A 55,689-nucleotide genomic window follows, 5' to 3' on the forward strand; every position below is an offset into this window, starting at 1 on the left:
CATGTCAGCGTGCAGGAGGTCAGTGCGGAGGGCGTTGTGATCCTCAGCTTCGGCGGTGGCTGCCACGGCTGCGGCATGGCCGACGTCACCCTCAAGCAGGGGATCGAAAAGACCCTGCTCGAACAGGTGCCCGGGGTGACCGCGGTGCGCGACGCCACCGACCATGACACGGGTGCGGCGCCGTACATCCCGCGCGCTTCGGCCTGATCGCCCGACACGCTTCGACGCCGACGGATGTTCACTTCCGCCGAACTGATCGAAGCCCTGCGCCGACGCATGCGGCGTTCATTGCGGCCACAGCCGCCACCCGGCGAGTTTCCGCCAGGCTGGCGCGACTGGTTCACGGCCATGGCGGCGCGTCCCGGGCACATCAGCGGAGCCACGGCGGACGAACTGCTTGCGATCCTTGCCGCGCGTGAGCCAGCGCTGCCGGCCGCCGGCAGCGAGCCCCCCGGGCGCTGGCGGGCCTTCACTACGCTGTGGCGCCAGGAATGGCAGCCAGCCAGTCGCGACGAGCGCTGGACGCGCATCGCCGCGACGTCGGGAAGCCTGCTGCTGCACCTGCTGTTCGCGGTGGCGCTGGTGTGGCTGATGCTCGCCCGCTTCCATTTCGCCGCGCCCCTGGAGGATGCACGCGACGGCGAGGAGCACGTGCTGCAGGTGGAGTACATCGGCGAGGGCACTCCGGACGACACCGGTGGCGGAGCGGTTGAGGCGCCGGTCGAATCGCCCGCGGACCCTGCCTCGGCAGCGCCGGCAGCGGCGAGCGCCTTGCCGCGGGAAGTCGCGCCAGCCGTGGAAACGCCTACGGACGTGCAGCTGGAGCATGCACCGGCCGCGCCGCCGCTGCTCCCCGAGCGCGAGATGGTCCTCGACGTGCCCGAGCTTGCACCGCCGCAGGTCGAGGCGCCCGACGTGCTCCAGGTCACCGAGGTCGACATCCCGGACAGCGACTTCGTCGTGCCGCCCGCGCGCGAGATCGCGCTGCAGGCACCCTCCACCCCGGTGGCCGAGGTCGCCGTGCGCAACCGCGAGATCGAGGTGCAGGCGCCCGCCGAGGTGCAGGTGCCGCTGGCGCCCGCGACCCGCGTGGTGGACGTGGCCGTGCCGCGGCCCTCGCCGCGCGGCGTGGCGGTGGTCGAACGCGAGATCGAACTCGCCGAGGCGCGCGATGTCGCAGTCCGTCCGTCGATCGAAATCGCACCGATCCGCACCCGCGACGCAACGACCGCTGCGCCGTCGGCCCGCGAGCGTGCGGTGCCGATGCCCGCGGCGCGACCGGCTTCCGCCGCTGCTGGCGCGACTGCGGGCACCGCGGAACGCGGGCCTGCGTCGACGCTGTCGGAACGGGCCGTGGGCGAAGGGGCGGCGGATCGGCAAAGCGCCGCTGCCGGCGGCCGTCCGGAGGCCGGCCCTGGCGCGCGCAGTACCGGGAGCCCGGCGTCAGGCGCCGGACAGCGGCCTGGACAGCCGCCAGGTGCGCTTCCATCCGCTGGCGCCAGCGACAACTGGGGCGACTCCGTGCGCGATGTGCCGGGCCGGCAGGCCGGCACGCCGGGCGCCCCGGGCCTGTTCAACGCCGACGGCAGCCCGCGCCTGCCCGGCGATGGCCGCGTTGGCGGCGGCCTGCCGCCGGGCACGATCACCGAGGACTTCGAAAACATCGACCGCCACGGCACCTGGCTGAAGCGCCCGCCTTACGACTACGAGCCGACGTCGTTCGACCGCTTCTGGATGCCCAGCGAGAGCCTGCTCGAGGAATGGGTGCGGCGCAGCGTCACCGAAGTGCTGATACCGATCCCCGGGACCACCAAGACGATTCGCTGCGTCACCGTCATGCTGGCCCTCGGCGGCGGCTGCGGCATCGTCGATCCCAACCTGCAGGAGCAGCCGGCAGCGGCACGCCCGCCGCCGGACGTCCCGTTCAAGCGGGAGCTGCAGGAAGACCAGGACAGCCTCGGCCCGCCGCCGCAGCCCTGAGCGAAGACCCTGCCAGGAGCGGCGGTCCCCGATGCCCGGACGGCACGAAGCCCGCGCATGGCGGGCTTCGTGGACAGCTTGCCGGGCGTGGACCTCAGTTGATGCTGTGGACGCCGTGGAGGTCGCGGACCTGCGCCGGACGCGATGCGAACCAGGCAGCGAGGTCGGCGATCTGCTGGTCGTCGAGGTCGCGCGCCTGGTTGGACATCAGCGGATGGTCGCGCTGGCCGCTGCGGTAGGCCTGCAGCGCATGCGCCAGGTAGTCCTGGTACTGGCCGCCGATCTTGGGATAGGTCGCGTCCAGTGGCGCGTTGCCATCGGCACCGTGGCAGTCGATGCAGGTCTGGCCCGTGGCCTCGCCCTTGACGTTGGCGCGCGCCTCGCCTTCGGCGATGCGGCCCACGGGCAGGGAGTTGACCGAGGTGGCCTGCACCAGGCCCGGTTCCGCCGGCGCACCACCGCAGGCGACGAGGAGCAGGCTGGTGCCAAGTGCGACGGCAAGGCCGAGTGCGGAAGTCTTCATGGCGCGGCTCACTGCGTCAGGCCCGAAAGGAAAGCGGCGATGTCGGCGATGTCCTGGTCGGAGAAACTCTGCGCCTGGACCTCCATGGTCGGATGCTTGCGCGTGCCGTTGCGGTACTCGGTGAGCGCGTTGACCAGGTATTCGCTGGACTGGCCGCCAATCTTGGGCACGTGGTAGTGCGGATAGGCATTCTTGTAGCCTTCGATGCCGTGGCAGCCCACGCAGGTATAGGTGAGCATGCGGCCTGCGTCGGGCGTGCCCTCCGCGACGACCTGCTGCGCGAGCGCGGCGGGTGCGTGTACGGCGAAGGCAAGGGCAAGGCAGGCGGCGATCGGCAACGGTCGCATCATGTCGTGTTCCGCGTCCTGTAAAAGTTGAAGGATGGGGGCCGGCGACAATTCCCCGTCGTCGACCATCGCCGCAGTATAGCGACGGAGCGGAGCGCTGTTAAAGCCGTCCGTTCCGCAGGGGCCACGTCGGCCCCGTCACATGCCATTGGCATGCATGACCTTCGGCGGATTCAGCCGCCTGTCCCAGTGATGTACATTCCTACCACACCATTCTGGCCTGTCTCCCCATGTCCGCAATCCGCCCTCCTGTCCGACGTTCCTTCGCCGGCACCGCCGTCGCCCTGCTGGCCGCAACGCTCCTTCTCGCCGGCTGTGGGAGCCGTGCGGAGAACGAGGCGGCGAAGGAGGGCGATGGCCCGCCGCCGGTCACCGTGGAAGCGGCGGCGGCCGCACCGCGCGCGATGGCCGCGAGCTACAGCGGCAGCGCATCGCTCGAGGCGCGCGCCGAGGCGCAGGTGGTCGCCAAGACCTCCGGCGTCGCGCTCGAGGTGCTGGTGGAAGAAGGCGACGCGGTGCGCGCGGGCCAGGTGCTCGTGCGCATCGATGCCGACCGCGCGCGGCTCAACCTGGCCCAGGTCGATGCCCAGGTGAAGAAGCTCGAGGCCAATTTCCGCCGTGCCAGCGAGCTGGTGAAGCAGCAGATGGTCAGCGTGGGCGATCATGACCAGCTGCGCTACGACCTCGAGAACGCGCGTGCCACCTGGCGCCTGGCGCAGCTGGAGCTGTCGTACACGAATGTCACCGCGCCGATCTCCGGCGTGGTCGCATCGCGCTCGATCAAGCCCGGCAACTTCGTGCAGATCAACACGCCGATCATCCGCATCGTCGACAACTCGCGGTTGGAGGCCACGCTCAACGTGCCCGAGCGCGACCTGACGACGTTGCGCGAGGGCCTGCCGGTACGCATGCAGGTCGACGCCTTGTCGGGCCGCCAATTCGTCGGTGTGGTCGACCGCATCGCGCCGGTGGTGGATGCCGGTAGCGGCACCTTTCGCGTGGTCTGCGCCTTCGATCCGCACGATGGCGCACTGCAACCGGGCATGTTCGCGCGCATCGGCATCGACTACGACAACCGCGCCGCGGCGCTGGCGATACCGCGCGGCGCGCTGCTGGAGGACGATGGCGAACCGGCGGTGTTCGTCGTCCGCGATGGCAAGGCGGTGCGCACCGCGATCATCACCGGCTATGTCGACGGCGACTACATCGAGGTCCGCGACGGACTGGTGGAAGGCGATCGCGTCGTCACCGCGGGCAAGATCGCGCTGCGCGACGGCAGCGCGGTGCAGGTGATCGGCGATGCGCCGGTCGAAGTGGCCGAGGCCGATGCCGAAGCCGGCGACGACGCGACCGACGGGACGCAGTAATGAGCGCCCAGGGGACGGGACACGACGGCGTGGACGGCACGCTGCGCGCCGACGGCCTGGTCGGCTTCTCGGTGCGCCGCCGGGTGACGGTGGCGATGGTGACGGTCAGCCTGCTGCTGTTCGGCCTGATCGCGCTGGGCAACCTCAAGGTCAACCTGCTGCCGGACATCAGCTATCCGACGCTGACCGTGCGGACCGAATACACCGGCGCCGCGCCGCAGGAAATCGAGACCCTGGTCAGCGAGCCGGTCGAAGAGGCGCTGGGCGTGGTCAAGGGCGTGCGCAAGCTGCGCTCGGTTTCGCGTACGGGCCAGAGCGACGTGGTGCTGGAGTTCGCCTGGGGCACGGACATGGACCAGGCCAGCCTGGAGGTGCGCGACAAGCTCGACACCCTTGCGCTGCCGCTGGAAGTCGAGCCGCCGCTGCTGCTGCGCTTCAATCCATCCACCGAGCCGATCCTGCGCCTGGCGCTCAGCGCCGACGACGGTGAGGGCGATGCCATCCGCCAGCTCACCCTGCTGCGCCGCTACGCCGACGACGATCTGAAGAAGAAGGTCGAACCGGTCCCGGGCGTGGCCGCGGTCAAGGTTGGCGGCGGCCTTGAGGACGAGATCCAGGTCGAGCTCGACCTGCAGGCGCTGGCGCGCATCGGCCTGTCGGTCGACGCGGTGGTGCAGCGCCTGCGCGAAGAGAACATCAACCTGTCGGGCGGGCGCCTGGAACAGGGCACGCAGCGCTACCTGGTGCGCACGGTCAACCAGTTCGCGAGCGTCGATGAGATCCGCGGGATGCTGGTGGCCACGCAGTCGGCCGGGGCCGGCGGCGGCGGCGCCGACGAGGTCGCACGGATCGCGGCGGCGTCCGGCGATGCTTCGGTGCTGGCCGCGGCGATGTCCGCGCAAAGCGCTGCGGCTGCGTCCAACCGCGCCGTGGCCGATGGCCGCGCCGTGCGCCTGGGCGACATCGCCGAGGTCCGCCAGGGCTACAAGGAACGTGAGGCGATCATCCGCCTCGACGGCCGCGAGGCGGTTGAACTTGCGATCTACAAGGAGGGCGACGCCAACACCGTCGCCACCGCCGCGGCGGTCGAGGCGCGCTTGCAGGCCATCCGGAAGGACCTGCCGGAGAACGTGCGCCTTGACGTGGTCGACGACCAGGCGCGCTTCATCCGCGCGGCGATCTCGGGCGTGCGCCACGACGCCATCCTCGGCGGCACGCTCGCGATCCTGATCATCTTCCTGTTCCTGCGCAACGGCTGGAGCACCTTCGTGATCGGCATCTCGTTGCCGGTCTCGATCATCACCACCTTCTTCTTCATGGACCAGATGGGGCTCAGCCTCAACGTCATGTCGCTGGGCGGCCTGGCGCTGGCCACGGGCCTGGTGGTGGACGATTCGATCGTGGTGCTGGAGAGCATCGCCAAGGCGCGCGAGCGCGGGCTGGGCATCCTCGACGCGGCAATCGCGGGCACCCGTGAAGTGAGCATGGCGGTGGTGGCGTCCACGCTGACGATCATCGCGGTGTTCCTGCCGCTGGTGTTCGTGGAAGGCATCGCCGGCCAGCTGTTCCGCGACCAGGCGATGACCATCGCGCTGGCCGTGGGCATCTCGCTGGTGGTGGCGATGACCCTGATCCCGATGCTGAGCGCGCTGAAGTCGGAGGCGCCGATGGCCTTTGCCGAGGAGACGCCGCATCCCGAATGGCGCCCGACCTCGCCTTGGCAGAGGCCGTTCGCGTTCATCGCGCGCTGGACGGGCAAGGTCTTCCGTGCCGTGGTCTTCGCCGTCGCGTGGGTGGCGATCCGCGCGGGGCGCCTGCTTTCGGCGGTCGTTGGACGTCCCATGGGCGCGGCAAGCCGCCTGGCCATGGCGCCCTATGACCGTGCCGAGCGCGGCTATATACGCCTGCTGCCCGGGGCGCTGGCGCGACCGGGCCTGGTTTTGGGCGTCGCCGGGGTGGCATTCGTGGCGAGCATGGCGATCGTGCCGACGCTGGGCACCGACCTGATCCCGCAGCTCGCGCAGGACCGCTTCGAGATGACCATGCGGCTGCCGCCTGGCACGCCGCTGCGCGAGACCGACGCGCTGATGCGCCGCGTGCAGCAGGCGCATGCGGACGACGAAGGCACCTCGGTGCTGTTCGGCGTCAGCGGCACCGGCACCCGCCTGGATGCCAATCCCACCGACAGTGGCGAGAACATCGGCCGCCTGTCGATCGTGATGGAGGGTGGCGGCAGTGCCGAAGTCGAAGCGCGGCTGACCGACGGACTTCGCGCAACGATGCAGGGCGAGCCTGGCGTGCAGGTCGACTTCAGCCGTCCGGCGCTCTTCAGCTTCTCCAGTCCCCTGGAAATCGAGCTGCAGGGCCATGATCTCGATGCGCTCGCAGCGGCCGGCACTCGCCTGGCCGCGCTGCTGCGCGGCAGTCCGCACTACGCCGACGTGAAATCCACGGTGGAGCAGGGTGCACCCGAGATCCGCATCGTCTTCGACCAGGAGCGTGCCGGAGCGATGGGCCTGACCACGCGCGAAGTGGCCGATGCGGTGGTCAACTCGGTGCGCGGCGAAGTGGCCACGCGCTACGACTTCCGCGACCGCAAGATCGACGTGCTGGTGCGCGCCCGCGAGTCGGAACGCGATTCGGTGCGTGCGATCCGCGACCTGATCGTGAATCCGGGTTCGACGCGACCGGTGCGCCTGTCCGCGGTCGCGGACGTGGTGGCGACCACCGGTCCAAGCGAGATCCATCGCGCCGACCTGGGCCGCGTGGCGGTGGTGTCGGCCAACCTGCGCGACATCGACCTGGGTGCCGCGGTCGAGGAAGTGCGTGCGTTGGTGGCCGCCAACCCGCTGGGCGCCGGCATCGGCATGCACATCGGTGGCCAGGGCGAGGAGTTGGCGGAGTCGCTGTCTTCGCTGCTGTTCGCCTTCGGCCTGGCGATCTTCATGGTCTACCTGGTAATGGCCTCGCAGTTCGAATCGCTGCTGCATCCCTTCGTGATCCTGTTCACCATCCCGCTGGCGATGGTGGGCGCGATCCTGGCGCTGCTCTTGACCGGCAACACGATCTCGGTGGTGGTGTTCATCGGCCTGATCCTGATGGTGGGGCTGGTGGTCAAGAACGCGATCATCCTGATCGACAAGGTCAACCAGCTGCGCGAGGCCGGCGTGGCCAAGCGCGACGCGCTGGTCGAGGGCGCGCGCTCGCGCCTGCGGCCGATCGTGATGACCACGCTGTCCACGCTGTTCGGCTTCATGCCGCTGGCGCTGGCCTTCGGCGAGGGTGCGGAAGTGCGTTCGCCGATGGCGGTCACGGTGATCGGCGGGCTGCTGGTATCGACCCTGCTCACCCTGCTGGTGATCCCGGTCGTGTACGACCTGCTCGACCGCCGCGGCGATGACTACTACCTCGAACGCGGGCGCCGGGTGCGCATCGCCGCGGGTGATGACGATCGCGGTGAGGGCAAGGGCCTGCCGGCATGAGCGTCGCCGAATTCAGCCTGCGGCGGCCGGTCACCACGGTGATGCTGTTCATTTCCCTGGTGGTGGTGGGTCTGATCGCCGGCTTCCGCCTGCCATTGGAGGCGCTGCCCGACGTGTCGGCGCCGCTCCTGTTCGTGCAGCTGCCCTACGAGGGCTCGAGCCCCGAGGAAGTGGAGCGCAACCTGCTGCGCCCGGCCGAGGAGGCGCTGGCCACGATGACCGGCATCAAGAGCATGCGCGGCAGCGCCAGCGCCAACGGCGCCTCGGTGTTCCTCCAGTTCCGCGACTGGGAGCGCGACATCGCGATCACGGCCTCCGAGGCGCGCGAGCGTCTGGATGCGGTCCGCGACGAGTTGCCCGACGATTTCCGCCGTTACTTCGTCTTCAAGTGGTCAAGCGGCGACCAGGCGATCCTGCGGGTGCGCCTGGCGGGCGACGTCGACCTGTCTTCCTCCTACGACATGCTCGAGCGCCTGCTCAAGCGCAGGCTGGAGCGGATCCCGGGCGTCGCCCGCGTGGAGATCAACGGCGCGCCCGCGAGTGAGGTCGAGATCGCGATCGATCCCGACCGGCTGAATGCCCACGGCGTGGCCTTGAACACCCTGGCCCAGCGCCTGCGCACGGTGAACTTCTCGGTGTCGGCGGGGACGATCGAGGACGGTGGCATGCGCCTGCGCGTGCAGCCACAGGGTGAGATCACTACCCTCGAGCAGCTGCGCGAGCTCGTCATCGACCCCAGTGGCCTGCGCCTGGGAGACATCGCCGAGGTGCACCTCAAGCCCGAGCGCATGGACTACGCGCGTCGCCTGGACGGGCGCAATGCGGTGGGCCTGGAGGTCTTCAAGGAGCGCGACGCGAACCTGGTGGAAGTCTCGCGCACGGTGCTGGCCGAGATGCGCGCCGCAGCAAGTGAGCCGGGGCTGGAGGGGATCGACTTCAAGGTCATGCACGACATGGGCGACGAGGTGACCAGCTCGCTGGTCGAGCTGGCCGAGGCCGGCGCGATCGGCCTGCTGCTGTCGATCGTGGTGCTGTTCTTCTTCCTGCGCCACTGGCCCTCGACGTTGATGGTGACGTTGGCGATCCCGATCTGTTTCATCATGACGCTCGGCTTCATGCACTTCTTCGGCGTGACGCTGAACGTGCTGAGCCTGATGGGCCTGTTGCTGGCGGTCGGCATGCTGGTGGACAACGCCGTGGTGGTGGTCGAGAGCATCTACCAGGAGCGTGAACGCGACCCGGGCAATCCGGTCCGGGCCTCGCTCGCGGGCACGAAGCACGTCGCGATCGCGCTGTCGGCGGGCACGCTGTGCCACTGCATCGTGTTCCTGCCCAACCTGCTGGGCGAGGTCAACGACATCAGCATCTTCATGGCCCAGATCGCGATCACGATCTCGGTCTCGCTGCTGGCCTCGTGGCTGGTGGCGGTGAGCCTGATCCCGATGCTGTCGGCGCGCATGCGCACGCCGCCGGCACTGGTGGAAAAGGGCGGCATGATCCGGCGGATGCAGGATCGCTATGCGCGCCTGCTGCGCTGGAGCCTGGCGCGCCGCGGCTGGAGTGTGTTCGGGATCCTGCTGGTGGTGGCGGTGAGCATGGTGCCGATGACGCGCACCACCTTCGACATGTTCGGCGGCGGCGAACAGGGCGAAATCCAGCTGTATTACAAATGGAATGGCAGCTACACGCTGCCGCAGATGTCCGACGAAGTGCGGCGCGTGGAAGCGTTCCTGGATGAGAACAGGAAGGAATTCCGCATCACGCAGCTCTACTCGTACTTCAGCGAAGGCAACGACGCGGGGACGATGATCACCTTCGAAGAAGGCATCGCCGACGTCAAGCCGCTCTCGGAGGCGATCAGCAAGGCGCTTCCGAAGTCGGCACGCGCCGAGATTGGCGTGTCCGGCCCCGGCGGGCAGGGCGGCGGCGGAGGCGGCCTCGGCCAGAATGTCAGCGTGCAGCTGGTCGGCGACAGTGCGGCGGTGTTGCGCGAAATCGCCGGGGATGTGGTGCCGATGCTGGAAGCGCGCCCCGAGCTGCGCGACGTGCGCATGGACGACGGGAACCGCATCGACGAACTGGCCATCCGCGTCGATCGCGAGCGTGCGGCCGCCTTCGGCTTCAGCGCCGAACAGGTTTCGTCCTTCGTGTCGATGGCGCTGCGCGGCACCCAGTTGCGCGAGTACCGCCGTGGCGAGAGCGAAGTCCCGGTCTGGGTCCGCTTCAGCGGCGCCGAGGAGTACGGTCCCGCCAACGTCGCGTCCTTCATGGTGCGCGCGCCCGACGGACGCCAGGTGCCGCTGTCGGCCATGGTGAACATGGAAGTCTCCGCGTCCGCATCGCAGATCTCGCGCCACGACCGCCAGACCGCGCTTGGCGTCCAGGCCAACCTGGAGGGCGAGACGACCATGGAAGCCGCGCGCAAGGCCATGGAAGAGGTGCTGGACTCGGTGTCGCTGCCGGCCGGCTACGGCCACACGTTCTCCGGCAGCGGCTTCGAGGAAGGCCAGCAGGCGATGAACCAGATGCTGTTCAACTTCGTGCTGGCGCTGGTGATGATCTACGTGGTGATGGCGGCGGTCTTCGAGTCGCTGCTGTTCCCGTCGGCGATCATGAGCTGCGTGCTGTTCTCGATCCTGGGCGTGTTCTGGCTGTTCTGGCTCACCGGCACCTCGTTCACGATCATGGCCTTCATCGGCATCCTGGTGCTGATGGGCGTGGTGGTGAACAACGGCATCGTGATGGTCGAGCACATCAACAACCTGCGTCGACGCGGACTGTCACGCACCGATGCGCTGGTCGAAGGCAGCCGCGAACGCCTGCGCCCGATCCTGATGACCATGGGCACGGCGATCCTTGCGATGGTGCCGATCTCGCTCAGCGAGACGGTGGTCCTGGGCGGCCTGGCGTACTCGCCGATGGCGCGCGCGGTGGCCGGTGGGCTGGCGTTCTCGACGGTGGTCAGCCTGCTGTTCCTGCCGACGATCTACGCGATCCTGGATGACCTGGCCGGAGGGACATCAAGATTGCTGCGGCGGGCACGGCGAAAGCGCGGGGATGCGGTGGTCACGGCGACCTGACCGCCGCCCCCGCCCTGCGGGAACGGCTTCCTTCGACTGTAGGAGCGGCTATAGCCTCGAATCGGTGCGCGACGGACTGTCGGCTCAGCCGAGCAGCTTGCCGAGGATGCGCAGCCCGCCGGTCCAGACGCCGATGGCGGTGCCCAGGCTTGTGAGGAAGAAGTTGAGCAGCACCCGCGCCACGCGGTTGCGCCACCAGCCGCGCGCGGTGTTGACGTCCTCGCGCAGGGCCATGAAATCGTCGTAGGTCGGCTTGCGCAGTGCGGCCTCGACCACCGCGCTGACGGTGCCCGATGCCAGCGCAGGATGCAGCGGCGTCAGCGGCGAGGCGATGAATGCCGACAGGATGCTCAGTGGATGGCCACCGGCGATGGCGCAGCCGAGCGCGCCCAGGCCGCCGGTGACCAGCACCCACTGCAGCACCAGGTCGGTGCCGACGTCGAAGCCGCCGCGCCAGAAGCCCCAGGCGAAGCCGCCGATCACGACCGTGCCGATGATCAGCTCCATCCACGGGATGCGGGACTTCGGCTTCACCTGCTCCAGCGTCGCGCGGATCTCGGCCGGTGGCGCGGTGTCTTCGCGCAGGTGGGCGGCCAGGCCCTTGAGGTGGCCCGCGCCGACCACCGCCAGCACATTGCGTGCATCCGCCGGCGCGTCGCGCAGGTTCGCGGCCATGTAGCGGTCGCGCTCGGCGATGATCGCCTCGTAGAGCTCCGGTGTCTGGCCGGCGAACTCGGTGAAGCTGGATTCGAGCACGTCGCCCTGCTTCAGCCGTTCGATCTCCTCTTCACCCACTTCATCGCTCGACAGCAGCCCCATCAGCAGGCTGGCGCTGACCTTGGCGCGCCCCCACCAGCCCAGGCTCTGCATCGCGCGCTTGAAGGTCAGGCCGACATCGCGGTCGATGAGCTGCAGCGGCAGGCCGCGCGCAGTGGCGTCGGCGGCCGCGGCCTTGAGCTCGGCGCCGGGCTCCACGCCCATCTGCTCGGCCAGGCGGCGCTGGTAGGCGGCCAGCGCGAGGTTGGCGGCAAACAGCGGGGTCTTGCCCTCGCGCAGCACCTTCACCAGGTCCAGGCTGCCGAGCGTCGCGGGATCGGTCATGGCCTTCAGGCGCTGCGCGTCGAGCTCGACGGCGATGGCGTCGTAGTCGCCGCTGGCGATCGCCGCGCGCACGGCGTCGACGCTGGCGCGCGAGACGTGCGCGGTGCCGAGCAGGGTGTAGCGCACGCCGTCGCGCTCGACGATGGCATGCGGCTGGCTTGCAAGGTCGAAGCCGGCGGCAGCCGCCTCGACGGCTTCGATCCCGTCGGCGGCCGGGGTGGTGGTTTCAGTCATGGGAGTCCGGGGTCGGGCGGGCTGCGGCGCGCGCGTCAGTCGCGGTAGCGGCGCAGCAGGTCGCCGTAGGCGTCGATGCGGCGGTCGCGGAGGAAGGGCCAGATGCGCCGCACGTCCTCGCTGCGGCCCAGGTCGACCTCACAGGTCAGGATCGTTGCGTCGCCGCCGGCTTCGGCGATGAATTCGCCCTGCGGGCCGAGCACGTGGCTGTTGCCCCAGAAGTCGATGCCCGACGCGCCGGTGCGATTGTCGGAAGCATGTGGCGACGGCTCGTGGCCGACGCGGTTGCAGGACAGCACCGGCAGCCCGTTGGCGACCGCGTGGCCGCGGTGGCTCAGGATCCAGGCGTCGCGCTGGCGCTGTTTCTCGTCCTGGTCATCGGTGGGATCCCAGCCGATGGCGGTCGGGTAGAGCAGCAGCTCCGCACCCGCGAGCGCCATCAACCGCGCGGCTTCGGGATACCACTGGTCCCAGCACACCAGCACGCCCAGGCGGCCGACCGAGGTGTCGATCGGCTCGAATCCGAGGTCGCCGGGCGTGAAGTAGAACTTTTCGTGGAAGCCGGGATCGTCGGGGATGTGCATCTTGCGGTACTTGCCGGCGATGCTGCCGTCGGCGTCGAGCACCACCGCGGTGTTGTGGTACAGCCCGGTGGCGCGCTTCTCGAACAGCGAGCTGGCCAGGACCACGCCGTGCTGCTTGGCCAGCGTCGACAGCCGTTCGGTACTGGGGCCGGGAATCGTCTCGGCGAGGTCGAACTCGTCGACGCACTCGTGCTGGCAGAAGTACGACCCGTTGTGCAGCTCCTGCAGCACGACCAGCTTCGCGCCCTGGCGCGCGGCTTCGCCGACGCGGGCTTCGATCACCTCGAGGTTCTCCGCCGCACCGCCATGGTTGCGTTCCTGGACGAGGGCGACGGGGAGCGTGTTGGTCTTCTTCATCGATTGCAGGCCTGCAGCGGTGCTTCGTGGGCCGGCCATTGTAGGCCGGCGCTGCTGTCCGCTAGATGAGGCCGGCCGGCAACTGCATGGAGATGCAGTGCAGGCTGCCGTTCTGCCAGATCAGTGCGCGGCAGGGCACCTGCACCACTTCGCGGCCCGGATGGGCCTCGGCCAGCACCGCAGCGGCGAGGTCGTCGGCCGGATCGTCGTAGGCGGGCATCAGCACGGCGTCGTTGATCACCAGGTGGTTGGCATAGCTGGCGGCGAGCCGGCGCCCGCGGTCGAGCACCGGCTGCGGCCAGGGCAGCGGGAACAGCCGGTAGGGGCGACCGTCGGCGGTGCGCAGCGCGGCGAGCTCGGCGCCCATCGCCGCGAGTTCCGCATGGTGCGGGTCGGCGGGGTCGTCGCAGGCCTGGAAGACGATGGCGTTGTCCGGAGCAAAGCGGGCGAGGGTGTCGACGTGGGCGTCGGTATCGTCGCCCTCGAGGTAGCCATGCTCGAGCCAGAGCACCCGGTCCTGGTGCAGCCAGCCGCGCAGCCAGGCGTCGAGCTCTTCACGGGACGCTTGCGGATGGCGCTCGTGCAGGCAGCGCCAGGTGGTCAGCAGGCTGCCTTGGCCATCGGTCTCGATGCCGCCGCCTTCAAGAGCAAAATCAATAGTTTGCAGCGAACTGTCAATGAAGATTCCAGTTTCGTGCAGGCGCTGCACCAGGCGGTCGTCCTCGCCTGCCTCGAACTTCCCGCCCCAACCGGTGAAGCGGAAGTCGAGCAGCGCGAAGCCGTCCCCGGCCCGGAGCGTGATCGGGCCGGTGTCGCGCAGCCAGGTGTCGTTGTAGGGCAGGGCGATGAAGCCGACCCGCGCCATGTCGATGCGGTTGGAGGCAAGCCTGGCGCGGGCGTAGGCCTCGACGTCGTCGTCGGCCACGCAGATGAGCACCCGCTGGAAACGGGTGATCGCGGCGACGTGGGCGATGTAGGTCTCCTCGACCTGGCCCAGGCGCTCGGCCCAGTCGGTGTCGGCGTGCGGCCACGCCAGCAGGATCGCGGACTGGGGCTCCCACTCCGCGGGGAAACGCAGGGTCTTCAGGGTCATCGGCTCAGCGGATCGGCGGCTTGGGCCCGGTCTCGCCCGCGGTGGCCTGGTTGGCGACGGCGTCGATCACCCGGCTGTTCTCGAAGTAGACGGTGAAGGCGGGGTAGACCCAGCGGTTGATGGTCGGCCACTGGCTCTTTTGCCCGCCGCGCGGGTCGAGGCGTTCGGCGGGGGCGCCGAAGCGGGCCTCGACCGCGGACATGGCCATGCCGCGGGTGGGCAGCGCGACGCCGGCTTCATGCTGGACGCGATCGATCAGCAGTGTATCGGCGCTGGCGCCGGCGGCGGCGGCAAGCAGGGCGGCGGTGGTCAGTGCAAGGAACAGGCGCATGTCGGATCTCCCCGGTGACGCTGCACGGACTGCAGCCGCAGCGGTTTTAACAGATCGCGCGTGCCTGCAGCGAACACGGGCGAAGAAGCGGGCGGGCGGTCACGCCGCGGCGGGCCGGAAACGCGAAAGGCCGCATCGCTGCGGCCTTTCAGGGCGTTCGGACGAACGTGGCATGCAGCGCACGCCGGTCGCCCTGGCGCGCAGCTCAGCGCTGGCGGGCCTTGAAACGCGGGTTCGACTTGCAGATCACGAAGATCTTGCCGCGACGACGAACGACCTTGCAGTCGCGGTGACGGGCCTTCGCCGACTTCAGGGAGGACAGGACCTTCATGACAAACCTCGAAAAAATGGTTGGGACAAAACAAGCCCGCAATTCTAGCGGGCATTCACGTCCCGGATCAAGTGCCCGCGGGCCCGGGGGCGCTGGCCGGTCTAGAATGGCCACCCCCTCCCGGAGCCTGCCATGACCGACGCCGCCATCCCCGTACTCACCATCGATGGCCCCTCGGGCTCGGGCAAGGGCACGATCAGCCGCGCGGTGGCCAAGCGACTGGGCTGGAACTACCTGGATTCCGGGGCGCTGTATCGCGCGGTCGGCGTGGCCGCGGGCTGGGCCGACCTCGACCTGGACGACGCCGGAGCCCTGGTCCGCTGCGCTTTCGACACCGAGATCGGCTTCCGTGACAGCGCCGACGGCGAGCCGCGGGTGCTGGTCAACGGCAATGATGCCACCGACGAGCTGCGCACCGAGACCGCGGGCGCGGCCGCCTCGGCGATCGCGGCCATTCCCGAGGTGCGTTCGGCGCTGACCGAGCGCCAGCGCGCCTTCCGCCGCGCGCCGGGCCTGGTGGCCGACGGCCGCGACATGGGCACGGTGATCTTCCCCGATGCCGCGACCAAGGTATTCCTTACCGCAAGCGCCGAGGAGCGCGCGGAAAGACGCTATAAACAGTTGAAGGACAAGGGGGTTTCCGTTACATTGGCTGGTCTGCTGCGGGAGATTCTTGCCCGCGACGCGCGCGACGCCAGCCGCGCGGTGGCACCGTTGCGACCGGCCGAAGGGGCCGTCCGCATCGATACCACCGCCCAGGGCATCGATGCCGTGGTCGCACGCGTCCTGGCCCTGGTGCCGGGCCACGGGGCCTGATCCATCGCAGCAGGTGGCCCCGCGCAGCATCCGCCGCGCGGATTTTCCTTTTCCAACCAGCACTCACGGCAAGGCGCAATCCCGCGCGCGCCGACAACGGGTGGACCGACGGCCCGCGCACGCGGCCCCGGTCTGTTTCATCAACAGAGTATTTTTCCAATGACCGAATCATTCGCAGAACTGTTCGAACAGAGCGAGGCCCACCTGGCCAAGCTGAAGCCGGGCTCCATCGTCACCGGCACCGTGATCCAGGTGCGCACCGACGTTGTCGTCATCAACGCCGGCCTCAAGTCCGAAGGCATCGTGCCGATCGAACAGTTCCGTAACGACGCCGGCGAGATCGACGTCGCCGAGGGCGACATCGTCAAGGTCGCGCTCGACTCCCTCGAGAACGGCTTCGGCGAGACCGTGCTGTCGCGCGAGAAGGCCAAGCGCGCCATGGTATGGGACGAGCTCGAGGAAGCCCTCGAGAAGAACGAAACCGTCACCGGCCGCATCAGCGGCAAGGTCAAGGGCGGCTTCACCGTCGACATCAAGGATGTCCGCGCGTTCCTGCCGGGTTCGCTGGTCGATGTGCGCCCCGTGCGCGACCCGGTGTACCTGGAAGGCAAGGAACTCGAGTTCAAGCTCATCAAGCTCGACCGCAAGCGCAACAACGTGGTCGTCTCCCGCCGTGCGGTGGTCGAGAGCGAGCATTCGGAAGAGCGCGAGCAGCTGATGGAGAAGCTGGTCGAGGGCGCCGTGCTGAAGGGCGTCGTCAAGAACCTCACCGACTACGGCGCGTTCGTCGACCTCGGTGGCATCGACGGCCTGCTGCACATCACCGACATGGCCTGGAAGCGCGTGCGCCATCCGTCCGAAGTCGTTGAAGTCGGCGCCGAGCTTGACGTTCGCGTGCTCAAGTACGACCGCGAGCGCAACCGCGTCAGCCTGGGCCTGAAGCAGCTGGGCGAGGATCCGTGGGACAACATCGCCCGCCGCTACCCGTCCAACACCCGCGTGTTCGGCAAGGTCTCCAACGTCACCGATTACGGCGCGTTCGTCGAGATCGAGCCGGGCGTCGAGGGCCTGGTGCACGTGTCCGAAATGGACTGGACCAACAAGAACGTCAACCCGCAGAAGGTCGTGCAGGTCGGTGACGAGCTCGAGGTCATGGTGCTGGACGTCGACGAAGAGCGTCGCCGCATCTCGCTGGGCATCAAGCAGGTCACGTCCAACCCGTGGGAGACCTTCGCGGCCATCCACAAGAAGGGCGACAAGGTCGACGGCCAGATCAAGTCGATCACCGACTTCGGCATCTTCATCGGCCTGGACGGCGGCATCGACGGCCTGATCCACCTCTCCGACATGAGCTGGGCCACCACCGGTGAAGACGTGGCGCGCGAGCTGAAGAAGGGCGACACGCTGGAAGCCGTGGTGCTTGCGGTGGACCCGGAGCGCGAGCGCATCAGCCTGGGCGTCAAGCAGCTGGAGCAGGATCCGTTCGGCCAGTTCATGGCGGCCAACCCGCGTGGCTCGAAGGTCACCGGTACGGTGAAGGAAGTCGACGCCAAGGGCGCGGTGATCGAGCTTGCCGACGGCGTCGAGGGCTACGTGATGGCGCGCGACATCTCCGACGAGCGCATCGAAGACGCCAGCCAGCACCTGAAGGTCGGCGATTCGATCGAAGCCAAGTTCACCGGCATGGATCGCAAGGGCCGCACCCTGCAGCTGTCGATCAAGGCGAAGGACGAGGCCGAGGTGGCCGATACCCTGGCCGAGTACAACCGCGCTTCGGCTGATGCCTCCAGCGGCACCACCAAGCTGGGCGCGCTGCTGCGCGAACAGCTGGGCGGCAAGTCCGAGTAATACCGCAGTATCCGGCGGCGGCCTGGTCAAACCAGGCCGCCATCGGCTGTCCGACGCCAGCCAGGGCACCATGACCAAGTCTGAACTCATCGAAATCCTCGCCCAGCGCCAGGGCCACCTGAAGGCCGACGACGTCGACCTTGCGGTGAAGTCGCTGTTGGAGGTGATGGGAGGTGCCCTTGCCAACGGCGAGCGCATCGAGGTCCGGGGGTTTGGCAGTTTTTCGCTGCACTACCGCCCGCCGCGCACCGGCCGCAATCCCAAGACCGGCGAGGCCGTCGCGCTGCCCGGCAAGCATGTTCCCCATTTCAAGCCCGGCAAGGAGCTTCGCGAGCGCGTCAGCGACGTCATGCCGCTGCCGGCCGAAGACTGAAGCATTTGCTGACTGCAGGCCACGGGCTCGGCTAAGCTAGCCGCCCATGCGCCCGATCCGCATCCTCATCGCCATGCTGTGCCTCGTCACGGGCGTGGCAGTGGGCGCACTCAATCCCCAGGTGGTCCAGGTCGACTTCGGCCTTGCCGTGCTGCGGCCCACGCTTGGCGTGGCCCTGCTGGCAACCCTGCTGCTTGGCGTCATCGCCGGTGGCCTGGCAATCATGGTGTCGGTGGTCCTGCCGCTGCGCCAGCGCCGGCGCCGGGAGGCTGCCGGCCCCAATGCAACGGACGCGAACTGACATGGCTTTCGTCACCGAGTGGTTCTGGTTCTTCCTGCTGCTGCCGATCGCCGCGCTCAGCGGATGGGTGATCGGGCGCCGCGGCGGCGAGCGCCACAGCGACAGCCAGGTCAGCAAGCTCTCCACCACCTATTTCCGCGGCTTGAACTATCTGCTCAACGAGCAGCCGGACAAGGCGATCGAGCTGTTCCTGCACATCGCGGAGCTCGACAAGGAAACGTTCGAGACCCAGGTCGCGCTGGGGCATCTGTTCCGCCGCCGCGGCGAGGTCGACCGGGCGATCCGGCTGCACCAGGGCCTGGTCCAGCGCCCCGACCTCAACGACCAGCAAAAGGTGCAGGCGCTGCTGGCGTTGGGCGAGGACTACATGCGCTCGGGCCTGCTCGACCGCGCCGAAACCGTGTTCACCGAACTTGCAGCCATCGACCAGCGCGCGCCGCAGGCCCTGCGGCACCTGATCGACATCTACCAGGCCGAACGCGACTGGCCGAAGGCGATCGAGAACGCTACCCGCTACGAACAGGTGACCGGCGAGCCGATGGGCAAGCTGATCGGACAGTTCGAATGCGAGCTTGCCGAGCGCCTGCGCGCCGGGGGCGACCACGACGGCGCGCGCCAGGCGGTGGTACGCGCGTACGCCGCGGACTCGACGTCGGTGCGCGCGGGCATGCTTGAAGGGCGGCTCGAGATCGATGCCGGCAACGACGCCGCGGCCATCCGCGCATACGAGCGCGCGGCGCGTCACGACCCCGACTACCTTCCCGAGATCCTTTCGCCCCTGCGGTCGGCCTACGAGCGCGTTGGTGATTCCCCCGGCGCGCGCGCGTTCCTGACCGAGATGAGCGAGCACTACAGGGGCGTCGCTCCCGTCCTTGCCCTGACCCGGCTGGTCGAGGCGGAGGAGGGGGTCCCGGCGGCGCGGCGCTTTCTTGCGGAACAGCTGAAGGACCGGCCTTCGGTCCGCGGTGAGGCGGCGCTGATCGACCTGACCCTCGCCGAAGGCGGCCACGAAGCCGCCACGCTGCAGGACCTGCGCCACATCACCGACCAGCTGCTGGTGCGCAACCCCGCGTATCGCTGCAACCGCTGCGGCTTCGGGGCGCGCAGCCACCATTGGCAATGTCCCTCTTGCAAGGAATGGGGCAGCATCAAGCCCTTGCTGAACTACGCCGTGGTCTGATGGCGCCCCTCGACTGGACAAGCACGCTGCCGTGGCTGGCGATGGCTGCCACGGTAGCCGCGGCGGGCGCATGGCTGGCGAGGCGCCACGCGTTTCGACACGGCCTGCTCGACATGCCGGGTGAGCGCCGCAGCCACGAGGTGCCGACTCCGCGCGGAGGCGGCATCGGGATCGCGGTGGCCTGGCTGCTGGCCTGCGTCGTGCTGGCGGCGGAAGGCCGACTGCCCGGCCCCCTGGCTGCGGCCGCCGTTGTCGGGGTGCTGCTCGTGGGCGGTGCCGGTTATATCGACGATCACCGCCCACTGTCGCCCTGGTGGCGGCTGGCGGCACATGTGATCGCGGGGCTGGCCCTGGCCGCGGGGCTCGTGGCTGCCGGTGGCGCCGCTTGGCTTGCGGCCGCGGCGCTGCTGGCGGTGCCGGTGCTGGTCAATGTCTGGAACTTCATGGACGGAATCGACGGCCTGGCCACCAGCCAGGCGGCGCTCGCGGCGGTGGGATTCGCGCTGCTGTCGAAGGACCCCGGATCGGTATTGGCCGCGCTGGGGCTTGCCGCCGCATGCCTGGGCTTCCTGCCTTTCAATTTCCCGCGGGCTTCGATCTTCCTTGGCGATGTCGGCAGCGGCGTTCTCGGCTTTGCGCTGGCGGTGCTGGCCGTCCTGATCCTGCTGCCGGAGCGCACGGGAGATGGCGCAGGCCTGGTCCCGCTGGTCTTCCTTCCGCTCTCGGCCTTCCTGATTGACGCGGCGTTGACGCTGGGAAGGCGCATCGTGCGCCGCGAGCGCTGGTGGTCGGCGCACGTCGGACACGCGTACCAGCGCCTGGCGGCCGCCCGCGGGTCGCATGTGCCGGTAACCTTGCTTTATGGTGCGTGGACCCTGGCAGCCGTCGCCATGGCCAGCGCGGCGGCAAGGCAGGGCGTCGCGATCGGAGTGGCGATGGCAGTGATCTGCGTCGTGACCGGAACACTGGCCTGGCATGTCATCACGAACGCCGATCACATCAAGAAAAGGAATGCCCGCTAGATGATCAGTTTGAGCGACCGCGTCCGGACAGGCCTGCCGCGTGCTTCGGTCGTGGTGCATGACCTGCTCATGGTCTGGGCGGCATGGGCGGGGCTCAATTATTTCCGGCATTCCGCACTGGACCAGGCGGCGGTTGCGCCGTTGCTGTCGCCGGAGATGCTGCTGATCCTGATCGTGCAGGGGCTCATCTTCTGGCAGGTCGGCCTGTACCGCGGGGTCTGGCGGTTCGCGAGCATTCCCGACCTGGTCAACATTATCAAGGCCAGTCTGTTCGGGTTGCTGGCGATCCTGCCGCTGCTGTTTTTCGTCTTCGACCGGGCGGGCCAGGTCTCGCGCACGGTGATGTTGGCCTATCCAGTCGTGCTGTCGGCGCTGCTGGGCATGCCCAGGCTCCTGTACCGGGCGTGGAAGGACCACGGCAACGAGCGTACCGACAAGGCGGCGCTGCGCGTGCTCATCCTCGGCGCAGGCCAGGCAGGCGAAGCGCTGGTCCGCGACCTGCGGCGGGTCGGCGCCTACCAGCCGGTCGGCTTCCTCGACGATGCCGCGAAGCTGCGCGGCAGCTATCTGCAAGGCCTGCCGGTACTTGGCCGCATCGAAGACGTCGCCCGCATCGCCCCGGAAACCGCGGCCAAGCTGCTGGTGATCGCGATGCCTTCGCTGGATGCGACCGCCATGCGCCGCGTGGTGGCCGCCTGCGAACGCACCGGGCTGCCGTTCCGTACCGTGCCGAGGCTCAATGACCTGCTCGAGGGCCGGTCGCTGCCTGGCGAACTCAAGGAAGTCGCCATCGAGGACCTGCTGGGCCGCAAGCCGGTCACGCCCGACTGGAAGGCGATCCGTGGCTGGCTGGGCGGGCGCAGCGTGCTGGTCACTGGCGCCGGTGGCTCGATCGGCGCGGAGCTGTGCCGCCAGTGCGCGCGCCACGGGGCGCGACAGATCACCCTGATCGAGATCGACGAGCTGGCCCTTGCAACCACCCAGAGCGAACTGCGCCGCGACTTCCCGCAGATCGATTGCCTGCCGGTGCTCGGCGACTGCGGCGATCCGGCCGTGATCCGCCACGCCCTGTCGCTGTCGCCGCCCGAAGCGGTGTTCCATGCGGCCGCCTACAAGCAGGTGCCGGTGCTGGAGGGGCAGCTGCGCGAGGCGGTGCGCAACAACGTCCTGGCCACTGCCACGGTTGCCCGCGAGGCAAACGCGGCAGGCGTAGGCACCTTTGTCCTGATCTCCACCGACAAGGCCGTCGATCCGGTAAACGTGCTCGGCGCGACCAAGCGCCTTGCCGAGATGGTCTGCCAGGCGATGACCGGGGTCGAGGGCACGCGTTTTGTCACCGTGCGCTTCGGCAACGTGCTTGATTCCGCGGGCAGCGTGGTGCCTCTGTTCCGCGAGCAGATCCGCCAGGGCGGGCCGGTCACGGTGACCGACCCGGAGGTCACGCGCTACTTCATGACCATCCCCGAGGCCTGCCAGTTGATCCTGCAGGCCGTTGCGATCGGTTCGCTGCAGGCCGTCTACACCTTGGACATGGGCGAAGCGGTGTCGATCCGCCTGCTCGCCGAGCAGATGATCACCCTGGCAGGCAAGCAGCCGGGACGCGACATCGCAGTGGTCTACACCGGCCTGCGCCCGGGCGAGAAGCTGCACGAGACCCTGTTCCACTCCGAGGAGCGCTACCGGCCCACGGCGCATCCCAAGATCCTGCAGGCCGAGGCGCGCAGCGTGGCCGGCGACCGCATCGAGTCCGCGCTCACGAAGTTGCACGAAGCGGTGGCAAGCTACGATATCGACGCCCTTGGCCAGGTGCTGCGTGAGTCGGTGCCGGAGTTCGCGCCGCTGGCCGCGGATTCGGCGCCGCGGGCGGCAACCGTGGTCGCATTTCCAGCGAGGAACGCAAGAAGGACATGAAGCAACGCATTCGCAAGGCAGTATTCCCCGTGGCGGGCCTGGGCACCCGGTTCCTGCCCGCCACCAAGACCGTTCCCAAGGAGATGCTGCCGATCGTCGATCGCCCGCTCATCCAGTACGCGGTCGACGAGGCAATCGACGCAGGCTGCGACACCCTGGTGTTCGTCACCAATCGCTACAAGCACGCCGTGGCCGACTACTTCGACAAGGCCTACGAGCTGGAGCAGAAGCTCGAGGCATCGGGCAAGCTGGAGCTGCTCGAGGTCGTGCGCAACGTGCTCCCGGCCGGGGTCCAGGCGATCTTCGTGACCCAGACCGAGGCCCTCGGCCTGGGCCACGCCGTGCTGTGTGCCAAGCCGGTGGTGGGGGACGAGCCGTTCGCGGTGATCCTGCCTGACGATTTGATCTGGAACCGCGACGGCCCTGGCGCACTGCGGCAGATGGCCGACCTGGCCGAAGCCAGCGGAGCCAGCGTGATCGCGACCCAGGCGGTGGCCCCGGAACAGGTCTCCAGCTACGGCATCGTCGCGACCGGCGAGTTCAGCGATCGCCAGGGGCAGGTTACGGCGATCGTCGAGAAGCCGGCGCCTGCCGATGCACCGAGCAACCTTGCCGTGGTCGGACGCTATGTGCTGTCACCGCGCATTTTCGGGCTGCTCGAAACCACAAAGCCAGGTGCCGGCGGCGAAATCCAGCTTACCGACGCGATATCCGCGCTGCTGGCCGAAGAGCAGGTGCTGGCCTATCGTTTCCAAGGCACGCGCTTCGATTGCGGCACCCACCTCGGGCTGATCGAAGCCACCATCAGGCACGCGCTGGACCACGAAAAGCTCAGCGAGTCGGCCCAGGGCTTCATGCGCGACGCGCTGGCCGAGCTGGGAGTGGTGGATTCGTAGGATCGTCCCTTCCGATAGGTGACATTGTCGGGAGGGCAGGGGTATATTCAGGCGGTCAGGAAGGGTGCGGGTTACGTGCCCCTGATCGCTTGACAGCACATCACCAAGGGAGAGAACGCTTCATGAAGCTTGCAACAACCATTGCTGGCCTGACGCTTGCCGTCGCAGCCACCTACAGCATTCCGGCCACCGCGCAGAGCCTGCACGCCAATTCTTCGCAGGCCGTCGCGCGCTGCCAGGGCGCGCTGCCCGCTTTTGAGACTGCGATCCGCAAGCGTCCGCTGGCGATCCAGAACGAAGGTTCGCAGGCCAGCTACGTCACCTGCGGCTTCGAGTTCGACTCCGGCGCGGCCGTGAACAACTCGTCGTTCCTCGTCGATACCTACTTCACCAACAACACCGACGCAGCCGTCACCGTGACCTGCAGCGGCGTGACCGGCTACGCCGGTGGCGAGAACGAGTACGTGTCGCTGAGCGTCGAGATCCCGGCCAACGGCAGCGGTGAGGACGCCAACCTCTACTGGTTCGACGAAGACTTCGAAGGCGGTGGCATGCAGTCCGGCCTCGTGGCCATCAACTGCCGCCTGCCCGCTGGTGTCGGCATCAACGATACCTACGTGTTCTGGGAAGAAGCTGACGCCGCGGTCTGATCGCGGCTGAAGCCTGCTCCATGCGACATCCGAGGGGTGCCGGGTAAACCCGGCACCCTTTTTTTGGTCCGGGCAATCATTGACACTTGCGGTCACCCAGAAGAAGCAGGCAGTACCGATTGATGAAACCAAGCAACAGGATCCCCCTTATCGCCGCTGGCGTCGTCGTGCTTGCGGTGGTCGCCGGAACCTTTGTCCTGCGCGGACGGGAACAGGTCGATACCCACGACCAGGCGCAGCAGGTGGCTGAAGCGCCCGTGGCCAGCGTGCCCGCAACCGCGCCACCGGAGGCGACGCGCGTGCGTGCCCCACAGGCCGACAGGTCGCTGCGCGATGAGGGTGTACTCGGCCATGTCGAGCGACGGGCGGAGATGCGCGAGGAGCACCAGGCCCGTACCAGGGCCCTGCGCGAAGAGTCCGCGCAGCGCTTCGCCAGCGAGCAGGTCGACCCCGCATGGGCGCCCGGAAAGATCAAGGAACTCACCAGCCTGGCGAGCGAACCGGAGTTCGCTGTGGCCAATGCCGAACCACAGCAGCTGAGCGTCGACTGCCGCAGCAGCACGTGCCGGGTCGACGCCCAGTTCGAGACCAGTGGCAAGGCCGAGGACTGGATCCTGATGTACATGTCGGGCGTCGGCAGCGGCATGCCGAACTCGGTGGTCTCGCGCAGCAGGAATCCCGATGGCAGCACACGAGTGGAAATCTACGGCCGCGGGCGCTGAGCCCGACGCTCGCCAGGCTCCCGCAAGGTGCGGCCAGGAAGCAGAAAAGGGGCGCCGGGGCGCCCCTTTCCGTTACAGGGCCTCGAAGATGCCGGCGGCGCCCATGCCGGTGCCGATGCACATGGTGACCATGCCGTACTTCTGGTTGCGACGTCGCATGCCGTGGACGATGGTCGCGGTGCGCACCGCACCGGTGGCGCCGAGAGGGTGGCCGAGCGCGATCGCGCCGCCGAGCGGGTTGACCTTGTCGGGATCAAGCCCGGAGTCGCGGATGACGGCCAGTGCCTGGGCGGCGAACGCTTCGTTGAGTTCGATCCAGTCCAACTGGTCCTTGGTCAGGCCGGCCTGCTTCAGCGCCTTCGGGATCGCCGCGATCGGGCCGATGCCCATTACCTCCGGACGCACGCCTGCGACCGAGAACGACACGAATCGTGCCAACGGGGTCAGGCCGTAATCCTTGATCGCCTGCTCCGAGGCAACCAGTACGGCACCGGCGCCATCGCTCATCTGCGATGAGTTGCCCGCGGTCACCGTACCCCCGAACTGCCCGTTGCGGAACACCGCGCGCAGCTTGGCGAGCCCTTCAAGCGAGGTGTCGGGGCGCGGGCCCTCGTCGTGCTCGACCAGCAGCTTCCTGAGCCGCACGCTGCCGCCGCCCAGGTCGGGCTGGCGCGAGATGATCTCCAGCGACGAGATTTCGTCGCGGAACTCGCCGGCCTTCTGCGCCGCCAGTGCCTTCTGGTGCGACGCCAGCGCGAACGCATCCTGGTCCTCGCGCGAGACCTTCCACTCTTCGGCCACCTTCTCCGCGGTGATGCCCATGCCGTAGGCGATGGCGACGTGGTCGTCGCGGAACACCGCCGGCGAAAGCGCGACCTTGTTGCCCATCATCGGCACCATGCTCATGCTCTCGGTGCCGCCGGCGAGCACCAGGTCGGCGTTGCCCAACCGGATCTGGTCCGCCGCCAGCGCCACGGCCTGCAGCCCCGACGAACAGAAGCGGTTGATGGTCTGCGCGGCCACGGTGTCGGGCAGGCCGGCCAGCAGCACGCCGATGCGCGCCACGTTCATGCCCTGCTCGCCCTCGGGCATGGCGCAGCCGATGATCGCGTCGTCGATGCGGTTGACGTCGATGCCCGGCGCCTGCGCAACGACGCTCTTCAGCACGTGCGCCAGCATGTCGTCGGGCCGGGTATTGCGAAACACGCCCTTGGGCGCCTTGCCGACCGGGGTGCGGGTGGCGGCGACGATGTAGGCGTCCTGGATCTGCTTGCTCATTGAGTTGTCCTCTTTTCGTCGGGCGCGTCAGTTGCGCAGCGGCTTGCCGGTCTTGAGCATGTGCGCGATGCGGGCCTGGGTCTTTTCCTGCTGTGCGAGCTCAACGAAGTGCTGGCGCTCGAGTCGCAGCAGCCAGTCCTCGTCGACCACCGAGTTCCGGTCGACGTCGCCGCCGCTGACCACGGTCGCGATGCGCTGTGCGATCTCGTAGTCGTACTCGCTGATGAACCGGCCCTCGAGCATGTTCTCCAGCAGCATGCGGAAGGTCGCGATGCCGACGTCGCCGGCCACGCGGACGCGGCGGGCGGGCATGGGCGGGCGGTAGCCGGTTTCGGCCAGGCCGCGCGCTTCCTGCTTCGCGATGTACAACAGCTCGTGGGCGTGGAAGGCGACCTTGTCGTCTGGGCGCAGCAGGCCGAGTTCCTTTGCCTCCATCGCCGAGGTGGACACCTTGGCCATGGCCACCGACTCGAACCAGCCCTTGAGCTCGGCGAAGACATCGCCGTTCGGGCCGGCCGCATCCGATGCGCGCACGGCGAATTCCTTCAGGCCGCCGCCGGCCGGCAGCAGGCCGACACCGGCCTCGACCAGGCCGATGTAGCTTTCGAGGTGCGCGACGGTGCGCGCCGAGTGCATCTGGAACTCGCAGCCGCCGCCCAGGGCCAGGCCGCGCACTGCAGCCACGACCGGCACCAGCGAGTACTTGATCGCCTGGCTGGTGGCCTGGAAGTTGGCGACCATTGCCTCGAAGGCGTCGACCTTGCCGGCCTGCAGCAGGCCGAGCGCGCCCGCCAGGTCCGCACCGGCGGAGAAGGGCTCCTTCGGCTGCCAGATGACCAGGCCCGCGAAGTCGCGTTCGGCACGGGCGACGGCCTCCTGGAGGCCATCGAGCACGTGGTCGGACACGGTGTGCATCTTGGTCTTGAACGAGGCCACGGCGATGTCGTCGCCATCGGTCCACATGCGGATGCCGTCGTTCTCGAAGACGGTCTCGCCGGTGGGGAAGGACTCGCCCAGCAGCGGATCGGGGAAGCGCTGTCGCTTGTAGACGGCCAGCGAGGAGCGGGGCAGGCGGGCGTTCTTGCCCGGGCTGTAGCTGCCCTCGGCGGAATGCACGCCGTCACGGCCGTCGAAGACCCAGTCGGGCAGCGGCGCGCCGCTCATCGCCTTGCCGGCGACGATGTCGTCGGCGATCCACTGGGCGACCTGCTTCCAGCCCGCGGCCTGCCAGGTTTCGAACGGACCGAGCGACCAGCCGTAGCCCCAGCGGATCGCAAGGTCCACGTCGCGCGCGGTCTCGGCGATGTCGGCCAGGTGGTAGGCGGAATAGTGGAACAGGTCGCGGAACACGCCCCAGAGGAACTTCGCCTGCGGGTGCTCGCTTTCGCGCAGCGCGGCGAACTTGGCCACCGGGTCCTTCGTCTTCAGGATCTCGACCACCTCGTCGGCGGCCTTGCGGTCGGCCGGGCGGTAGTCCTGCTTCTCAAGGTCCAGGACCATGATGTCCTTGCCGACCTTGCGGAAGATGCCGGCGCCGGCCTTCTGCCCCAGCGCGCCCTTGTCGACCAGCGTCGCAAGCCATTTCGGTGACTTGAAGTACTTGTGCCAGGGGTCGTCGGGCAGGGTGTCGGCCATGGTCTTGATGACATGTCCCATGGTGTCCAGGCCGACCACGTCGGAGGTGCGGTAGGTCGCCGACTTCGGGCGCCCGACCAGCGGGCCGGTCAGGGCGTCGACCTCGTCGAAGCCCAGGCCGCCCTCGACGGTGTGGTGGATGGTCGCGAGGATCGAGAACACGCCGATGCGGTTGCCGATGAAGTTGGGGGTGTCGCGCGCGTAGACCACGCCCTTGCCGAGCGTGGTGGTCAGGAAGGTTTCCAGCCCCTGCAGCACGGCCTTGTCGGTGCCCTTGGCCGGGATCAGCTCGGCCAGGTGCATGTAGCGCGGCGGGTTGAAGAAGTGCACGCCGCAAAAACGCGGGCGCAGTTTTTCGGGCAGGACTTCGGCCAGCTTGTTGATGCCCAGGCCGGAGGTGTTGCTGGCGAGCACGGCATGGTCGGCGATGAACGGCGCGATCTTCGCGTACAGGTCCTGTTTCCAGTCCATGCGTTCGGCGATCGCCTCGATCACCAGGTCGCAGTCCTTGAGACGCTGCAGGCCCAGCTCGTAGTTGGCCGGGACGATCGCCGCGGCCAGCGACTTGGAAGCCAACGGGGCGGGGCTGAGCTTGCCCAGGCTGGCGATGGCGCGATTGACGATGCCGTTGGCTTCGCCTTCCTTGGCCGGAAGGTCGAACAGCACCGTGTCGACGCCGGCGTTGGTGAGATGGGCGGCGATCTGGGCCCCCATCACTCCGGCACCGAGCACGGCGGCCCGGCGCACAAGCAATTTCTCAGACATGTTATGCAACTCCTTGATGCAAGGGAGATTCAGCTCTTGATTCCGGCAACCGCGAAGCGGATAAGCTCCTCCGCGGCACGCTTGCGGTGGGCGATTTCGGCCACCCCGGTGGGGCGCTTGATCAGCCCGAAATCGGACATTGCGTAGGTCAGCGCGCCGGACAGGAAGTCCAGGCGCCAGTACAACTGCTCCTTGTCCAGCTCGGGGACGCACTCGGCGATCGCCCGTGCGAACTCGCGCAGCACGTGGCCGTACTGCTCGGACAGGAACTTGCGCAGGCCGTCGTTCTTCTCGGCGTAGGCGCGTGCGATGACCCGGATGAAGGCGCCGCCGCCCTGGCGGTCGCGGGCCAGTGCCAGCGCCGGCTCCACGAACGCGGCCAGGACCGGGGCCAACTCGCCGGGATTGCTGGTGCGGGCTTCGGTGAGGGACGCCAGTCGCTGCCGGCTCATCTCGTCCATGCGCCGCCGGAAAACCTCGTTGATGAGGTTTTCCTTGCTGCCGAAGTGGTAATTGACCGCGGCGATATTGACGTCGGCGCGGCCGGTGACCTGGCGCAGCGAGGTGCCGCTGAAGCCGTGCTGGGCGAACAGTTCTTCGGCGGCGCCGAGGATCCGGTCCTTGGTCGAAAACTGGGTGCTTGCCATGACGCGGGACGGCCCTGCCTGAATCAAACGCTTGTTTGGATAGTAGGCCTGCCGTGAATGGCGGGTCAACCCGGAAGGATCGCGAAACCGCGTGCAGAGCGCGTGCCCGATCCGGTAGAATCACACGCAGCCTTGTCGGCTAAACCCGCGCCCCGGCGTGGGTTTTTCTGTTACCTTTCGGACCTGCCCAGGATGGCCGGCCCGTTTTACCGGAGACCTTCCCATGGCGCTGGAGCGCACACTGTCCATCATCAAGCCCGATGCCGTTGCCAAGAACGTCATCGGCGAAATCTATTCCCGCTTCGAAAAGGCCGGCCTGAAGATCGCCGCGTCGAAGATGAAGCAGCTGTCGCGCGCCGAGGCCGAAGGCTTCTACGCCGTGCACCGCGAGCGTCCCTTCTTCAACGCGCTGGTCGAGTTCATGATCAGCGGTCCGGTGATGATCCAGGTCCTCGAGGGCGAGAACGCCGTCCTCAAGCACCGCGACCTGATGGGCGCCACCAACCCGAAGGAAGCCGCCGCCGGCACCATCCGCGCCGACTTCGCCGACTCGATCGACGCCAACGCCGTGCACGGCTCCGACGCCGCAGAAACCGCCGCCGTCGAGATCGCGTACTTCTTCCCGGCGACCGACGTGTACGTTCGTTGATTCATTTTTTGCCACGGATTTACGCGGATGAACGCGGATAAGGCGAAAGAAGAGGCGAGTGAAAGGGCTGTTTCCTTCCATCCGCTTTCTGCTCTATCCGCGTAAATATGCTCTTGATCCGCGTAATCCGTGGCAAATGCTCTTGACCCCGGAAGCCCAGTGACCGAAGCCACAGCCAAGCAGAACCTCCTGAACCTCGACCGCACGGGGCTTGAGGACTTCTTTGCCGACGAACTCGGCGAGAAGCGTTTCCGTGCGCACCAGGTCATGAAGTGGATCCACCACCGGCACGTCACCGACTTCGACGAAATGACCGACCTCGGCAAGGCGCTGCGCGCCAAGCTGCAGGAGCGCGCGGAAGTCATCGTTCCACAGGTCCATTTCGACAAGGCGTCCGAAGACGGCACCCACAAGTGGCTGCTGGGCATGGACGGCAAGAACGCGATCGAGGCCGTCTACATCCCCGACAAGGGGCGCGGCACGCTGTGCGTGTCCTCGCAGGTGGGCTGCGCGCTCAACTGCACCTTCTGCTCCACCGCGACCCAGGGCTTCAACCGCAACCTGTCGACCGCCGAGATCATCGGCCAGGTCTGGGTGGCCGCGAAGCACCTCGGCAACATCCCCCACAAGCAGCGTAGGCTGACGAATGTGGTGATGATGGGCATGGGCGAGCCGCTGGCCAATTTCGACAACGTCGTGCGCGCGATGAGCGTGATGCGCGACGACCTGGGCTACGGACTGGCCAACAAGCGCGTGACGCTCTCGACCGCGGGCATGGTGCCGATGATCGACCGCCTGGCCGAAGAGAGCGACGTCTCGCTGGCCGTGTCCCTGCATGCGCCGAACGACGCGCTGCGCACCACCCTGGTGCCGCTGAACAAGAAGTACCCGATCGCCCAGCTGATGGACGCCTGCGTGCGCTACGCGCTGCGCAAGAAGGGCGAGTCGGTGACCTTCGAGTACACCCTGATGAAGGGCGTCAACGACCAGCCCGAGCATGCGCTCGAGCTGGTGCAGTTGCTGCGCGCGTTCGACCGCGCCGTGCAGATGAAGGACGCCGCCAAGATCAACCTGATCCCGTTCAACCCCTTCCCGGGCACGCGCTACGAGCGCCCCGACGAGCTCGCGATCAGGACCTTCCAGAAGCTGCTCAACAGCGCCGGCATGATCGCGCCGGTGCGCCGCACCCGCGGCGACGACATCGACGCCGCCTGCGGCCAGCTCAAGGGCCAGGTCGCCGACCGCACCCGGCGCCAGGCGGATTTCCGCCGCAGCCTCGAGGCAGGGAAGGACAGCCATGCGCCTTCCTGATGGCGCAGCGGCAGTGTTTGCACTCACGCTCGTCGTACTTGTCGCCGGTTGTTCGCGGCTGAGCTTCATCAAGCCAAGCGCTGCGCGCGGCAGCTCCGAACAGGTGGCGCGGACCTACGATTTCAGCGACGACAAGCGCAATCGGAATGGCGCGGGCAACGCGCGTGCGCACCTGCTTCGCGGCGAGCAGGCGCTGAACGAGGGGCGCACCGCGGATGCCAGGGAGCTGGCGGAGATGGCGCTGAAGGCCGACGCCGGCAATCCGCTCGCACATACGCTGATGGCGCTGGCACTGGCGCGCCAGGGCAAGGCCGGCGAGGCCGGCGGTTACTACGCCCGTGCCGCGGAGTTGGCGCCAGCCTCGGGGGCTGCGCTCAACAACTATGGCAGCTGGCTGTGCCTCAACGGGCGTGCGCCGGAGTCGCTGGACTGGTTCGACCGGGCGCTGGCCGATCGCAGCTACGCCAGCCCGGAGTCGGCCCTTGCGAACGCGGGTGCCTGTGCGGTGGAAGGCGGGCAGCCCGGGCGCGCCGAACGCGACCTGCGCGCCGCGCTGCGGCTGGATCCGGTGAACGCGGTTGCGCTCGAAGCGCTGGCGCGGCATCTTAACGGGCAAGGGGAACATTTCGAGGCGCGTGCGTTTTCGCAGCGTCGCCTCGATGCAGCGCCGGCAACGCCCGCGGCGTTACTACTTGCGTCACAGATCGAAGAGAAGCTCGGCGACAAGGCTGCCGCCGCTCGTTATGTTCAGCGTCTGCGGACGGAATTTCCGCAAGCGCAGGCAGCGCTGCCCGGGGACAGCAGTTCACGATGATGCCGCCAGACCACAACACTGCCGATGCCCACCAGGGCTGCGGCCAACGCCTCCGCACCGCGCGTGAAGCAGCGGGCCTGTCCGTGCAGGACGTGGCAAGCCGGCTGAAGATGCCGGTGCGCGTGGTGAAGTCGCTCGAGGCCGAGGACTGGAGCCGCCTCGGCGCGCCGGTCTTCATCCGCGGGCAGCTGCGCAGCTACGGACGCCTGCTGGGACTTGCCACCGACACCGTGCATGCCGCCTCCGGCGTCGCCGCCGTGCAGCCGGTCGAACTCACGCCGCGGACCTACGTGCCGCGCATGCGCATCGTAGCCGAGCAGTTCGCGCGTCGCCTGGTCTATGTCGTGATCACCGGTGCCATTGCACTGCCGGTCTGGTTGCACCTGTCGCCCCAGGACACGGTGTCGGGCTCCCTCGACGTGCCGGTATCCACGCCCTCGCGGACGGCAGTGCCGGGACAGCGCGGCCCCACGCCACTGGTGGCGTCGATGGCCCCGGTGCAGAGGTCCGCACCGATTCCGGTGGCGTCCCTGCCGGTCGACGCGGCCGGGCTCGAACTGCGCCTGGAGGCGGACAGCTGGGTCGAGATCGCCGCACCCGACGGCAGCATCATCGAGCAGTCGCTGCTTGGTGCCGGTGCCGTGCGCAGCTTCGCCGCGGGCGAGGTGGGCGGCGTCGTGCTTGGCAATGCCGGCGCCGTGGGCGTGCGCCGCGACGGCGTCGAGCAGGATCTCTCCCCTTACCTGCGGGCGAACGTCGCCCGCTTTACGGTATCCTCTGACGGTTCGCTGGCGCCTGTCGAACACTGAGTACGACGCGCAGCGGCTGCGGCGGCCCGGTCGGGCCCAACGCATGAAACCGGCGGCCCGCTCACGGGCCGTTCCCTTTCCGGTGCCTGCCCCTCGATTGGCGGCGCGGTACCCAGCATGATCGGACGGACATGGCAGTAGACGAGTTGCTCGATGAGCACGAACAGGGCGAACGCGTACGCGAGTGGATCCGCCAGAACGCCTTCGGGGTCATTGCAGGCATCGCGGTCGCGCTTGCCCTGGTCTACGGATACGGGAAGTGGCAGGACCACTTGCTGGCCCAGCGCGTTGCCTCGGGCGATGCCTACGCCGCGGTAAGCGACAGCATCGCCGCCGGCGAACTGGACAAGGCGCGCACGCTTGCCGAAGGGGCAGGGCTTGACGACGGCGTCTACGGCACGCTGGTGGCCCTGGAGCTCGCCGCCGCACAGGTCGGGGCCGGTGAGGGCGAGGCCGCGATCAAGACGCTTTCAGACATCAGCGATCCCGATCCGGCGCTGGCCCCGGTGGTCGCGCGCCGACGCGCGGTGCTGCTGATCGATGCCGGCAGGATCGACGAAGCACTGGCGGCGCTCGGCGATGCCGACGACGCCGGCAGCCTCGAGGTCCGTGGCGATGCCGAATACGCCGCAGGTCGCATGGAGCCGGCCCGCGAAGCCTACCTGGCCGCGCTCACCACGCTGGACGAAGCGGCCGTGAGCCAGCGCCAACTGCTTGAAATCAAACTGATCGACGTCGGCGGCACGCCCGCCAGGATCGAGGAAGACGCCCCATGACCGCCCTCCCGCACACGCAATCCCGCCGCGGCCGGCTGGCCGCAAGGGCGCTGCTCATGCTCGCATGCGTCGCCATGATCACCGGCTGCAGCACCGTCCGGGGCTGGTTCGGCGGAGACGACGACAAGGCCGATACCGAGCCGGCCAAGCTGGTGGAGTTCCAGTCGTCCGCCACGCCCAGCCGCATCTGGACGGCCAGCGCCGGCAAGGGCGATGGCGACACCGGCGTGGCCCAGGCGGCCACCATCGCCGACGGGCGCGTCTATGCCGCGTCGGTGAAGGGCGGCCTTCGCGCATTCGACCTCCAGAGCGGCAGCAGCCTTTGGCATCACGACACGGACCTGCGTCTGTCGGGCGGGCCAGGCGCAGGCGATGGCCTGGTCGCCGCCGGCTCGCTTGATGGCGACGTGGTGGTGCTGGATGCTGAAACCGGCGCCCTGCGCTGGACCGCCCAGGTCCCCAACGAAGTGATCGCGCGCCCGGCCGTTGGCCAGGGCCTGGTGGTGGTGCGCTCCAACGATGGCCGGATCACCGCTTTCGATGCGGCCAGCGGCGAGCGCCGCTGGTTCTGGGTGCGTGAGCTGCCGTCCTTGACCGTGCGCGGCAATGCGGCGGTCACCCTGGCGCCGGGCCTGGCGTTCATCGGTACCGACGAGGGGAACCTGGCCGCGCTGGCGCTGGCGGATGGCCGCCTGGTCTGGGAGCAGCCGGTTGGCGCCGCCGATGGCCGCACCGAGCTGGAGCGCATGGCCGATGTCGACGGAGCTCCGGTGGTCGATGGCAGCGCCGTGTTCGCGAGCAGCTACAAGGGCACCACCATGGCCTTCGAAGGGCCGTCGGGCCGCCCGCTCTGGGCCGCTGAAAGCGGCGGTGCAGGCGGCGTCGGCATGGCCGACGACCGGGTCGTGGTGAGCGATGCCGCCGGCACGGTCTGGGGAATCGACAAGTACGTGGGCACGGCCTATTGGCAGCAGCCTGCGCTGGCCCGGCGCAACCCGGGTCCGGCGGCAGTGCATGGCAGCTATGCCGTGGTCGGCGATTTCGACGGCTACCTGCACTGGATGCGCCTGTCCGACGGCGAGTTCGCCGCGCGCACGCGCGCCGGGCGGGCGGCCATCGCCGGGCGTCCGGCCGTGGCCGATGGCATCCTCGTGGTCCAGAACGTCAACGGCGACCTCAGCGCCTGGCGCATCGACTGAACCCGATAAAATGGCGGACAGCCGCGGCCCCGGGTAGTCTCGCTGCCCGGGGCCGCGCGTTTCCGCCCCGCATCGCACCAAGGCACGACACAGCATGCTTCCCCTGATCGCCCTCGTAGGCCGTCCCAACGTCGGCAAGTCGACGCTCTTCAACGCGCTCACCCGGACGCGCGACGCGCTGGTGCACGACCAGCCGGGCGTCACCCGCGACCGTCACTACGGCGTGTGCCGCATCGATGAAGAGCGCCCGTTCGCGCTGGTCGATACCGGCGGCATCGCCGATGGCGGGGTGCACCTGCTCACCGGCAACCTGGCCGGCGCCACCGCGCGCCAGGCCCGCGCTGGCGCCGACGAGGCCGACCTCGTCCTGTTCGTGGTCGATGGCCGCGAAGGCCCGTCGACGGTGGACGATGAAATCCTGGCCTGGCTGCGCAAGTCGGCGCGCCCGACCTTCCTCGTGGTCAACAAGACCGACGGCATGGATGCCCGCGCGGCCGTGGCGGAGTTCGCGCATTACGGCTTCAAGGACGTGCTGGCGATCTCCTCCGCGCACCGCCAGGGCATCGATGACCTGGTGGACGAGATCCGCGCCCGCTTGCCCGAGGAGGGCGAGGCCGAGGCGCCCGACGACGACCCCAAGCGCATCCGCCTCGCCTTCATCGGCCGGCCCAACGTCGGCAAGTCGACCCTGGTCAACCGGATCCTGGGCGAGGAGCGGATGATCGCCTCCGACGTCGCCGGGACCACCCGTGATTCGATCGCCGCCGACCTCGAGCGCGATGGCCGCCTGTACCAGCTGGTCGATACCGCCGGCATCCGCCGCAAGTCGCGGGTGGACGAAGCGGTGGAGACCTTCTCGATCATCAAGACCCTGCAGTCGATCGAGCAGTGCCAGGTCGCGGTGGTGCTGATCGACGCCCGCGAGGGCGTGACCGACCAGGACGCCAGCGTGCTGGGCGCGGTGCTCGACGCAGGCCGCGCGCTGGTGGTCGCGGTCAACAAGTGGGATGGGCTCGACACCTACCAGCGCGAGCAGGTCGAAGCACTGCTGTCGCGCAAGCTTGCTTTCGTGCCTTGGGCCGAGGCCGTGCGCATCAGCGCGCTGCACGGTTCCGGACTGCGCGAGCTGTTTGCCGCCGTGCATCGCGCGCACGCGTCGGCCACGCGCACCTTCAGCACCGCCGAAGTGACCCGCGCCATCGAAATGGCCGCCGAGTCCAATCCGCCGCCGGTGGTCCGTGGCCATGCCGCCAAGCTGCGCTTCGCGCACCCCGGTGGCGACACCCCCCCGACCATCGTGGTCCACGGCACGCGACTTCGCACCTTGCCCGACAGCTACCGGCGCTACCTCGAGAACTTCTTCCGCAAGCGCTTCAAATTGGTGGGCACGCCGGTGCGCTTCGTGTTCCGCGAAGGAGAAAACCCCTACAAGGACCGCAAGAACGTGCTGAGCGAGCGCCAGGTCGCGAAGCGCAAGCGCCTGGTCAGGCACGCCAAGCGCGGCAAGTGAGCGCCAGGGCGACCACGCTGGGGCTGTTGGCCGGGGGGCGCGCCACCCGCCTGGATGGCACCGACAAGGCGTGGCTTGAAAGGGATGGGCAAGCGCAGGTGTTGCGCCTGGCGCGACGCGTGCAGGCGGAAGTCGACGCCGTACTGGTGTCGGCCAATCGCGACCTGGAGCGCTATGCCACCCACGGGTTGGCTGCGGTCGCCGACCGCCGCGCCGACCTCGGTCCGCTGGGTGGCCTGGATGCCCTGGCAGGCGCCTGCACGACGCCCTGGCTGCTCACGCTCCCGGTCGACCTGGTGTCGGTCAACGATTGCCTGTTGCGCAGCCTCCGCGCCGCGGGCGGCGATGGTGCCTGGGCCGAGGACGATGACGGCCGGCAGCCGCTGGTCGCGCTGTGGCGGGTGGACGCGCTGCGCGCGGCATTGCCCGCCGTGCTGGCCTCCGGCGAGCTCTCGGTGCATGGCCTGCAGTCGCGCCTGGGCATGGCCGGGGTGCGCTTCACGGGCCTGCGCTTCGGCAACCTCAATACGCCCGCTGACCTCGCTGCCGCGGGGTTCGCACCGGCCTGAACGATGCATCCCGCCGCTGGCCCGGCGCGCGGTCCTGCCATGGCGTAGGGTAGGGCGCAATCCGGGCACGCCACAGTCGGCGGGAGCGGACCCATGCAGGATAATCGCGGCATGCCGGTCATCGACATCACACCACGCGAGGCGCTGCGGCGCGTCGCCACCATGGGCGCCATCCTCGTCGACGTCCGCGAAGACCACGAGCGCGAGCTTGGCATGGCCGAAGGCGCGCGCGGGATTTCCCGCGACGAACTCGAGAGCGAACCCGACTTCCATTTCCACGACCGCAACGCGGAACTGCTGCTGATCTGCCAGAGCGGCGGCCGCTCGATGCTGGCGGCCGAAAGCCTGCTGCGGCAGGGATATCGCAACGTGCAGTCGGTGCGCGGCGGCACCTTGCTGTGGGCCGCCGAAGGCCTGCCCATGGCGCGGCCCGAGCCGCCCGCGCAGCCGCGCGACGAGGATTTCCACGAGCGCTATTCGCGCCACCTGCTGCTGCCCGAGATCGGCATGCGCGGGCAGAAGCGCCTGGCGATGGCGCGCGTGCTGATGCTCGGTGCCGGTGGCCTGGGTTCACCGGCGGCGTTCTACCTGGCGGCCGCCGGCGTGGGCGAACTGCGCATCGTCGATGACGACGTGGTCGAGCGCAGCAACCTGCAGCGGCAGATCCTGCACGCCGATGCCGACATCGGCCTGCGCAAGGTCGATTCCGCCGAGGTCCGGCTGTCGGCCCTCAATCCGCGGATGAAGATCGAGGCGGTGGCCGAACGGCTGACCTCGGCGAACGTCGAGCGCCTGCTTGAAGGCGTCGATGTGGTGGTCGACGGCGCCGACAACTTCCCCGTGCGCTACCTGCTCAACGATGCCTGCGTGCGGCTGGGCGTGCCGCTGGTGTACGGCGCGGTGCACCGCTTCGAGGGCCAGGTGAGCGTGTTCGACGCCGGGCGCCATCGCGGCGAGGCACCGTGCTATCGCTGCCTGTTCCCGGAGCCGCCGCCGGCCGGGGCCGCGCCCAGCTGCAGCGAAGCCGGGGTGCTTGGCGTACTGCCCGGGGTGGTCGGCATGCTGCAGGCCACCGAGGCGCTGAAGCTGCTGCTGCACATGGGCGAGCCGCTGCGCGGGCGCCTGCTGCATTTCGACGCGCTCGGCATGCGCTTCCGCGAGACCCGGCTGACGCCGGATCCTGCCTGCCCGCTGTGTGCCCCGGGTGCGGCGTTCCCCGGGTACATCGATTACGAGGCCTTCTGCGCGGGCTGAGCCCCGCGTCGCCCGCACGTGAGCACCGCAAGGCCGGCGCTGCGATAGGCTCCCGTGACACTCTGCGGGAACTCCACATGGCGTACGGGTCGTGGCGGCAAGCCGCCTTCGCAGTCCTCCTGGCCGCGTGCGCCGCACTGGCGCCGCCGCACGCGCGCGCGTCCGACCCCTGTCCGCTGCTGCGCGGGCAGCAGGCGGCGCCGGACGTGGCCACCAGGATCGCGGCCACGGCCTGCGAAGAACACCAGGCCTGGTACCGCGGCTTCATCGACCGCGACGGCCGTCTTGCGGGCTCCACCGTGCGCGAAGCCGAGACGGCGCGCCTCGCCAACGGCCAGTCCGCCTGGCTGCGGGTGGCCGGGTACTGGCACGGCAGCGGATTGCTGTGGCAGGTGCAGCAGCGCGCAGGAGCCGCCGACTGCGCGGCCGCCGGCGACGCGTACCCGTCGCCGGGCTGCCGCGGTTTCGTGGTCGACACGCCCTGGTCGGCCGCCTTCGTGTCCTGGGTGATGCGACGCGCCGCGTTGCCGGGCTTCCGCGCTTCGGCCAGCCACGTGGACTACGTGCGCGCGGCCTATCGCGACCCGGACGGCAGCCCGTACCGGATCGTCGATCCGCACGCAGCGCGCCCGGCCCGCGGCGACCTGCTGTGCTACGTGCGTGTCCCGGGCAGGAGCTACGGCTTCGGCGGCCTGGCGACCCTGCTCAGCGCGCAGGATGGCGGCCTGGGGATGCATTGCGACATCGTGGTTTCGGCCGCGGAAGCGGGCGATCGCACGGCGCGGCTGGTCGGTGGCAATGTGTTCGATGGCGTCACCATGCGGCTGCTGCCGCTCACCGAGGGCGGCCGGTTCGCGGAGCTGCCGCTGCGTGGCGATGACGGCGTGGAATGCAGCCCGGACCAGCCATCGGCCTGCAGCGCCAACCGCCAGGACTGGGCCGCGCTGCTGCAGCTGCGCCCGCCGGCCGAGCTTGCCCGGCTCGCACCGGCGCTGCCCATGTCCGGGCCGACACCTGCGCCAACGCCGCAGTGCTGCGTGCACTGCGTGCTTGGCTCGGGAGTGCCGCGCTGCCCGGCCGCGGGGCAGGCGCCGGTCGATTGAGCCCATGCCCCCGTGGCTCGCGTCATGCGGTGCCGATCGGCGACAATGCAGGCCTCACGCCCGCGACCTACAGGCATGCCCGATATCGCTCCCCAGGCCCGCATCCTCGACGGCAAGCGCATCGCCGATGAACTCCTCGACGCCCTCAGGCTGCGGGTGGAGGCGCGCACCGCGTCCGGCCACGCGCCCCCCGGTCTGGCCGTGGTGCTGGTCGGCGACAACCCGGCGTCGCGCTCCTACGTGCGCAACAAGCGGCGCGCAGCGGGCATCGTCGGCATCCGAGCGCTGGACTTCGACCTGCCCGAAGGCACCACCGAGGCGGAGCTGCTGGCGCTGATCGACCGCCTCAACGCGGACCCGGACGTGCACGGCATCCTGGTGCAGCTGCCGCTGCCCGGCATTCCCGACGCCACGCGCCTGATCCACCGCATCGATCCGCGCAAGGACGTCGACGGCTTCCATCCCGAGAACGTCGGCCACCTGGCGCTGCGCCAGTTCGGCCTGCGTCCCTGCACGCCGCGCGGCATCACCACACTGCTGGCCTGGACCGACCGCCCGGTGCGCGGGCAGAGCGCGACGATCGTGGGCGTCAGCAACCACGTCGGGCGGCCGATGGCGCTGGAGCTGCTGATCGCCGGCTGCACGGTCACCAGCTGCCACAAGTTCACGCCCCGCGACGTGGTGCGCCGACACGTGGGCGAGGCCGACATCCTGGTGGTGGCGGTGGGCAAGCCCGACCTGGTGCCGGGCGAATGGGTGAAGCCCGGTGCGGTGGTGATCGATGTCGGCATCAACCGCCTGGACGATGGCCGCCTGGTGGGCGACGTCGGCTTTGCCGCGGCGTCCGCGCGCGCGAGCTGGATCACGCCGGTGCCCGGCGGCGTCGGGCCGATGACCGTGGCCACCCTGATGCAGAACACGCTGGAGGCCGCGGAAGCCGCCGACGCCGCGGCGTCCGGCGCCTGAGAGCGGGGCGGCCGCGCGCCGCGCCGCCCGCGGGACGCGCCATTCCGCCACCGGCCGCGCTCCGACCGGCGGCGGCGGGGTACAATGTCGTGCTTCACCACCACCGGCACGCCCATGCTGCGCATCCAGGCTGAAGCGCTCACCTTCGACGACGTCTCGCTCGTCCCGGCGCATTCCACGGTCCTCCCCAAGGACGTCTCCCTCGCCACCCGGCTCACGCGCGACCTGCGCCTGAACATGCCGATCGTGTCCGCGGCCATGGACACGGTGACCGAAGCACGCCTGGCCATCGCCATGGCCCAGCTCGGTGGCATCGGCATCGTGCACAAGAACATGAGCGCCGAACGCCAGGCCGCGCACGTGCTGCAGGTCAAGAACTTCGAGGCCGGCGTGATCCGCGAGCCGTTCACCGTCGGCCCGCAGACCTCGATCGGCGAAGTGCTGCGGCTCACCCGCGCGCGCAACATCTCCGGCGTGCCGGTGGTCGACGGCGACAAACTGGTCGGCATCGTCACCGGGCGCGACATGCGCTTCGAGAAGAAGCTCGACGACCCGGTACGCAACATCATGACCCGCAAGGAGAAGCTGGTCACGGTGAAGGAAGGCGCGAGCGACGGGGAAGTGATCGAACTGCTGCACCGCCACCGCATCGAGAAGGTGCTGGTGGTCAACGACGAATTCCAGCTGCGCGGCCTCATCACCGTCAAGGACATCCAGAAGGCGCAGGACAACCCGAACGCCGCCAAGGACCTGTCGGAGAGCCTGCTGGTCGGCGCCGCGGTGGGCGTGGGCGGCGATACCGAGGAGCGCATCGAGCGCCTGGCCGACGCCGGCGTCGACGTCATCATCGTCGACACCGCGCACGGCCATTCGCAGGGGGTGATCGACCGCGTGGCCTGGGCCAAGAAGCGCTACCCGCGGCTGCAGGTGGTCGGCGGCAACATCGTCACCGGCGACGCGGCGCTTGCGCTGATGGATGCCGGCGCGGACGCGGTCAAGGTCGGCGTGGGCCCGGGCTCGATCTGCACCACGCGCGTGGTGGCGGGCGTGGGCGTACCGCAGATCACCGCCATCGACATGGTGGCCGAGGCCCTGCAGGACCGCATTCCGCTGATCGCCGACGGCGGCATCCGCTACTCCGGCGACATCGGCAAGGCGCTGGCCGCGGGCGCGTCCACGGTAATGATCGGCGGCCTGTTCGCCGGCACCGAGGAAACCCCCGGCGAGACCGAGCTCTACCAAGGCCGCAGCTACAAGAGCTACCGCGGCATGGGCAGCCTGGCGGCGATGGAGAAGGGCTCCAGCGACCGCTACTTCCAGGAGGCAGCCTCGGCCGACAAGCTGGTGCCGGAAGGCATCGAGGGCCGCGTGCCGTATCGCGGCCCGCTGAGCGGCGTGATCCACCAGCTGATCGGCGGCCTTCGCGCCACCATGGGCTACGTCGGCTGCGCCACCGTCGAGGACATGCGCAGCAAGCCGCAGATGGTGAAGATCACCGGCGCCGGCCAGCGCGAGAGCCACGTCCACGACGTGCAGATCACCAAGGAACCGCCGAACTACAGGGCCGGTTGATGAAGTCGCTGAACGCACGCGACGCGCGCTCGCCCGCCCGCCGCATCCTGATCCGCGGCCTCGTGGTCGCGGCGCTGGTGGCGGCCGTGGTCTATGGCTACGACTTCTACCGCGGCTGGCAGCTGCGCGATTCCTGCACCGGCAACGGCGGCGTGTGGAACGCGGAGCTCGAGCAGTGCACCTTCCGGATGGCCGTTCCCGCGGCCCTGCCCCAAGACCCGACGCCATGACCGACCTGCACCGCGACAAGATCCTCATCATCGATTTCGGCGCGCAGTACACGCAGCTGATCGCGCGCCGCGTGCGCGAACTGGGCGTGTACTGCGAGATCTGGGCCTGGGACCATGATCCATCCGAGATCGCGGCCTTCGGCGCCCGCGGCATCATCCTGTCCGGCGGGCCGGAATCGACCACGGTCGAAGGTTCGCCGCGCGCGCCGCAGGAAGTATTCGACAGCGGCCTGCCGCTGTTGGGCATCTGCTACGGCATGCAGACCATGGCCAAGCAGCTTGGTGGCGAGACCGCGGCCGCCGACGCACGCGAGTACGGCCACGCCGAAGTCACGCTGATGGCGCGCGATCGCCTGTTCGGCGAACTCAATGACCACGGCAGCGAACCACCGCGCCTGGACGTGTGGATGAGCCACGGCGACCACGTCTCGAAGGCGCCGCCCGGCTTCACGGTCACCGCGAGCACCTCGCGCGTTCCGGTCGCGGCCTTCGCCAACGAGGACAGGCGCTGGTACGGCGTGCAGTTTCACCCCGAGGTCACGCACACCACGTCCGGCCAGGCGCTGCTGCGCCGCTTCGTGGTCGACGTCTGCGGCAGCGAGACGCTGTGGACGGCCGAGCACATCATCGAGGACCAGGTCGCGCGCGTGCGCGAGACCGTCGGCACCGACGATGTGATCCTGGGCCTGTCCGGTGGCGTCGATTCCTCCGTCGTCGCGGCGCTGCTGCACCGTGCGATCGGCGACCAGCTGACCTGCGTCTTTGTCGACACCGGTCTGCTGCGCTGGCAGGAGGGCGACCAGGTGATGGCGACCTTCGCCGACGCCTCCGACGCCCACGGTCTGGGCATCCGGGTGATCCGGGTCGATGCGCGCGACCGCTATTTCAGCGCGCTCGCGGGGGTCACCGATCCCGAGGCCAAGCGCAAGATCATCGGCGGGCTGTTCATCGAGATCTTCGATGAGGAAGCCGGCAAGCTGGCCAATGCCAAGTGGCTGGCACAGGGCACGATCTATCCCGACGTGATCGAGTCCGCCGGCAGCAAGACCGGCAAGGCGCACGTCATCAAGAGCCACCACAACGTTGGCGGCCTGCCCGAGCACATGAAGATGGGCCTGGTGGAGCCGCTGCGCGAGCTGTTCAAGGACGAGGTCCGCCGCATCGGCGTCGCCCTCGGCCTGCCGCACGAGATGGTCTACCGGCACCCGTTCCCGGGCCCGGGCCTGGGCGTGCGCATCCTCGGCGAGGTGAAGCCGGAGTACGCCGATATCCTGGCGCGCGCGGACGCGGTGTTCATCGACGAGCTGCGCAAGGCCGGCCTGTACGACAGGACCAGCCAGGCCTTCGCCGTGTTCCTGCCGGTGAAATCGGTGGGCGTGGTCGGCGACGCGCGGGCTTACGAATGGGTGATCGCGCTGCGCGCGGTCGAGACCGTCGACTTCATGACGGCGCACTGGGCGCATCTGCCGTACGACTTCCTCGGCCGGGTCTCGAACCGGATCATCAACGAGGTGCGCGGCGTGTCGCGCGTGGTCTACGACATCAGCGGCAAGCCGCCGGCGACGATCGAGTGGGAGTAGGGCTTGCTGCTAGACTCCGCTGGCCGCGGCTGGACGCCTTGCGCCTTGGCCGGGTATTTCCGGCGATGATCGAACGGAAGTGACAGCGGCGCCGGCCGACAAGCCGGCGTTTCCATGGGGTGCTCCGGGGAGGGAGAGACCGATGGTCGTGAGACTGCTTGTGCTTGCCGTGTTGGCGGCGGTGGCCGTGCTTGCCTGGGACAACGGCTGGCGGATCGACGAATCGCACGTGCAGCGCTACTACGCGCGGCAGATGGATGCGATGCGCAGCTTCGACCATGAGTCGATGTGCAAGGACATCGCCGGCGATTTCAGGATCAGCGTCACCTCGTACGTCGATGGCCGGCGCACGGGCGAGGCCGCGTATGACGGCGAAAGTACCTGCCGCATGACCCGGGAGATGCTGGAGGGGATGCGTAACCTGGGCGGACGGAGCCGCGGCCTGCTGACCTTCGATGTCACTGTGGACGTGCGTTCGATCCGCATCGATCCCGGACGCCGCAACGCGACGGTGGAAAGCGTCACCACGATGAAGGTGGGCGAGGTCCTGGTCAGCCGCAGCCGCGGGACCGAGCGTCTGTCACGCTCGGTCTGGCGCGTGCGCAGCCATGGTGGCGAGGGCCAGAGCTGGTCTTACCTGTTCTGATCGGGCCGCGTACCGGTCCCTCAGAACGCCCAGGTCAGCAGCAGCGCCGCACGGCCGTCGGCCAGCCGCGAGTCGCCGACCGATTCCGCCAGCAGTTCGCTGTAGCCGGAGGTGTCGGTGTACTGCAGCTTCGCGTTGATCGGCCCGAAGTCGCGCTCAAGTGAGACCAGCCAGTCGCTGTAGCTGTCGCCGGCGGCGTCGTCGAGGTCGTAGTGACCGGCCTGCAGGCCCAGGGTGAGACCGGTCTCGCCGAGCGGGAAGGCCGCCCCGGCGGTGTAGTACCAGCCCTTGCCGCCGAGGTTGAAGATGTCGGGCGAGTAGGCCACCCCCACGTTGTAATAACCGGCGAAGCCCAGCACCGCCTGGACCTCGGTGTAGTCGATGTCGTAGTCCGGGCCGTTGTGGCCGGGGTAGGACACGTGGGAGACGGACACGTCCAGCTCGGTGTCCTCGCCCAGCTCACCGCTCCAGCCGACGTAGAGCTCGCGCTCGTAGTCGATGCCGTCTTCCGGATCGCCGAAATCCACGGTCGAGGCGAAGGCGCCGACGTAGAAGCCACTCTGGTGCTCGACGTAGGCCTCCAGCTGCAGGGCCGGATCCTCCATGGTCTGGGAGACGCCGCGCCAGACGTAGTCGCTGGCCGCGACCACTTCGCCACCGAACGACCAGGCCGCGTCGTCGCCGACCTCCTGCGCGTAGGCGGGCAGGGCGGTGGCGAGCAGGGTCGCCAGCGCGGCGGCGAGAGACAACTTGGTCATGGCGGAACTCCGGACCCGTGAGCGGGCAGGCGCGCGACGATACACCGGCGCGATGCCGGGGTAAATCCACGTTGACACTGCCCGATCCCCCTCCGAACATGCCCTCCTGCCCCCGTTCCGGAGAATCGCCGTGTCCCTGCGCCTCGCACCGCTTGCCTGCGTCCTGGTCCTTGCCGCATGTGGCGGCCAGTCCGGGTCCACCGACGCCGGCGCCCCGGGCGCCGAGGAAAAGGTCCTCAACGTCTACAACTGGTCGGACTACGTCGCAGCCGACACCATCGCCAACTTCGAGGCCGCCACCGGCATCAAGGTCAATTACGACGTCTACGCCGACAATGAAACGTTGGAGACCAAGCTCACCGCCGGGGGCTCCGGCTACGACGTGGTGTTCCCGTCCGCGCGTCCTTTCGCCCAGCGCCAGATCCGGGCCGGCCTGTACACGGAGCTGGACACGTCGAAACTGCCCAACCTGCAGCACCTGGACACGGCGATCATGGACGGGCTGGCCGACATCGACCCGGGCAACGCGCACGCGGTGCCCTACATGTGGGGCACCACCGGCCTGGGCGTGAACGTGGACAAGGTCCGGGCCGCCCTCGGCGACGACGCGCCACTGGATTCCTGGAGTTTGCTGTTCGACCCGGCCAACGCGGCGAAGCTTGGCTCCTGTGGCATCCACGTGCTCGACGACGACCAGGAGGCCTTCGGCGCGGCGCTGCTGTGGCTGGGCCGCGACCCGAACGCGGGTGCCGCCGACGAGATCGACGCGGTCAAGCAGGTCTATGCCGCGATCCGGCCGCACATCCGCACCTTCAACAATGCCGAATACAAGGACGCATTGGCCAACGGCGACGCCTGCCTGGTGATGGGCTATTCGGGCGACATCGGCCAGGCCCGCGACGTCGCGGCCGAGGCCGCGGAAGCGACCGGCAAGCCCGTGCCTGACATCCGCTACGTGATCCCCAAGGAAGGCGCGATCCGCTGGACCGACCTGGTCGCGATCCCGGCCGACGCGCGCCATCCGGGCAACGCACACGCCTTCGTCAACTACCTGATGGAGCCGGAGGTGATCGCGGCGATCACCGACCACGTCGCCTATGCCAACGCCAACCAGGCGGCCACGTCGCTGATCGATCCCGGGATCGCCCGCGACGCGGGCGTGTATCCGCCAGAAGACGTGCGCGCCAAGCTGGTCGACCCGACCTCGCTGCCCGAAGACATTCAGCGCCAGCGCGTCCGCGCCTGGACCGCGATCAAGAGCGGCCGCTAGGCGATGCCGGTCCCCGCGCGGAGCCTCGCTTCCGAACCCTGGCGTGACCCTGCGGCGCAGCCCTTCGTGCGCATCGAGGGGGTCACGAAGACCTTCGGCAAAGTCTATGCTTGCGATGACGTCACGCTGGACGTCTACCGCGGCGAGTTCTTCGCGCTGCTGGGGGGCTCGGGCTCGGGCAAGAGCACGCTGCTGCGGATCCTGGCCGGGCTGGAAGCGCCCGACCAGGGGCGCATCCTGATCGACGGGCTGGACGTGACCGACCTGCCGCCCTACCAGCGGCCGGTCAACATGATGTTCCAGAGCTACGCGCTGTTCCCGCACATGACGGTGGCGCAGAACATCGCCTTCGGCCTGCGCCAGGACCGGCTGCCCGCCGGCGAGATCCGCGACCGGGTGCAGGCGATGCTGGAGCTGGTGCGCATGCCGCAGCTGGCCAACCGCAAGCCGCATCAGCTGTCGGGGGGGCAGCGCCAGCGCGTGGCGCTTGCGCGCGCGCTGGCCAAGCAGCCCAAGCTGCTGCTGCTGGACGAGCCGCTGGGCGCGCTCGACCGGCGCCTCCGCGAGCACACCCAGTTTGAACTGGTGAACATCCAGGAGCGCGTCGGCACCACCTTCATCATGGTCACCCACGACCAGGAAGAGGCGATGACGATGTCCTCGCGCATCGCGGTGATGGATACCGGGCGCATCGTGCAGGTGTCGACGCCGGCGGTGCTGTACGAGTACCCGGCCACGCGCTTCGTGGCCGAGTTCATCGGCGGCATCAACATCTTCGAGGGCCGCGTGCTGGGCAGCGACGAAGCCACGGGCCAGGCGTGCATCCAGTGCGATGCACTCGACGCCGAGCTGCTCGCGCGCCATACCGACCCGCTGCCCGAGGGCACCGCGGTGAGCGTGGCCGTGCGCCCGGAGAAGATCGACGTGCACGAGGCACCGCCGCCGCGCGGCAGCGTGGCCACCGAGAACGTGGTGGTCGGCAAGGTCCGCGACATCGCCTACCTGGGCGACGTCTCGATCTACCAGGTGGAGACGGAGGCCGGCGCCATCGTGCGCGTGCAGGAGACCCACGTGGCGCGCAGCTCCGAGCCGCACTACGACTGGGACGATACCCTGTGGCTCAGCTGGGAAGCGGCCAGCGCGGTGGTGCTGACGGCATGAGCCACGTCCGCAATCCGGGGCTGTGGGACTTCTGGTTCGACGTGGTGCGCAACCTGTTCGGCTGGTTCCGCGCGGTCGGGCATGAGTTCCGCACCCGCCGTGGCCGGTTCCTGGTGACCGCGCTGCCGATGCTGTGGCTGGGCCTGTTCTTCCTGGTGCCGTTCCTGATCGTACTCAAGATCAGCTTCGCGCAAGCGGTGTTCGGGCAGGCGCCGCCGTATACGGCGCTTGTCGAGACCGCGGCCGACGGCGCGGCATCGCTGCGCCTGCACGTATCCAATTACGCGATGCTGCTGTCCGATCCGCTGTACGTGTCGGCCTATCTCAAGTCACTGCTGTTCGCGTCGGTGTCCACCGTGTTCTGCCTGCTGCTGGGCTATCCGATCGCCTACGGCATCGCGCGCGCCACGCCGGTGATGCGCCTGCTGCTGCTGGTGCTGGTGATCCTGCCCTTCTGGACCAGCTCGCTGCTGCGCACCTATGCGCTGATCGGCATCCTGAAGGCCAACGGCCTGCTGGCACAGGCGCTGATGGCGGTCGGCTTGGCCGGCCCGGACTTCGCGCTGCTGCATACCGATATCGCGGTCTACATCGGCATCGTCTACAACTACCTTCCGTTCATGATCCTGCCGCTCACGGCCACGCTCATGCGCCTGGACTTCACCCTGCTCGAAGCCGCCGAAGACCTCGGCGCCAAGCCCTGGCACGCCTTCCTGCGGGTGACGCTGCCGCTGTCGATGCCGGGCATCATCGCGGGCTCCCTGCTGGTGTTCATTCCCGCGGTGGGCGAGTTCGTGATCCCCGACATCCTCGGCGGGCCCGACGCGCTGACCATCGGCCGGGTGCTCTGGATCGAGTTCTTCACCAACCGCGACTGGCCGCTGGCGGCCGCGGTCACGATCGCCATGCTGGTGATGATCGTGCTGCCCACGCTGCTGTTCGAGTACTTCGAGAACCGGCGCAGCGAGCGCGAGGCGGAGGCATGAAGCGCAATCCCTTCCTGCTCTACACCGCCATGGTGCTGGGCTACGCCTTCCTCTACATCCCGATCCTCTCGGTGGTGGCGTACTCGTTCAATGCCTCGCGCGTGGCGACGGTGTGGGGCGGTTTCTCGACCCGCTGGTACAGCGCGCTCCTGGCCAACGACCAGCTGCTGGACGCGGTGCAGCGCAGCTTCCTGATCGCCGCGATCACCGCGACCGCGGCCGTGTTCCTGGGCACCGCCTGCGGCCTGGCCCTGTCGCGCTTCGGCCGGTTCCCGGGCCGCGGCCTGCTGAGCCTGATGAACTCGGCACCGATGGTCATGCCCGACGTGATGATGGGGCTGTCCTCGCTGCTGCTGTTCGTGACCCTGCAGCAGGCCTTCGGCTGGCCCGACCGCGGCATGGTCACGATCACGCTTGCGCATATCACGCTTACCGCCTGCTACGTCACCGTGGTGGTGCGCTCGCGCATGGCGGGCATGGACGACAGCCTGGAAGAAGCGGCCATGGACCTGGGCGCGAAGCCCTGGCGGGTGTTCTTCGTGATCACCCTGCCGCTGATCGCACCGGCGCTGCTGGCAGGCTGGCTGCTTGCGTTCACCCTGTCGCTCGACGACCTGGTGATCGCCAGCTTCACCTCCGGCCCGGGCGCGAGCACGATGCCGATGGTGATCTATTCCAAGGTCAAGCTCGGCGTGACGCCGGAAATCAACGCGCTGGCGACGATCATCGTGGTGCTGGTCGCGGCGGGCGTGAGCGTCGCAGGGGTGTTGATGCATCGCCGGCAGGGCACCTGATAAATCCGAGGGCATGGGCCGGTGCTGGTCAGGCGTCCGGCGCGGGGGCGGGGGCGGGGGCGGGGAAGACGAGCATTTCGGCGCTGCCGGCGGCGCGGGTGGTGGCCAGGACTTCAAGCACGCGGTCGCAGGCGCGCCTCGCGGCCTCGGCAACGCCGCATCCGGCAAGCTGGTGGCCGGCGAGGGTCGCGCTGAACAGGTCGCCGGTTCCCTTGGGCGTGCTGTCCAGGCGCGGGTGCTCGATGACTTCGGCGCAGTCGCGGGTCACCACGGCAACGCGCATCGTGCCGGCCTGCCAGGTGGCCGGCGCCGCGCTGGTGGCGACCACGCAGCGCGTTCGTCCGCCGAGCAGGGCGCGCGCCGCATCCCCCACCTCGTCGATGCTTGCCACCGGCCGGCCGGCCAGCAGCCCGAGCTCGAAGCCGTTGGGCACCAGGCCGTCGGCCAACGGCAGGAGGTGGGCGCGATAGGCCTCGACCATGCCCGGGTCGACGTAGACGCCGACGTCCTCATCGCCGATCACCGGATCGATGAATACCTGGATGCCCGGGCGCTCATGCACCAGGGCCTCGATCCAGCGTGCAAGCGCCTTCGCCTGGGCGGGACCGCCGAGGTATCCCACGACTACGGCCTTCAGCCGCCGCAGCGCGTCGCGCGCGTGCAGGTCGGCCAGGTAGCCTTCGAACCAGTCCAGCGGGATCGCGCCGCCATGGATCGTCGGATGGTGCGGCGTATTGCTCAGCACCACCGTCGGCACCGCAGCCACGCGCAGGCCAAGCGCCTGCAGCGTCGGCACCGCGATGTTGTTGCCGACCTGGCCATAGACGACCTGTGATTGCACCGAGACGACGTCCAGCTGCATGGGCTGCAGCGCATCGTCCCCGCGCCCTGCCTTGATTCCCGCGTTCCCGTTGGCGTTTTGCATTCGGCGATTCTAGGCTTTCGAGCCGCGGGCCCGGGCAATTAGAATGCCCGCATGCAGCCTTCGCTCCCGACCACCGATGCGGACGAACGCGACCAGGCCTGGATGCACCATGCGCTGGCGCTGGCCGACCGCGCCGAGCGCGAGTTCGACGAGATCCCGGTGGGCGCCGTGCTGGTGGGGCCGGAAGGCGAGGTCGTGGCGGAAGGCTGGAACCGGAACATCGGCGAGCACGATCCCACCGCGCACGCCGAAATCGTGGCCATGCGCAAGGCCGGCCAGGCGCTGGGCAACCACCGGCTCATCGGCTGCACGCTGTACGTGACGCTGGAGCCCTGCGCGATGTGCGCGATGGCGATGGTCCACGCCCGCATCGCGCGCGTGGTCTACGGCGCCGCCGATCCCAAGACCGGCGCCGCCGGCAGCGTCTTCGACCTGCTGGCCGATGCGCGCCACAACCACCGCGTCGAGGTGACCGGCGGCATGCTTGCCGGAGAGGCCGGCGCCCGGCTGCGCGACTACTTCCGGCGCAAGCGCGGGCGAGCCGCGGGCTGAGGCACCTGCAGGTGCCACGTTATGATGTGGGATTGCCGCGCCGGGATCCGCATGCCCGCCGCGTACCGATATTCGACAAAGGAACGACGTGAGCGAAAGCAGCAACCGCCTGGCGTGGATCGACCTGGAAATGACCGGCCTGGACACCGACAACGACTCCATCCTGGAGATCGCCACGGTGGTCACCGACGCCGACCTCAACATATTGGCCGAAGGCCCCGAACTTGCCATCGCACATCCGCTGGCGCGGCTCGAGGCGATGGACGACTGGAACCGCAACCAGCACGGCAAGTCCGGGCTGTGGCGCCGGGTGCTGGAGGAGGGTGTGCCGATGGCCGAAGCCGAGGCGCGCACCCTGGAGTTCCTGGGCCGCTGGCTGAAGCCCGACGAGTCGCCGATCTGCGGCAACTCCATCTGCCAGGACCGCCGCTTCCTGCACCGCTGCATGCCGCAGCTCGAGCGCTTCTTCCACTATCGCAACCTCGACGTCAGCACCATCAAGGAGCTGGCCCGCCGCTGGGCTCCTGACGTGCTGGCGGGCATCCGCAAGCAGGCCGCGCACACCGCGCTGAGCGACGTCCACGACTCGATCGCCGAGCTCCGCCACTACCGCGGCGCCATGGGCACCTTCGCCTCCCACAAATAGCGCCGACGCTCTTTTGTAGGAGCAGCTATAGCTGCGACCGGGCGTAGCGATGTTCACCACCGTTAAAAAAAAGGCCGGGCTGCGAAGCCCGGCCTTCTTTTTTGCGACAGTGGTCGCGGCTATAGCCGCTCCTACGAAAGCGGGTGGGGTCAGCCGGCGGCTTTCGACTTGGCGAGCTTCAGCCAGGTGTCGACCACGGTGTCGGGGTTGAGCGACAGCGACTCGATGCCCTGCTGCATCAGCCATTCGGCAAGGTCGGGATGGTCGCTCGGGCCCTGGCCGCAGATGCCGATGTACTTGCCCTTGGCTTTCGCGGTCTGGATGGCCATCGCCAGCAGCTTCTTCACCGCCGGATCGCGCTCGTCGAACAGGTGCGCGACCACCGCGGAGTCGCGGTCGAGGCCCAGGGTCAGCTGGGTCAGGTCGTTGGAGCCGATCGAGAAGCCGTCGAACATCTCCAGGAACTCGTCGGCCAGCAGGGCGTTCGACGGCACCTCGCACATCATGATGACCTTGAGCCCGTTGACGCCGCGGCGCAGGCCGTTGGCTGCCAGCACCTCGAGCACGCGGCGGCCTTCGTCCAGCGTACGCACGAACGGGATCATCACCCAGAGGTTGTCCAGGCCCATGGTCTCGCGCACCTTGAGCACGGCGCGGCACTCGAGCGCGAACGCATCGGCAAAGGCCTTGTCGACGTAGCGGCTGGCGCCGCGGAAGCCGATCATCGGGTTCTCTTCCTCGGGCTCGTAGCGCGAGCCGCCGATGAGGTTGGCGTACTCGTTGGACTTGAAGTCCGACATGCGCACGATCACCGGGTTCGGCGCCACCGACGCGGTCAGCGTGGCGATGCCCTCTGCCAGGCGGTCGACGTAGAAGCTCACCGGGTCGGCGTAGCCTGCGGCGCGCTCGTCGATCTTCTTCTTTGTTTCCGCATCCTGCGCCGCGTACTGCAGCAGCGCATTGGGATGCACGCCGATGTGCGCGGCGATGATCATCTCCAGGCGCGCCAGGCCGATGCCGGCGTTGGGCAGCTGGCCGAAGTCGAACGCGCGCTCCGGGTTGGCGACGTTCATCATGATCTTGAGCGGCGCCTCGGGCATCGAGGTCAGGTCGGTGGTGATGCGCTCGAAGGGCAGGGCGCCGGCGTAGATGAAGCCGGTGTCGCCCTCGGCGCAGCTGATGGTGACGGTGGCGCCGTCCTCTATCATGTCCAGTGCGTTGCCGGTGCCGACCACGGCCGGCACGCCCAGCTCGCGGGCGATGATCGCCGCGTGGCAGGTGCGGCCGCCGCGGTTGGTGACGATGGCGGCGGCGCGCTTCATCACCGGCTCCCAGTCGGGGTCGGTCATGTCGGCCACCAGGACATCGCCGGGCTGCACGCGATGCATGTCGTCCAGAGAGCGCACCACGCGGGCCACGCCGCTGCCGATCTTCTGGCCGATGGCGCGGCCTTCGCAGACCACGTCACCGCGGCTGCCGAGCATGAAGCGCTCGATCTGGGTGGCCTTCGCGCGCGACTTCACGGTCTCCGGTCGCGCCTGGACGATGAACAGCTTGCCGGTCACGCCGTCCTTGGCCCACTCGATGTCCATCGGGCGCTCGTAGTGCTGCTCGATGGTCAGCGCCTGGCGGGCGAGCTCATGCACGTCCTCATCGCTGATCGAGAACTTCGAGCGCAGGGCATCGGGCGTGTCCTCGTTGCGCACGCGCTCGCCGGGCTGCTCGGAATAGACCATGCGGATCTGCTTGGCACCCAGCGAGCGGCGCAGGATGGCGGGACGGCCCTGGCGCAGCGTCGGCTTGTAGACGTAGAACTCGTCCGGGTTGACCGCGCCCTGCACGACGTTCTCGCCCAGGCCGTAGCTGGAGGTGATGAACACCACGTCGCGGAAGCCGGACTCGGTGTCGAGGGTGAACAGAACGCCGGACGAACCGACGTCGGAGCGCACCATCAGCTGCACGCCCGCGGAGAGGAACACGTCCTCGTGCTTGAAGCCGTGGTGCACGCGGTAGGCGATGGCGCGGTCGTTGTAGAGGCTTGCGAACACCTCCTTGACCTTGACCACCACGTCGTCGGCGCCGGTGACGTTGAGGAAGGTTTCCTGCTGGCCGGCGAAGCTTGCATCGGGCAGGTCCTCGGCGGTGGCCGAGGAGCGCACGGCGACCGCCACGTCCTGGCCACCGTTGTCGGCGCAGAGCTTGGCGTAGGCGGCGCGAATGTCGGATTCGAGCGCGGGGTGCAGCGGTGCGTCGATCACCCAGCCGCGGATCTCGCCACCGGCACGGCCCAGCGCGGGCACGTCCTCGACATCGAGCGTGGCCAGCTTGTCGAAGATCCGCTGGTGCAGGTCGTTGTGGGCTACGAAGTCCTTGAACGCGTCGGAGGTGGTGGCGAAGCCGCCGGGCACGGATACGCCGAGTCGGGCCAGGTTGCCGATCATCTCGCCAAGCGAGGAATTCTTGCCGCCAACCTGTGCAAGGTCGGTCAGGCGAAGGTCGTCAAGCCACAGGATGTTGGCGCTCAAGGCGGACTCCGGAGGGAAATCGGTGGATCGTTGGGAAAGGCGGCCGGCAGCGGCACCGGACGTCGAGTCCGGGTATTTTAGCAAGCCATCCAGCCGCGGGGCCCGCGGCGCAGCAGGAAAAAACGCATGTCGACGCCGCGCCCGGTCTTTTATGTCTCGGATGGCACCGGAATCACCGCCGAAACCATCGGCCACAGCCTTCTCACCCAGTTCCGCGACACGGCGTTCGCCCCCGAGCGCATCCCGTTTGTCGACAGCGTCGAGCGCGCGGCGGAGATCGCCTTGCGCATCCGGGCGGCAGGCGAGGCCTGCGGGTTGCGGCCGATCGTGGTCAGCTCGTGCGTCAATGTCGACTTCACCGCGGCCATCGCGGCCAGCGGCGCCATGCTGCTGGACGTGTTCGAACCGTTCATGAGCCTGCTCGAGGCCGAGCTGGGCGAAAGCCGCCAGGCCCGCGTGGGCCAGGCGCACGGCATGGTCGATTTCGACGCCTACCACAAGCGCATCAACGCCATGAACTATGCGCTGACCCACGACGACGGCATGTCGATCAACTACGACGCGGCCGATGTGATCCTGGTGGCCGTGTCCCGCGCCGGCAAGACGCCGACCTGCGTCTACCTGGCGCTGCACCACGGGATCGCGGCGGCCAACTACCCGCTGACCGAGGAAGACCTCGAACACGACCGGCTGCCGCCGCGCCTGCGTGCGCACCGCGCCAAGCTGTTCGGGCTGAGCATCGATCCCGTGCGCCTGCAGCAGATCCGCCAGGAGCGGCGCCCGAACTCGAAGTACGCCGAGCTCGAGACCTGCAAGCGCGAGGTGGCGGCGGCCGAGGCGCTGTTCCGTGCCGAGCGGATCCCGGTGCTGAGCACCACCCACACCTCGATCGAGGAGATCTCCAGCAAGGTGATGTCGACCCTGGGCATCCGCCGCGGCATGTTCTAGGTGACCGTGTAGCATCGAAGGCATGTCGCAACTCGTCGCCCGCCGCCTGCATGTCCCCGGCCTCAGCCGCCTCGGCTGGCTTATGGCGCTGTACGCGGAAAACCACTCGCGGCTGGTGCGCCTGTTCGAAGCCGGCGACCTGGCGGTCGGCGGATACGTCTCCAGCATCGGAGACGGCCTCGACCTGCGCCTCGACGTGGTCGAGCGCCACGCCTACACCAGCGAGCTGCGCATGGCCTACGTGGCCTTGCCCGATCCGGTCACCGGCCAGCCCGATCCATCAGCGTTCCTGAAGCTGTATCGCGACGCACGCCAGGTGGAGGCGACCCATTGCTACGTCGGGCGCCGCTGGCAGGACGCGATCGGAATGTTCCCGCCGCCGGCGCAGCTGCTCGGGCACCGGATGCGGATGAACACCTTCCTCGGCAAGTGGCTGCAGTACCTGGCTGAAAGCGGGCATGGCGTGGCCACGCTGGCGCCCGTGCCTTCATGCCCCGCGGCGGTGGCGATGCTATCTTCGAAAAGCAGTTCCCCCGACAGCAAAAGGTGAACCCATGACGACGAAGCTCGACAAACCGCTTAAGCGCGAAGTGCAGATCGGCGACAAGGCATACACCCTGACCATCGACCCGACGGGCTTGAAACTGGTCGAAAAGGGGCATCGAAAGGGCGTTGAAATCGACTGGCCGGAGATCGCCGCGCGCGAAGGCGGCAGTACTGGCTGAGCGGGCCGGCAGGGCAGGCCCGCAAAAGAAAAAGCCCGCCATGAAGGCGGGCTTTTTCCGTGTTGGCGTCCCCACGGGGATTCGAACCCCGGTGTCCACCGTGAAAGGGTGGTGTCCTAGGCCTCTAGACGATGGGGACTTGAAACCGTCCGCACTCATGACCGGCCCGGGTCGATGAGTGGTGGAGCCAGGCGGGATCGAACCGCCGACCTCCTGCATGCCATGCAGGCGCTCTCCCAGCTGAGCTATGGCCCCACGTTGCTGAGCCCGAAATTGTAGGGGCGGGAAATCGTTCCGTCAACACATGTCATCGCGTTGCCCCGGATGTCCTGTGCAGCAGGCGGGCGGCGTACATCATGGGGACAATCATCGCCCTGTGCTTTCAAAGGATCCCCGCATGGATACCGACCCGCAGTTCCCCAGCCGCCCCTCGATCGACTCCGCATCCCTGGTCGCCAGGGTCCAGGCGATCCTGACGTCGCCGCACACGGAGTGGCCGGTGATCGCCGCTGAAGACGCGGGCATCAAGGACCTCTACACGCGCTACATCATGATCC

General features: G+C 68.7%; 53 protein-coding genes and 2 tRNA genes (2 of these 55 only partly in view). 40 read left to right on the top strand and 15 right to left on the bottom strand.

Annotated features, from left to right (window positions below):
- On the top strand, positions 1-207 hold the 3' end of the coding sequence (locus ACW7G5_RS05680) for an NfuA family Fe-S biogenesis protein (RefSeq protein ID WP_457002552.1). The gene continues 387 nt to the left of window position 1, outside the view; 207 of the gene's 594 nt are visible here — the last part of the coding sequence; the start codon falls outside the window, past its left edge; the stop codon is at positions 205-207.
- Positions 208-234: 27 nt separating this feature from the next.
- Complete coding sequence (locus ACW7G5_RS05685; RefSeq protein ID WP_457002554.1) at positions 235-1,980, top strand: hypothetical protein; 1,746 nt, start codon at positions 235-237, stop codon at positions 1,978-1,980.
- 94 nt (positions 1,981-2,074) lie between these two features.
- On the opposite strand, the gene ACW7G5_RS05690 is transcribed toward ACW7G5_RS05685, so the two are convergent.
- Together ACW7G5_RS05690 and ACW7G5_RS05695 are read right to left on the bottom strand one after the other, a co-directional pair.
- Positions 2,075-2,503 (bottom strand): c-type cytochrome, encoded by a 429-nt coding sequence (locus tag ACW7G5_RS05690; protein WP_457002556.1) that lies wholly within the window; start codon positions 2,501-2,503, stop codon positions 2,075-2,077.
- Positions 2,504-2,511: 8 nt separating this feature from the next.
- Positions 2,512-2,742 carry a c-type cytochrome gene (locus ACW7G5_RS05695; RefSeq protein ID WP_457002893.1) on the bottom strand — a complete coding sequence of 77 codons (231 nt, stop codon included), beginning with the start codon at positions 2,740-2,742 and terminating at the stop codon, positions 2,512-2,514.
- 338 nt (positions 2,743-3,080) lie between these two features.
- Between ACW7G5_RS05695 and ACW7G5_RS05700 the strand changes: the two genes are divergently transcribed.
- The 3 genes from ACW7G5_RS05700 to ACW7G5_RS05710 are packed head-to-tail and all read left to right on the top strand — an operon-like array spanning position 3,081 to position 10,779.
- Positions 3,081-4,217, top strand: coding sequence for an efflux RND transporter periplasmic adaptor subunit (locus ACW7G5_RS05700; RefSeq protein ID WP_457002558.1), 1,137 nt, complete (start codon positions 3,081-3,083; stop codon positions 4,215-4,217).
- Entirely contained in the window at positions 4,217-7,699 is a 3,483-nt protein-coding gene (locus tag ACW7G5_RS05705) for an efflux RND transporter permease subunit (protein WP_457002560.1), read from the top strand. The genes ACW7G5_RS05700 and ACW7G5_RS05705 overlap by 1 nt, the downstream gene beginning before the upstream one ends.
- Positions 7,696-10,779, top strand: coding sequence for an efflux RND transporter permease subunit (locus ACW7G5_RS05710; protein WP_457002562.1), 3,084 nt, complete (start codon positions 7,696-7,698; stop codon positions 10,777-10,779). The genes ACW7G5_RS05705 and ACW7G5_RS05710 overlap by 4 nt, the downstream gene beginning before the upstream one ends.
- An 84-nt stretch (positions 10,780-10,863) precedes the next feature.
- On the opposite strand, the gene ACW7G5_RS05715 is transcribed toward ACW7G5_RS05710, so the two are convergent.
- From ACW7G5_RS05715 to ykgO, 5 genes are all read right to left on the bottom strand, one after another.
- Entirely contained in the window at positions 10,864-12,114 is a 1,251-nt protein-coding gene (locus ACW7G5_RS05715) for a TraB/GumN family protein (RefSeq protein WP_457002564.1), read from the bottom strand.
- A gap of 35 nt (positions 12,115-12,149) precedes the next feature.
- The gene (locus ACW7G5_RS05720; protein ID WP_457002565.1) at positions 12,150-13,055 is read right to left on the bottom strand and encodes a carbon-nitrogen hydrolase; all 906 of its coding nucleotides are present in this window, start codon (positions 13,053-13,055) and stop codon (positions 12,150-12,152) included.
- A 61-nt stretch (positions 13,056-13,116) separates the two neighbouring features.
- On the bottom strand, positions 13,117-14,148 hold the full coding sequence (locus ACW7G5_RS05725; RefSeq protein ID WP_457002567.1) for an agmatine deiminase family protein: 1,032 nt from the start codon (positions 14,146-14,148) through the stop codon (positions 13,117-13,119).
- Between the two features lie 4 nt (positions 14,149-14,152).
- Positions 14,153-14,479, bottom strand: a complete 327-nt coding sequence (locus ACW7G5_RS05730; RefSeq protein ID WP_457002568.1) for a hypothetical protein — start codon at positions 14,477-14,479, stop codon at positions 14,153-14,155.
- A 205-nt stretch (positions 14,480-14,684) separates the two neighbouring features.
- Positions 14,685-14,810, bottom strand: a complete 126-nt coding sequence (gene ykgO / locus ACW7G5_RS05735; RefSeq protein ID WP_005409283.1) for a type B 50S ribosomal protein L36 — start codon at positions 14,808-14,810, stop codon at positions 14,685-14,687.
- 132 nt (positions 14,811-14,942) lie between these two features.
- Here ykgO and cmk point away from each other — a divergent pair, with 132 nt between their 5' ends.
- The 10 genes from cmk (at position 14,943) to ACW7G5_RS05785 (ending at position 24,529) form a co-directional block, all read left to right on the top strand.
- A complete protein-coding gene (gene cmk / locus ACW7G5_RS05740; RefSeq protein ID WP_457002571.1) occupies positions 14,943-15,626 on the top strand; it encodes a (d)CMP kinase in 684 nt (227 codons plus the stop codon).
- A 159-nt stretch (positions 15,627-15,785) separates the two neighbouring features.
- A complete protein-coding gene (gene rpsA, locus ACW7G5_RS05745) occupies positions 15,786-17,474 on the top strand; it encodes a 30S ribosomal protein S1 (RefSeq protein ID WP_457002573.1) in 1,689 nt (562 codons plus the stop codon).
- 70 nt (positions 17,475-17,544) lie between these two features.
- Positions 17,545-17,847, top strand: coding sequence for an integration host factor subunit beta (locus tag ACW7G5_RS05750; RefSeq protein ID WP_343275540.1), 303 nt, complete (start codon positions 17,545-17,547; stop codon positions 17,845-17,847).
- 46 nt (positions 17,848-17,893) lie between these two features.
- Positions 17,894-18,148: a LapA family protein gene (locus ACW7G5_RS05755; RefSeq protein ID WP_343279266.1), complete on the top strand. Its 255-nt coding sequence runs from the start codon at positions 17,894-17,896 to the stop codon at positions 18,146-18,148.
- Position 18,149: 1 nt separating this feature from the next.
- Positions 18,150-19,328 carry a lipopolysaccharide assembly protein LapB gene (gene lapB, locus ACW7G5_RS05760; protein ID WP_457002576.1) on the top strand — a complete coding sequence of 393 codons (1,179 nt, stop codon included), beginning with the start codon at positions 18,150-18,152 and terminating at the stop codon, positions 19,326-19,328.
- Positions 19,328-20,350 carry an MraY family glycosyltransferase gene (locus ACW7G5_RS05765; RefSeq protein WP_457002578.1) on the top strand — a complete coding sequence of 341 codons (1,023 nt, stop codon included), beginning with the start codon at positions 19,328-19,330 and terminating at the stop codon, positions 20,348-20,350. Before lapB ends, ACW7G5_RS05765 begins: the two co-directional genes overlap by 1 nt.
- Complete coding sequence (locus ACW7G5_RS05770) at positions 20,351-22,261, top strand: polysaccharide biosynthesis protein (protein WP_457002580.1); 1,911 nt, start codon at positions 20,351-20,353, stop codon at positions 22,259-22,261.
- Complete coding sequence (gene galU / locus ACW7G5_RS05775) at positions 22,258-23,157, top strand: UTP--glucose-1-phosphate uridylyltransferase GalU (protein ID WP_457002582.1); 900 nt, start codon at positions 22,258-22,260, stop codon at positions 23,155-23,157. Before ACW7G5_RS05770 ends, galU begins: the two co-directional genes overlap by 4 nt.
- Positions 23,158-23,279: 122 nt before the next feature.
- Complete coding sequence (locus ACW7G5_RS05780) at positions 23,280-23,807, top strand: hypothetical protein (protein ID WP_457002583.1); 528 nt, start codon at positions 23,280-23,282, stop codon at positions 23,805-23,807.
- 122 nt (positions 23,808-23,929) lie between these two features.
- Entirely contained in the window at positions 23,930-24,529 is a 600-nt protein-coding gene (locus tag ACW7G5_RS05785) for a hypothetical protein (RefSeq protein ID WP_457002585.1), read from the top strand.
- Between the two features lie 72 nt (positions 24,530-24,601).
- Here ACW7G5_RS05785 and ACW7G5_RS05790 read toward each other — a convergent pair whose 3' ends face one another.
- From ACW7G5_RS05790 to ACW7G5_RS05800, 3 genes are read right to left on the bottom strand one after another with little or no spacing between them, the layout of a single operon-like run.
- The gene (locus ACW7G5_RS05790; protein WP_457002587.1) at positions 24,602-25,807 is read right to left on the bottom strand and encodes an acetyl-CoA C-acyltransferase; all 1,206 of its coding nucleotides are present in this window, start codon (positions 25,805-25,807) and stop codon (positions 24,602-24,604) included.
- Between the two features lie 27 nt (positions 25,808-25,834).
- Positions 25,835-28,207, bottom strand: coding sequence for a 3-hydroxyacyl-CoA dehydrogenase/enoyl-CoA hydratase family protein (locus ACW7G5_RS05795; protein ID WP_457002589.1), 2,373 nt, complete (start codon positions 28,205-28,207; stop codon positions 25,835-25,837).
- Positions 28,208-28,236: 29 nt separating this feature from the next.
- Positions 28,237-28,854 (bottom strand): TetR/AcrR family transcriptional regulator, encoded by a 618-nt coding sequence (locus ACW7G5_RS05800; protein WP_457002591.1) that lies wholly within the window; start codon positions 28,852-28,854, stop codon positions 28,237-28,239.
- 223 nt (positions 28,855-29,077) lie between these two features.
- Here ACW7G5_RS05800 and ndk point away from each other — a divergent pair, with 223 nt between their 5' ends.
- The 15 genes from ndk (at position 29,078) to ACW7G5_RS05875 (ending at position 43,842) form a co-directional block, all read left to right on the top strand.
- Positions 29,078-29,503: a nucleoside-diphosphate kinase gene (ndk, locus tag ACW7G5_RS05805; protein ID WP_457002592.1), complete on the top strand. Its 426-nt coding sequence runs from the start codon at positions 29,078-29,080 to the stop codon at positions 29,501-29,503.
- A gap of 129 nt (positions 29,504-29,632) precedes the next feature.
- The gene (gene rlmN / locus ACW7G5_RS05810) at positions 29,633-30,814 is read left to right on the top strand and encodes a 23S rRNA (adenine(2503)-C(2))-methyltransferase RlmN (protein WP_457002594.1); all 1,182 of its coding nucleotides are present in this window, start codon (positions 29,633-29,635) and stop codon (positions 30,812-30,814) included.
- A gap of 13 nt (positions 30,815-30,827) precedes the next feature.
- The gene (locus tag ACW7G5_RS05815) at positions 30,828-31,628 is read left to right on the top strand and encodes a tetratricopeptide repeat protein (RefSeq protein WP_457002895.1); all 801 of its coding nucleotides are present in this window, start codon (positions 30,828-30,830) and stop codon (positions 31,626-31,628) included.
- Positions 31,625-32,437 (top strand): helix-turn-helix domain-containing protein, encoded by an 813-nt coding sequence (locus ACW7G5_RS05820; RefSeq protein WP_457002596.1) that lies wholly within the window; start codon positions 31,625-31,627, stop codon positions 32,435-32,437. The genes ACW7G5_RS05815 and ACW7G5_RS05820 overlap by 4 nt, the downstream gene beginning before the upstream one ends.
- A gap of 131 nt (positions 32,438-32,568) precedes the next feature.
- Positions 32,569-33,213, top strand: coding sequence for a YfgM family protein (locus ACW7G5_RS05825; protein ID WP_457002598.1), 645 nt, complete (start codon positions 32,569-32,571; stop codon positions 33,211-33,213).
- Positions 33,210-34,412: an outer membrane protein assembly factor BamB gene (gene bamB / locus ACW7G5_RS05830; protein WP_457002600.1), complete on the top strand. Its 1,203-nt coding sequence runs from the start codon at positions 33,210-33,212 to the stop codon at positions 34,410-34,412. The genes ACW7G5_RS05825 and bamB overlap by 4 nt, the downstream gene beginning before the upstream one ends.
- Positions 34,413-34,506: 94 nt before the next feature.
- A complete protein-coding gene (gene der, locus ACW7G5_RS05835; protein ID WP_457002602.1) occupies positions 34,507-35,922 on the top strand; it encodes a ribosome biogenesis GTPase Der in 1,416 nt (471 codons plus the stop codon).
- The gene (mobA, locus tag ACW7G5_RS05840; protein ID WP_457002604.1) at positions 35,919-36,491 is read left to right on the top strand and encodes a molybdenum cofactor guanylyltransferase; all 573 of its coding nucleotides are present in this window, start codon (positions 35,919-35,921) and stop codon (positions 36,489-36,491) included. The genes der and mobA overlap by 4 nt, the downstream gene beginning before the upstream one ends.
- Positions 36,492-36,584: 93 nt before the next feature.
- The gene (gene moeB / locus ACW7G5_RS05845; protein WP_457002606.1) at positions 36,585-37,745 is read left to right on the top strand and encodes a molybdopterin-synthase adenylyltransferase MoeB; all 1,161 of its coding nucleotides are present in this window, start codon (positions 36,585-36,587) and stop codon (positions 37,743-37,745) included.
- A 77-nt stretch (positions 37,746-37,822) separates the two neighbouring features.
- On the top strand, positions 37,823-38,848 hold the full coding sequence (locus tag ACW7G5_RS05850; RefSeq protein WP_457002608.1) for a DUF2272 domain-containing protein: 1,026 nt from the start codon (positions 37,823-37,825) through the stop codon (positions 38,846-38,848).
- 75 nt (positions 38,849-38,923) lie between these two features.
- The gene (gene folD / locus ACW7G5_RS05855) at positions 38,924-39,814 is read left to right on the top strand and encodes a bifunctional methylenetetrahydrofolate dehydrogenase/methenyltetrahydrofolate cyclohydrolase FolD (RefSeq protein ID WP_457002610.1); all 891 of its coding nucleotides are present in this window, start codon (positions 38,924-38,926) and stop codon (positions 39,812-39,814) included.
- Between the two features lie 114 nt (positions 39,815-39,928).
- Complete coding sequence (gene guaB / locus ACW7G5_RS05860; RefSeq protein ID WP_457002897.1) at positions 39,929-41,386, top strand: IMP dehydrogenase; 1,458 nt, start codon at positions 39,929-39,931, stop codon at positions 41,384-41,386.
- Complete coding sequence (locus ACW7G5_RS05865; protein WP_457002612.1) at positions 41,386-41,616, top strand: hypothetical protein; 231 nt, start codon at positions 41,386-41,388, stop codon at positions 41,614-41,616. The genes guaB and ACW7G5_RS05865 overlap by 1 nt, the downstream gene beginning before the upstream one ends.
- Positions 41,613-43,196, top strand: coding sequence for a glutamine-hydrolyzing GMP synthase (gene guaA, locus ACW7G5_RS05870; protein WP_457002613.1), 1,584 nt, complete (start codon positions 41,613-41,615; stop codon positions 43,194-43,196). The genes ACW7G5_RS05865 and guaA overlap by 4 nt, the downstream gene beginning before the upstream one ends.
- 142 nt (positions 43,197-43,338) lie before the next feature.
- A complete protein-coding gene (locus tag ACW7G5_RS05875) occupies positions 43,339-43,842 on the top strand; it encodes a hypothetical protein (protein WP_457002614.1) in 504 nt (167 codons plus the stop codon).
- A 20-nt stretch (positions 43,843-43,862) separates the two neighbouring features.
- On the opposite strand, the gene ACW7G5_RS05880 is transcribed toward ACW7G5_RS05875, so the two are convergent.
- The gene (locus ACW7G5_RS05880; protein WP_457002616.1) at positions 43,863-44,600 is read right to left on the bottom strand and encodes a TorF family putative porin; all 738 of its coding nucleotides are present in this window, start codon (positions 44,598-44,600) and stop codon (positions 43,863-43,865) included.
- 130 nt (positions 44,601-44,730) lie between these two features.
- On the opposite strand from ACW7G5_RS05880, the gene ACW7G5_RS05885 reads away from it, so the two are divergent.
- From ACW7G5_RS05885 to ACW7G5_RS05900, 4 genes are all read left to right on the top strand, one after another.
- Positions 44,731-45,870: a polyamine ABC transporter substrate-binding protein gene (locus ACW7G5_RS05885; RefSeq protein ID WP_457002617.1), complete on the top strand. Its 1,140-nt coding sequence runs from the start codon at positions 44,731-44,733 to the stop codon at positions 45,868-45,870.
- 3 nt (positions 45,871-45,873) lie between these two features.
- Positions 45,874-47,031 (top strand): ABC transporter ATP-binding protein, encoded by a 1,158-nt coding sequence (locus ACW7G5_RS05890; RefSeq protein WP_457002619.1) that lies wholly within the window; start codon positions 45,874-45,876, stop codon positions 47,029-47,031.
- A 128-nt stretch (positions 47,032-47,159) separates the two neighbouring features.
- Positions 47,160-48,017 carry an ABC transporter permease subunit gene (locus ACW7G5_RS05895; protein ID WP_343254036.1) on the top strand — a complete coding sequence of 286 codons (858 nt, stop codon included), beginning with the start codon at positions 47,160-47,162 and terminating at the stop codon, positions 48,015-48,017.
- Positions 48,014-48,811 (top strand): ABC transporter permease subunit, encoded by a 798-nt coding sequence (locus ACW7G5_RS05900; protein ID WP_457002621.1) that lies wholly within the window; start codon positions 48,014-48,016, stop codon positions 48,809-48,811. The genes ACW7G5_RS05895 and ACW7G5_RS05900 overlap by 4 nt, the downstream gene beginning before the upstream one ends.
- 28 nt (positions 48,812-48,839) lie before the next feature.
- Here ACW7G5_RS05900 and pdxK read toward each other — a convergent pair whose 3' ends face one another.
- On the bottom strand, positions 48,840-49,736 hold the full coding sequence (gene pdxK, locus ACW7G5_RS05905) for a pyridoxine/pyridoxal/pyridoxamine kinase (protein ID WP_457002623.1): 897 nt from the start codon (positions 49,734-49,736) through the stop codon (positions 48,840-48,842).
- A 51-nt stretch (positions 49,737-49,787) separates the two neighbouring features.
- Here pdxK and tadA point away from each other — a divergent pair, with 51 nt between their 5' ends.
- Positions 49,788-50,288 carry a tRNA adenosine(34) deaminase TadA gene (tadA, locus tag ACW7G5_RS05910; protein WP_457002625.1) on the top strand — a complete coding sequence of 167 codons (501 nt, stop codon included), beginning with the start codon at positions 49,788-49,790 and terminating at the stop codon, positions 50,286-50,288.
- An 88-nt stretch (positions 50,289-50,376) separates the two neighbouring features.
- Positions 50,377-50,934 carry an oligoribonuclease gene (gene orn, locus ACW7G5_RS05915; RefSeq protein ID WP_457002627.1) on the top strand — a complete coding sequence of 186 codons (558 nt, stop codon included), beginning with the start codon at positions 50,377-50,379 and terminating at the stop codon, positions 50,932-50,934.
- Positions 50,935-51,083: 149 nt separating this feature from the next.
- On the opposite strand, the gene ppsA is transcribed toward orn, so the two are convergent.
- Complete coding sequence (gene ppsA / locus ACW7G5_RS05920) at positions 51,084-53,459, bottom strand: phosphoenolpyruvate synthase (protein WP_457002629.1); 2,376 nt, start codon at positions 53,457-53,459, stop codon at positions 51,084-51,086.
- Between the two features lie 126 nt (positions 53,460-53,585).
- Between ppsA and ppsR the strand changes: the two genes are divergently transcribed.
- Genes ppsR through ACW7G5_RS05935 form a run of 3 tightly spaced genes read left to right on the top strand, consistent with a single transcriptional unit; the run spans position 53,586 to position 55,132 of the window.
- Positions 53,586-54,407, top strand: coding sequence for a posphoenolpyruvate synthetase regulatory kinase/phosphorylase PpsR (gene ppsR / locus ACW7G5_RS05925; RefSeq protein WP_457002631.1), 822 nt, complete (start codon positions 53,586-53,588; stop codon positions 54,405-54,407).
- A gap of 22 nt (positions 54,408-54,429) precedes the next feature.
- The gene (locus tag ACW7G5_RS05930; protein WP_457002632.1) at positions 54,430-54,957 is read left to right on the top strand and encodes a DUF1249 domain-containing protein; all 528 of its coding nucleotides are present in this window, start codon (positions 54,430-54,432) and stop codon (positions 54,955-54,957) included.
- Between the two features lie 4 nt (positions 54,958-54,961).
- Positions 54,962-55,132 (top strand): hypothetical protein, encoded by a 171-nt coding sequence (locus ACW7G5_RS05935; protein ID WP_457002634.1) that lies wholly within the window; start codon positions 54,962-54,964, stop codon positions 55,130-55,132.
- Between the two features lie 63 nt (positions 55,133-55,195).
- Here the strand turns inward: ACW7G5_RS05935 and ACW7G5_RS05940 are convergent.
- Both ACW7G5_RS05940 and ACW7G5_RS05945 read right to left on the bottom strand, forming a co-directional pair.
- Positions 55,196-55,271 (bottom strand) — tRNA-Glu (locus tag ACW7G5_RS05940).
- A 40-nt stretch (positions 55,272-55,311) separates the two neighbouring features.
- Positions 55,312-55,387 (bottom strand) — tRNA-Ala (locus ACW7G5_RS05945).
- Positions 55,388-55,529: 142 nt separating this feature from the next.
- Between ACW7G5_RS05945 and ACW7G5_RS05950 the strand changes: the two genes are divergently transcribed.
- On the top strand, positions 55,530-55,689 hold the beginning of the coding sequence (locus ACW7G5_RS05950; protein ID WP_457002636.1) for a Yip1 family protein. Its footprint extends 1,106 nt past the window's final position; only the first 160 of its 1,266 coding nucleotides appear in the window; it begins with the start codon at positions 55,530-55,532; its stop codon lies off the right edge, out of view.

This window comes from Luteimonas sp. A501 (assembly GCF_054052085.1).

Excerpts from the sequence above, each read along its gene's own strand:
- ACW7G5_RS05685 (WP_457002554.1), top strand. The coding sequence starts at position 235 with ATGTTCACTTCCGCCGAACTGATCGAAGCCCTGCGCCGACGCATGCGG.
- ACW7G5_RS05690 (WP_457002556.1), bottom strand. The coding sequence starts at position 2,503 with ATGAAGACTTCCGCACTCGGCCTTGCCGTCGCACTTGGCACCAGCCTG.
- ACW7G5_RS05695 (WP_457002893.1), bottom strand. The coding sequence starts at position 2,742 with ATGCTCACCTATACCTGCGTGGGCTGCCACGGCATCGAAGGCTACAAG.
- ACW7G5_RS05700 (WP_457002558.1), top strand. The coding sequence starts at position 3,081 with ATGTCCGCAATCCGCCCTCCTGTCCGACGTTCCTTCGCCGGCACCGCC.
- ACW7G5_RS05705 (WP_457002560.1), top strand. The coding sequence starts at position 4,217 with ATGAGCGCCCAGGGGACGGGACACGACGGCGTGGACGGCACGCTGCGC.
- ACW7G5_RS05710 (WP_457002562.1), top strand. The coding sequence starts at position 7,696 with ATGAGCGTCGCCGAATTCAGCCTGCGGCGGCCGGTCACCACGGTGATG.
- ACW7G5_RS05715 (WP_457002564.1), bottom strand. The coding sequence starts at position 12,114 with ATGACTGAAACCACCACCCCGGCCGCCGACGGGATCGAAGCCGTCGAG.
- ACW7G5_RS05720 (WP_457002565.1), bottom strand. The coding sequence starts at position 13,055 with ATGAAGAAGACCAACACGCTCCCCGTCGCCCTCGTCCAGGAACGCAAC.
- ACW7G5_RS05725 (WP_457002567.1), bottom strand. The coding sequence starts at position 14,148 with ATGACCCTGAAGACCCTGCGTTTCCCCGCGGAGTGGGAGCCCCAGTCC.
- ACW7G5_RS05730 (WP_457002568.1), bottom strand. The coding sequence starts at position 14,479 with ATGCGCCTGTTCCTTGCACTGACCACCGCCGCCCTGCTTGCCGCCGCC.
- ykgO (WP_005409283.1), bottom strand. The coding sequence starts at position 14,810 with ATGAAGGTCCTGTCCTCCCTGAAGTCGGCGAAGGCCCGTCACCGCGAC.
- cmk (WP_457002571.1), top strand. The coding sequence starts at position 14,943 with ATGACCGACGCCGCCATCCCCGTACTCACCATCGATGGCCCCTCGGGC.
- rpsA (WP_457002573.1), top strand. The coding sequence starts at position 15,786 with ATGACCGAATCATTCGCAGAACTGTTCGAACAGAGCGAGGCCCACCTG.
- ACW7G5_RS05750 (WP_343275540.1), top strand. The coding sequence starts at position 17,545 with ATGACCAAGTCTGAACTCATCGAAATCCTCGCCCAGCGCCAGGGCCAC.
- ACW7G5_RS05755 (WP_343279266.1), top strand. The coding sequence starts at position 17,894 with ATGCGCCCGATCCGCATCCTCATCGCCATGCTGTGCCTCGTCACGGGC.
- lapB (WP_457002576.1), top strand. The coding sequence starts at position 18,150 with ATGGCTTTCGTCACCGAGTGGTTCTGGTTCTTCCTGCTGCTGCCGATC.
- ACW7G5_RS05765 (WP_457002578.1), top strand. The coding sequence starts at position 19,328 with ATGGCGCCCCTCGACTGGACAAGCACGCTGCCGTGGCTGGCGATGGCT.
- ACW7G5_RS05770 (WP_457002580.1), top strand. The coding sequence starts at position 20,351 with ATGATCAGTTTGAGCGACCGCGTCCGGACAGGCCTGCCGCGTGCTTCG.
- galU (WP_457002582.1), top strand. The coding sequence starts at position 22,258 with ATGAAGCAACGCATTCGCAAGGCAGTATTCCCCGTGGCGGGCCTGGGC.
- ACW7G5_RS05780 (WP_457002583.1), top strand. The coding sequence starts at position 23,280 with ATGAAGCTTGCAACAACCATTGCTGGCCTGACGCTTGCCGTCGCAGCC.
- ACW7G5_RS05785 (WP_457002585.1), top strand. The coding sequence starts at position 23,930 with ATGAAACCAAGCAACAGGATCCCCCTTATCGCCGCTGGCGTCGTCGTG.
- ACW7G5_RS05790 (WP_457002587.1), bottom strand. The coding sequence starts at position 25,807 with ATGAGCAAGCAGATCCAGGACGCCTACATCGTCGCCGCCACCCGCACC.
- ACW7G5_RS05795 (WP_457002589.1), bottom strand. The coding sequence starts at position 28,207 with ATGTCTGAGAAATTGCTTGTGCGCCGGGCCGCCGTGCTCGGTGCCGGA.
- ACW7G5_RS05800 (WP_457002591.1), bottom strand. The coding sequence starts at position 28,854 with ATGGCAAGCACCCAGTTTTCGACCAAGGACCGGATCCTCGGCGCCGCC.
- ndk (WP_457002592.1), top strand. The coding sequence starts at position 29,078 with ATGGCGCTGGAGCGCACACTGTCCATCATCAAGCCCGATGCCGTTGCC.
- ACW7G5_RS05820 (WP_457002596.1), top strand. The coding sequence starts at position 31,625 with ATGATGCCGCCAGACCACAACACTGCCGATGCCCACCAGGGCTGCGGC.
- ACW7G5_RS05825 (WP_457002598.1), top strand. The coding sequence starts at position 32,569 with ATGGCAGTAGACGAGTTGCTCGATGAGCACGAACAGGGCGAACGCGTA.
- bamB (WP_457002600.1), top strand. The coding sequence starts at position 33,210 with ATGACCGCCCTCCCGCACACGCAATCCCGCCGCGGCCGGCTGGCCGCA.
- der (WP_457002602.1), top strand. The coding sequence starts at position 34,507 with ATGCTTCCCCTGATCGCCCTCGTAGGCCGTCCCAACGTCGGCAAGTCG.
- moeB (WP_457002606.1), top strand. The coding sequence starts at position 36,585 with ATGCAGGATAATCGCGGCATGCCGGTCATCGACATCACACCACGCGAG.
- ACW7G5_RS05850 (WP_457002608.1), top strand. The coding sequence starts at position 37,823 with ATGGCGTACGGGTCGTGGCGGCAAGCCGCCTTCGCAGTCCTCCTGGCC.
- folD (WP_457002610.1), top strand. The coding sequence starts at position 38,924 with ATGCCCGATATCGCTCCCCAGGCCCGCATCCTCGACGGCAAGCGCATC.
- guaB (WP_457002897.1), top strand. The coding sequence starts at position 39,929 with ATGCTGCGCATCCAGGCTGAAGCGCTCACCTTCGACGACGTCTCGCTC.
- ACW7G5_RS05865 (WP_457002612.1), top strand. The coding sequence starts at position 41,386 with ATGAAGTCGCTGAACGCACGCGACGCGCGCTCGCCCGCCCGCCGCATC.
- guaA (WP_457002613.1), top strand. The coding sequence starts at position 41,613 with ATGACCGACCTGCACCGCGACAAGATCCTCATCATCGATTTCGGCGCG.
- ACW7G5_RS05875 (WP_457002614.1), top strand. The coding sequence starts at position 43,339 with ATGGTCGTGAGACTGCTTGTGCTTGCCGTGTTGGCGGCGGTGGCCGTG.
- ACW7G5_RS05880 (WP_457002616.1), bottom strand. The coding sequence starts at position 44,600 with ATGACCAAGTTGTCTCTCGCCGCCGCGCTGGCGACCCTGCTCGCCACC.
- ACW7G5_RS05890 (WP_457002619.1), top strand. The coding sequence starts at position 45,874 with ATGCCGGTCCCCGCGCGGAGCCTCGCTTCCGAACCCTGGCGTGACCCT.
- ACW7G5_RS05895 (WP_343254036.1), top strand. The coding sequence starts at position 47,160 with ATGCTGTGGCTGGGCCTGTTCTTCCTGGTGCCGTTCCTGATCGTACTC.
- ACW7G5_RS05900 (WP_457002621.1), top strand. The coding sequence starts at position 48,014 with ATGAAGCGCAATCCCTTCCTGCTCTACACCGCCATGGTGCTGGGCTAC.
- pdxK (WP_457002623.1), bottom strand. The coding sequence starts at position 49,736 with ATGCAAAACGCCAACGGGAACGCGGGAATCAAGGCAGGGCGCGGGGAC.
- tadA (WP_457002625.1), top strand. The coding sequence starts at position 49,788 with ATGCAGCCTTCGCTCCCGACCACCGATGCGGACGAACGCGACCAGGCC.
- ppsR (WP_457002631.1), top strand. The coding sequence starts at position 53,586 with ATGTCGACGCCGCGCCCGGTCTTTTATGTCTCGGATGGCACCGGAATC.
- ACW7G5_RS05930 (WP_457002632.1), top strand. The coding sequence starts at position 54,430 with ATGTCGCAACTCGTCGCCCGCCGCCTGCATGTCCCCGGCCTCAGCCGC.
- ACW7G5_RS05935 (WP_457002634.1), top strand. The coding sequence starts at position 54,962 with ATGACGACGAAGCTCGACAAACCGCTTAAGCGCGAAGTGCAGATCGGC.